The 55,917-nt window shown below is 73.5% G+C and carries 54 protein-coding genes, 1 tRNA gene and 1 pseudogene (1 of these 56 only partly in view); 36 read left to right on the top strand and 20 right to left on the bottom strand.

Annotated features, from left to right (window positions below; genetic code table 11):
* Together JQT67_RS04140 and cofC are read left to right on the top strand one after the other, a co-directional pair.
* On the top strand, positions 1-897 hold the final stretch of the coding sequence (locus JQT67_RS04140) for a transglutaminaseTgpA domain-containing protein (RefSeq protein ID WP_208063643.1). The gene continues 1,347 nt to the left of window position 1, outside the view; 897 of the gene's 2,244 nt are visible here — the last part of the coding sequence; its start codon lies off the left edge, out of view; its stop codon occupies positions 895-897.
* A 48-nt stretch (positions 898-945) separates the two neighbouring features.
* On the top strand, positions 946-1,551 hold the full coding sequence (gene cofC, locus JQT67_RS04135; RefSeq protein WP_021011084.1) for a 2-phospho-L-lactate guanylyltransferase: 606 nt from the start codon (positions 946-948) through the stop codon (positions 1,549-1,551).
* Between the two features lie 100 nt (positions 1,552-1,651).
* On the opposite strand, the gene cofD is transcribed toward cofC, so the two are convergent.
* The 4 genes from cofD to JQT67_RS04115 are packed head-to-tail and all read right to left on the bottom strand — an operon-like array spanning position 1,652 to position 5,515.
* Positions 1,652-2,650, bottom strand: coding sequence for a 2-phospho-L-lactate transferase (gene cofD, locus JQT67_RS04130; protein ID WP_208063642.1), 999 nt, complete (start codon positions 2,648-2,650; stop codon positions 1,652-1,654).
* Positions 2,647-3,438 carry an ABC transporter ATP-binding protein gene (locus JQT67_RS04125; protein WP_208063641.1) on the bottom strand — a complete coding sequence of 264 codons (792 nt, stop codon included), beginning with the start codon at positions 3,436-3,438 and terminating at the stop codon, positions 2,647-2,649. The genes cofD and JQT67_RS04125 overlap by 4 nt, the downstream gene beginning before the upstream one ends.
* On the bottom strand, positions 3,435-4,568 hold the full coding sequence (locus JQT67_RS04120; protein WP_208063640.1) for an iron chelate uptake ABC transporter family permease subunit: 1,134 nt from the start codon (positions 4,566-4,568) through the stop codon (positions 3,435-3,437). Before JQT67_RS04120 ends, JQT67_RS04125 begins: the two co-directional genes overlap by 4 nt.
* A complete protein-coding gene (locus tag JQT67_RS04115; RefSeq protein WP_307864204.1) occupies positions 4,565-5,515 on the bottom strand; it encodes an ABC transporter substrate-binding protein in 951 nt (316 codons plus the stop codon). Before JQT67_RS04115 ends, JQT67_RS04120 begins: the two co-directional genes overlap by 4 nt.
* A gap of 218 nt (positions 5,516-5,733) precedes the next feature.
* Between JQT67_RS04115 and JQT67_RS04110 the strand changes: the two genes are divergently transcribed.
* From JQT67_RS04110 to JQT67_RS04060, 11 genes are all read left to right on the top strand, one after another.
* Positions 5,734-6,582 (top strand): nitrilase-related carbon-nitrogen hydrolase, encoded by an 849-nt coding sequence (locus JQT67_RS04110; RefSeq protein WP_208063638.1) that lies wholly within the window; start codon positions 5,734-5,736, stop codon positions 6,580-6,582.
* Positions 6,583-6,592: 10 nt separating this feature from the next.
* Positions 6,593-8,029, top strand: coding sequence for a dihydropyrimidinase (hydA, locus tag JQT67_RS04105; protein WP_208063637.1), 1,437 nt, complete (start codon positions 6,593-6,595; stop codon positions 8,027-8,029).
* Between the two features lie 5 nt (positions 8,030-8,034).
* Positions 8,035-9,051 (top strand): TIGR03842 family LLM class F420-dependent oxidoreductase, encoded by a 1,017-nt coding sequence (locus tag JQT67_RS04100; protein WP_208063949.1) that lies wholly within the window; start codon positions 8,035-8,037, stop codon positions 9,049-9,051.
* Positions 9,052-9,142: 91 nt separating this feature from the next.
* Positions 9,143-10,453 carry an aspartate aminotransferase family protein gene (locus tag JQT67_RS04095; protein ID WP_208063636.1) on the top strand — a complete coding sequence of 437 codons (1,311 nt, stop codon included), beginning with the start codon at positions 9,143-9,145 and terminating at the stop codon, positions 10,451-10,453.
* A 91-nt stretch (positions 10,454-10,544) separates the two neighbouring features.
* Positions 10,545-11,261, top strand: coding sequence for a Type 1 glutamine amidotransferase-like domain-containing protein (locus tag JQT67_RS04090; RefSeq protein WP_021011093.1), 717 nt, complete (start codon positions 10,545-10,547; stop codon positions 11,259-11,261).
* A complete protein-coding gene (locus tag JQT67_RS04085; protein WP_208063635.1) occupies positions 11,258-11,959 on the top strand; it encodes a uracil-DNA glycosylase in 702 nt (233 codons plus the stop codon). The genes JQT67_RS04090 and JQT67_RS04085 overlap by 4 nt, the downstream gene beginning before the upstream one ends.
* 98 nt (positions 11,960-12,057) lie before the next feature.
* On the top strand, positions 12,058-12,453 hold the full coding sequence (locus JQT67_RS04080) for a hypothetical protein (protein ID WP_021011095.1): 396 nt from the start codon (positions 12,058-12,060) through the stop codon (positions 12,451-12,453).
* Between the two features lie 68 nt (positions 12,454-12,521).
* Positions 12,522-13,481: a hypothetical protein gene (locus JQT67_RS04075; RefSeq protein ID WP_208063634.1), complete on the top strand. Its 960-nt coding sequence runs from the start codon at positions 12,522-12,524 to the stop codon at positions 13,479-13,481.
* Between the two features lie 47 nt (positions 13,482-13,528).
* A complete protein-coding gene (locus JQT67_RS04070; protein WP_021011097.1) occupies positions 13,529-13,930 on the top strand; it encodes a hypothetical protein in 402 nt (133 codons plus the stop codon).
* Positions 13,927-14,382: a hypothetical protein gene (locus tag JQT67_RS04065; protein WP_208063633.1), complete on the top strand. Its 456-nt coding sequence runs from the start codon at positions 13,927-13,929 to the stop codon at positions 14,380-14,382. Before JQT67_RS04070 ends, JQT67_RS04065 begins: the two co-directional genes overlap by 4 nt.
* Positions 14,379-15,812, top strand: a complete 1,434-nt coding sequence (locus JQT67_RS04060) for an amidase (RefSeq protein ID WP_208063632.1) — start codon at positions 14,379-14,381, stop codon at positions 15,810-15,812. The genes JQT67_RS04065 and JQT67_RS04060 overlap by 4 nt, the downstream gene beginning before the upstream one ends.
* Before the next feature lie 145 nt (positions 15,813-15,957).
* Here the strand turns inward: JQT67_RS04060 and JQT67_RS04055 are convergent, their stop codons facing one another.
* Entirely contained in the window at positions 15,958-16,410 is a 453-nt protein-coding gene (locus JQT67_RS04055; RefSeq protein ID WP_243755655.1) for a hypothetical protein, read from the bottom strand.
* A gap of 111 nt (positions 16,411-16,521) precedes the next feature.
* On the opposite strand from JQT67_RS04055, the gene JQT67_RS04050 reads away from it, so the two are divergent.
* A complete protein-coding gene (locus tag JQT67_RS04050; protein WP_208063631.1) occupies positions 16,522-17,730 on the top strand; it encodes a glycosyltransferase in 1,209 nt (402 codons plus the stop codon).
* A gap of 106 nt (positions 17,731-17,836) precedes the next feature.
* Here JQT67_RS04050 and JQT67_RS04045 read toward each other — a convergent pair whose 3' ends face one another.
* The 6 genes from JQT67_RS04045 to JQT67_RS04020 all read right to left on the bottom strand — a co-directional run bounded on the left by JQT67_RS04045 (position 17,837) and on the right by JQT67_RS04020 (position 24,919).
* Positions 17,837-18,631, bottom strand: coding sequence for a PspA/IM30 family protein (locus JQT67_RS04045; RefSeq protein WP_021011102.1), 795 nt, complete (start codon positions 18,629-18,631; stop codon positions 17,837-17,839).
* Between the two features lie 120 nt (positions 18,632-18,751).
* Entirely contained in the window at positions 18,752-20,827 is a 2,076-nt protein-coding gene (locus tag JQT67_RS13620) for a TPM domain-containing protein (RefSeq protein WP_208063630.1), read from the bottom strand.
* A 104-nt stretch (positions 20,828-20,931) separates the two neighbouring features.
* Positions 20,932-21,633, bottom strand: coding sequence for a hypothetical protein (locus tag JQT67_RS04035; protein ID WP_208063629.1), 702 nt, complete (start codon positions 21,631-21,633; stop codon positions 20,932-20,934).
* Complete coding sequence (locus tag JQT67_RS04030) at positions 21,630-22,142, bottom strand: sigma-70 family RNA polymerase sigma factor (RefSeq protein WP_307864202.1); 513 nt, start codon at positions 22,140-22,142, stop codon at positions 21,630-21,632. Before JQT67_RS04030 ends, JQT67_RS04035 begins: the two co-directional genes overlap by 4 nt.
* A 75-nt stretch (positions 22,143-22,217) precedes the next feature.
* Positions 22,218-22,841: an FMN-binding negative transcriptional regulator gene (locus tag JQT67_RS04025; RefSeq protein WP_208063627.1), complete on the bottom strand. Its 624-nt coding sequence runs from the start codon at positions 22,839-22,841 to the stop codon at positions 22,218-22,220.
* A 206-nt stretch (positions 22,842-23,047) separates the two neighbouring features.
* Positions 23,048-24,919 (bottom strand): phosphoenolpyruvate carboxykinase (GTP), encoded by a 1,872-nt coding sequence (locus tag JQT67_RS04020; RefSeq protein ID WP_208063626.1) that lies wholly within the window; start codon positions 24,917-24,919, stop codon positions 23,048-23,050.
* A gap of 245 nt (positions 24,920-25,164) precedes the next feature.
* Here JQT67_RS04020 and JQT67_RS04015 point away from each other — a divergent pair, with 245 nt between their 5' ends.
* The 4 genes from JQT67_RS04015 to JQT67_RS04000 all read left to right on the top strand — a co-directional run bounded on the left by JQT67_RS04015 (position 25,165) and on the right by JQT67_RS04000 (position 28,202).
* Positions 25,165-26,598 (top strand): XRE family transcriptional regulator, encoded by a 1,434-nt coding sequence (locus JQT67_RS04015; RefSeq protein WP_208063625.1) that lies wholly within the window; start codon positions 25,165-25,167, stop codon positions 26,596-26,598.
* Positions 26,599-26,683: 85 nt separating this feature from the next.
* Positions 26,684-27,331 carry a three-helix bundle dimerization domain-containing protein gene (locus JQT67_RS04010; RefSeq protein WP_208063624.1) on the top strand — a complete coding sequence of 216 codons (648 nt, stop codon included), beginning with the start codon at positions 26,684-26,686 and terminating at the stop codon, positions 27,329-27,331.
* A gap of 8 nt (positions 27,332-27,339) precedes the next feature.
* The gene (locus JQT67_RS04005; RefSeq protein ID WP_208063623.1) at positions 27,340-27,795 is read left to right on the top strand and encodes a helix-turn-helix transcriptional regulator; all 456 of its coding nucleotides are present in this window, start codon (positions 27,340-27,342) and stop codon (positions 27,793-27,795) included.
* Positions 27,792-28,202, top strand: a complete 411-nt coding sequence (locus JQT67_RS04000; protein ID WP_208063622.1) for a VOC family protein — start codon at positions 27,792-27,794, stop codon at positions 28,200-28,202. The genes JQT67_RS04005 and JQT67_RS04000 overlap by 4 nt, the downstream gene beginning before the upstream one ends.
* A gap of 13 nt (positions 28,203-28,215) precedes the next feature.
* On the opposite strand, the gene JQT67_RS03995 is transcribed toward JQT67_RS04000, so the two are convergent.
* The 7 genes from JQT67_RS03995 to JQT67_RS03965 form a co-directional block, all read right to left on the bottom strand.
* Complete coding sequence (locus JQT67_RS03995) at positions 28,216-29,097, bottom strand: alpha/beta fold hydrolase (RefSeq protein ID WP_208063621.1); 882 nt, start codon at positions 29,095-29,097, stop codon at positions 28,216-28,218.
* A gap of 106 nt (positions 29,098-29,203) precedes the next feature.
* Positions 29,204-31,396, bottom strand: a complete 2,193-nt coding sequence (locus JQT67_RS03990) for a cation-translocating P-type ATPase (protein ID WP_208063620.1) — start codon at positions 31,394-31,396, stop codon at positions 29,204-29,206.
* Between the two features lie 133 nt (positions 31,397-31,529).
* Positions 31,530-31,853 carry a heavy-metal-associated domain-containing protein gene (locus tag JQT67_RS03985; protein WP_243755654.1) on the bottom strand — a complete coding sequence of 108 codons (324 nt, stop codon included), beginning with the start codon at positions 31,851-31,853 and terminating at the stop codon, positions 31,530-31,532.
* A gap of 31 nt (positions 31,854-31,884) precedes the next feature.
* Entirely contained in the window at positions 31,885-32,181 is a 297-nt protein-coding gene (locus JQT67_RS03980; protein ID WP_021011116.1) for a metal-sensitive transcriptional regulator, read from the bottom strand.
* Positions 32,182-32,222: 41 nt separating this feature from the next.
* Positions 32,223-32,813: a TetR/AcrR family transcriptional regulator gene (locus JQT67_RS03975; RefSeq protein WP_081646146.1), complete on the bottom strand. Its 591-nt coding sequence runs from the start codon at positions 32,811-32,813 to the stop codon at positions 32,223-32,225.
* Positions 32,814-32,909: 96 nt separating this feature from the next.
* Positions 32,910-32,982 (bottom strand) — tRNA-Arg (locus JQT67_RS03970).
* 63 nt (positions 32,983-33,045) lie between these two features.
* Positions 33,046-33,645: a TetR family transcriptional regulator gene (locus JQT67_RS03965; RefSeq protein ID WP_021011118.1), complete on the bottom strand. Its 600-nt coding sequence runs from the start codon at positions 33,643-33,645 to the stop codon at positions 33,046-33,048.
* Between the two features lie 454 nt (positions 33,646-34,099).
* Between JQT67_RS03965 and JQT67_RS03960 the strand changes: the two genes are divergently transcribed.
* From JQT67_RS03960 to JQT67_RS03905, 12 genes are all read left to right on the top strand, one after another.
* A complete protein-coding gene (locus JQT67_RS03960) occupies positions 34,100-35,770 on the top strand; it encodes a GspE/PulE family protein (RefSeq protein WP_208063619.1) in 1,671 nt (556 codons plus the stop codon).
* On the top strand, positions 35,767-37,005 hold the full coding sequence (locus JQT67_RS03955; RefSeq protein ID WP_208063618.1) for a type IV pilus twitching motility protein PilT: 1,239 nt from the start codon (positions 35,767-35,769) through the stop codon (positions 37,003-37,005). The genes JQT67_RS03960 and JQT67_RS03955 overlap by 4 nt, the downstream gene beginning before the upstream one ends.
* Positions 37,002-38,228, top strand: a complete 1,227-nt coding sequence (locus tag JQT67_RS03950) for a type II secretion system F family protein (RefSeq protein ID WP_208063617.1) — start codon at positions 37,002-37,004, stop codon at positions 38,226-38,228. The genes JQT67_RS03955 and JQT67_RS03950 overlap by 4 nt, the downstream gene beginning before the upstream one ends.
* 63 nt (positions 38,229-38,291) lie before the next feature.
* The gene (locus JQT67_RS13615; protein WP_279537651.1) at positions 38,292-38,756 is read left to right on the top strand and encodes a type IV pilin protein; all 465 of its coding nucleotides are present in this window, start codon (positions 38,292-38,294) and stop codon (positions 38,754-38,756) included.
* 54 nt (positions 38,757-38,810) lie between these two features.
* Positions 38,811-40,241 (top strand): carboxypeptidase regulatory-like domain-containing protein, encoded by a 1,431-nt coding sequence (locus JQT67_RS03940; RefSeq protein ID WP_208063945.1) that lies wholly within the window; start codon positions 38,811-38,813, stop codon positions 40,239-40,241.
* The gene (locus JQT67_RS03935; protein ID WP_208063616.1) at positions 40,238-40,900 is read left to right on the top strand and encodes a type II secretion system protein J; all 663 of its coding nucleotides are present in this window, start codon (positions 40,238-40,240) and stop codon (positions 40,898-40,900) included. The genes JQT67_RS03940 and JQT67_RS03935 overlap by 4 nt, the downstream gene beginning before the upstream one ends.
* Entirely contained in the window at positions 40,897-42,576 is a 1,680-nt protein-coding gene (locus tag JQT67_RS03930; RefSeq protein ID WP_208063615.1) for a hypothetical protein, read from the top strand. Before JQT67_RS03935 ends, JQT67_RS03930 begins: the two co-directional genes overlap by 4 nt.
* Positions 42,573-43,400, top strand: coding sequence for an A24 family peptidase (locus JQT67_RS03925; protein ID WP_208063614.1), 828 nt, complete (start codon positions 42,573-42,575; stop codon positions 43,398-43,400). The genes JQT67_RS03930 and JQT67_RS03925 overlap by 4 nt, the downstream gene beginning before the upstream one ends.
* 9 nt (positions 43,401-43,409) lie before the next feature.
* Positions 43,410-44,444, top strand: a complete 1,035-nt coding sequence (gene pilM / locus JQT67_RS03920) for a type IV pilus assembly protein PilM (protein WP_208063613.1) — start codon at positions 43,410-43,412, stop codon at positions 44,442-44,444.
* Positions 44,441-45,187 (top strand): hypothetical protein, encoded by a 747-nt coding sequence (locus tag JQT67_RS03915; RefSeq protein ID WP_208063612.1) that lies wholly within the window; start codon positions 44,441-44,443, stop codon positions 45,185-45,187. The genes pilM and JQT67_RS03915 overlap by 4 nt, the downstream gene beginning before the upstream one ends.
* Entirely contained in the window at positions 45,184-45,891 is a 708-nt protein-coding gene (locus tag JQT67_RS03910; RefSeq protein ID WP_208063611.1) for a hypothetical protein, read from the top strand. The genes JQT67_RS03915 and JQT67_RS03910 overlap by 4 nt, the downstream gene beginning before the upstream one ends.
* Before the next feature lie 38 nt (positions 45,892-45,929).
* The gene (locus JQT67_RS03905) at positions 45,930-46,721 is read left to right on the top strand and encodes a transglutaminase family protein (RefSeq protein WP_208063610.1); all 792 of its coding nucleotides are present in this window, start codon (positions 45,930-45,932) and stop codon (positions 46,719-46,721) included.
* A gap of 69 nt (positions 46,722-46,790) precedes the next feature.
* Here JQT67_RS03905 and JQT67_RS03900 read toward each other — a convergent pair whose 3' ends face one another.
* Positions 46,791-47,378: a hypothetical protein gene (locus JQT67_RS03900; protein ID WP_208063609.1), complete on the bottom strand. Its 588-nt coding sequence runs from the start codon at positions 47,376-47,378 to the stop codon at positions 46,791-46,793.
* 62 nt (positions 47,379-47,440) lie between these two features.
* Here JQT67_RS03900 and argS point away from each other — a divergent pair, with 62 nt between their 5' ends.
* Positions 47,441-49,099 (top strand): arginine--tRNA ligase, encoded by a 1,659-nt coding sequence (gene argS / locus JQT67_RS03895; RefSeq protein WP_208063608.1) that lies wholly within the window; start codon positions 47,441-47,443, stop codon positions 49,097-49,099.
* Between the two features lie 152 nt (positions 49,100-49,251).
* On the opposite strand, the gene JQT67_RS03890 is transcribed toward argS, so the two are convergent.
* Positions 49,252-49,917: a DNA-3-methyladenine glycosylase gene (locus tag JQT67_RS03890; RefSeq protein WP_208063607.1), complete on the bottom strand. Its 666-nt coding sequence runs from the start codon at positions 49,915-49,917 to the stop codon at positions 49,252-49,254.
* A 359-nt stretch (positions 49,918-50,276) separates the two neighbouring features.
* Here JQT67_RS03890 and lysA point away from each other — a divergent pair, with 359 nt between their 5' ends.
* The 5 genes and pseudogenes from lysA to JQT67_RS03865 all read left to right on the top strand — a co-directional run.
* Positions 50,277-51,722 (top strand): diaminopimelate decarboxylase, encoded by a 1,446-nt coding sequence (lysA, locus tag JQT67_RS03885; RefSeq protein ID WP_208063606.1) that lies wholly within the window; start codon positions 50,277-50,279, stop codon positions 51,720-51,722.
* Entirely contained in the window at positions 51,719-53,026 is a 1,308-nt protein-coding gene (locus tag JQT67_RS03880) for a homoserine dehydrogenase (RefSeq protein WP_021011136.1), read from the top strand. The genes lysA and JQT67_RS03880 overlap by 4 nt, the downstream gene beginning before the upstream one ends.
* A 12-nt stretch (positions 53,027-53,038) precedes the next feature.
* Positions 53,039-54,109, top strand: a complete 1,071-nt coding sequence (gene thrC, locus JQT67_RS03875) for a threonine synthase (protein ID WP_208063605.1) — start codon at positions 53,039-53,041, stop codon at positions 54,107-54,109.
* 17 nt (positions 54,110-54,126) lie between these two features.
* Positions 54,127-55,116, top strand: coding sequence for a homoserine kinase (gene thrB, locus JQT67_RS03870; protein ID WP_208063944.1), 990 nt, complete (start codon positions 54,127-54,129; stop codon positions 55,114-55,116).
* 138 nt (positions 55,117-55,254) lie between these two features.
* A pseudogene (locus tag JQT67_RS03865) lies at positions 55,255-55,917 on the top strand (hypothetical protein); the annotation flags it as partial.

Here is a 55,917-nt window from a genome sequence, read left to right as displayed (position 1 = left end):
TCCGAGCAGCTCGACCTGCCCGGCTTCGCTGGCGCCTCGGGCGACGGCTGGGAGGCGCTCGAGGGCTTCCTCGAGACCCGCAGCGGCTACTGCGTGCACTACGCGAGCGCGACGGGCGCGCTGCTGCGCGGCGCGGGCTTGCCCGCTCGCGTCGTCGTCGGCTTCCTGCCGGGCGACGAGATCGCCGGCGGGCGATCGGTCACGACCAACCACATGCACGCGTGGGCGGAGGCGTGGGTCGACGGCGCCGGTTGGGTGCGCGTCGAGACGACGCCGGGCGCGGGCACGGGCCAGGCGAGTCCAGAGGGCGACGAGCAGACGCAGGAGCCGACGCCCACGCCGACCGAGTCGGCGGCGCCGACGCCGACGCCGAGCGCGACGCAGAGCGCCGCGCCGACGACCGCGCCGACCGCCTCGCCGACGCCCTCGTCGCCCGGCGTCGCCGAGCCCGGGGCGACCGCGATCGACTGGGCTGCGCTGCGGCCCTGGCTCATCGGCGCGGGACTCGTGCTGCTGCTCGCGCTCCCGTGGCTCGTGCGGCGCGGGCAGCGCGCCGTGCGGCTGCGGCGGGGGGCCCCGGGCGGCTGGCACGAGCTGCGCGCCGCGCTCGCCGACGCGGGCACGCGGCTGCCGGCATCCGCGACGCCCGGCGAGGTGCAGGCGGCGATCGGCGCGCGGCTCGCCGACGACCGCCAGGCGCGCAGCGCCGCCGACCGCGTGCGGCTCGCGGCCGAGCGGGCGGTCTTCGACGCCGGTCCGCGCGAGCGGGGCGCCGTCGACGCCGACGTGCGGCTCGTGGCGCGTGCCCTCGGGCGCTCGCAGCCGCTGTGGCGGCGGGTGCTGTCGACGGCGCTGCCGCCGAGCCTCGTGCGCGTCGTCCCGCCGATCGACGAGTGAGGCCCGCTGCGAGCGGCGGCGCATCGCGCTCGACGTAGGCTTGGCCTCGTGCAGTGGTCGATCGTCATCCCCGTGAAGGGCTCGATCGGCAAGTCGCGCCTCGCGGCGGGCGACGCGCGCGCGGCGCTCGCGGTCGCGTTCGCCCGCGACGCCATCACGGCCGCGTGCCGGAGCGCATCCGCCGATCAGGTGATCGTCGTGACGTGCGACCCCGCGGTCACCGAGGGCCTCGAGGCCGTGCGCGTCGTCGACGACCCGAGCGGCGGGCTGCTCGCCGCGATCGACGCCGGCCTCGCGACGATCGACCCCGCGGCGCCCGCGGCGGTGCTGCTCGGCGATCTGCCGGCGCTCACGCCCGCCGAGCTGGACGCCGCGCTCGCACTCGCCGAGCGGGAGCACCGCGCCTTCGTGCCCGACGCGATCGCGGTCGGCACGACCATGCTCACGGCCACGCGGGCGGATGCGCTGCGGCCGCGATTCGGGCCGGGCTCGGCCGAGCGGCACCGGCAGGCGGGCCACGTCGAGCTGCCGATCGCGCCCGGCACGGGCCTGCGCCTCGACGTCGACGAGCTCGCCGACCTGCACACCGCCATGGACGCGGGCGTCGGCCCGCACACGCGCGCGGTGCTCGCGCAGGCCTCGCTGTCGGCTTGACCGGCAGCTGCCGGCGAGCTCGATCGGGCAGAGCCCTGCGCCGAGCCTGCATCCGGCTCGAGCGTGGCCTCAGCGCGATCGAGCTCGCCGCTGCACCGGGTCAGGCAGCGGGCGGAGGCGCGGGTCGAGCGGCGCGCACCCGCTCGGCGAGCGCGAGCGCATCCTCCGCCACCTGCTGCGCCGGCCCGCCCGGCGTCAGCAGCAGGGGTCGCGCCTCGGCGACGATCCCGAGCTCCGCGAGGCCGCCGATCGAGCCGGCGTCCTCCTCGGCGAGCAGCCAGCCGTCGAGCAGCCCGCCCGCCCGCCGCGCGCCGTAGTGCGCGGCGACCGCAGCCGCATCCGCCTCGACCCCGATGACCTGCAGGCACGTCGCAGCCATGCCGCGCAGCGCCCTGCCCGCGATGAGCGGCGCGACGCCGACGACGGGCGCCGCCGCCGTCTCGAGCGCGTCGCGCACGCCCGGGATGCCGAGGATCGTGCCGATCGAGACGACGGGGTTCGAGGGTGCGATGAGCAGCACGTCGGCGGTCGCGATCGCCTCGCGCGCGGCGTGCGAGATGCGCGAGCGCTCGAGCCCGTGCTGCACGAAGCGGTGCGCGGGCAGCTCGGCGCGCGTGCGCACCCACCACTCCTCGAAGTGGAGGACGCCCTCGCCCGTCACGACGTGCGTCGGCACCTCGTCGTTCGTGACCGGCAGCAGCCGCGCGCCGAGCTCCCAGCGCGCCGAGAGCCGCGCGGTCGCCTCGGTGAGGCTCGCGCCGTCGCGCAGCATCGACGAGCGCGCGAGGTGGGTGCCGAGGTCGAGGTCGCCGAGCGTGAACCACGGCCAACCGACGCCGTAGGCGGCGAGCTCGGCGGCGACGCGCTCGCTCTCGCCCGCGCGGCCCCAGCCGCGCTCGGTGTCGCCGACGCCCGCGAGCGCGTACATGAGCGAGTCGAGGTCGGGGCACACCTTGACGCCCGCGAGCCACATGTCGTCGCCGACGTTGGCGACGATCCGGATGTCGGCCGCGTCGCCGTGCAGCGCGCGCGCCGCCTCCCGCAGCCCGAGCGCGAAGCGGGCGCCGCCGACGCCGCCCGCGAGCACGGTGATCCTCACGAGGCCATCCTCCGGTAGCGGATGGCCACCCCGCCAGGCCGCTCGTCGATCTCGGCGTCGACGCCGTAGACGGCGCGGATGCGCTCGGGCGTGAGGACGTCGGACGGCGCGCCGCTCGCGACGACTCGGCCGCGATCGACGAGCACGACGCGGTCGGCGTGGGTCGCGGCGAGCGCGAGGTCGTGCACCGTCATCACGACCGGCCGGTCGCGCGCGAGGCGCCGCACGAGCTCGAGCAGCTCGAGCTGCCACGCGACGTCGAGGTGGTTCGTCGGCTCGTCGAGCAGCAGCAGGCCCGGCTCGCCGCCCGACTGCTGCGCGAGGGCGCGCGCGAGGTGCACGCGCTGCAGCTCGCCGCCCGAGAGCTCGGCGAGCGGCCGCTCGGCGAGTCCGGCCGCACCGGCGGCGTCGAGCGCGGCGTCGACGTGCCGGTCGTCGCCGAGCGAGAAGCCGAGCATGCGGTGGTGCGGCGTGCGGCCGAGTCGCACCGCCTCGCGCGCGGTGAGCTGCGGCGCGCCCTCGGGGAGCTGCTCGACGAGCGCGACGCGCCGCGCCCGCTCCCGCGCCGGCATCGCGTCGAGCCGCTCGCCGCCGAGCAGCACGCGGCCGCTCCGCTCGGCCCGCTCGGGCACGACGCCCGCGATCGCGCGCAGCATCGTCGACTTGCCGGCGCCGTTGGGGCCGACGAGCGCGGTAAGCCGCCCCGCGGGCGCGCTCCACGACGCGTCGTCGACGAGCGCGCGCCCGCGCACGCGCACCGAGAGCGCCTCCACCTCGAGGGCGCTCACGTGCGCACCCGCCCCGAGAGCATGAGCGCCGCGAACACCGGCGCGCCGATGAGCGCCGTCACGATCCCGACCGGCAGCTCGCGCGGGTCGAACGCCGCGCGCGCCACGGTGTCGCTCACGAGCAGCACGAGCGCGCCCGCGAGCGCCGAGAGCGGCAGCAGCCGCGCGTGCCCCGCGCCGACCGCGAGCCGCACGGCGTGCGGCACGACGAGCCCGATGAAGCCGATCGCGCCCGAGACCGAGACGAGCACGCCCGTCACGAGCGCGCTCGCGATGAGCAGCGCCCACCGCGTGCGCCGCGCATCGACGCCGAGGGCGCCCGCCGCCGAGTCGCCGAGCGCGAGCGCGTCGAGCAGCCGGCCGGTCGGCAGCAGCGCGAGCGCGAGTCCCGCGCCGGCGAGCGCGACGAGCGCCGTCGGCCACGTGATCGCCGCGAGCGAGCCGAGCAGCCACGCGAGGATCTCGCGGTAGGCGTCGCCGTCGGCGCCCCAGAAGATGACGAGGCTCACGAGCGCGCTCGCGGCGGATGCGACCACGACGCCCGCGAGCACCGTGCGGGTCGGGGTGGCGCCCCCGGCGGCCGCGGCGAGCCCGAGCGTCGCGAGCAGCGCCGCGAGCGCGCCGACGAACGCCGCGACCGGGAGCAGCACGCCGAGGCCCGCGATGAGCACGAGCACCGCGCCGACCGACGCGCCGGAGGAGACGCCGAGCAGGTAGGGGTCGGCGAGCGGGTTGCGCACGAGCGCCTGCATGATCGCGCCGACGATCGCGAGGCCGGCGCCGACGGCGCACGCGGCGAGCGCCCGGGGGAGCCGCAGGTCGACGACGATCGCGTCGTCGACGGCGCCGAGCGGCGACTCGCCGACGCCGAGCCGTGCGAGGATCGCGCCGAGCGCCTCGAGCGGCCCGATGCCCGCCGGGCCGGCGCTCGCGGCGACCGCGACCGCGACGACGAGCAGTGCGCCGAGCGCGAGCGCGAGGAGGAGTGCCGGGCTCCGGCGGCGCCGCGGCCCGCGGGTCGGCAGCTGTGCGGGGATGTGCGCTGCAGCGCGCGTCGTGGCAGTCGATGCACGCTCATCTGCGGTGGCCGGGCGCTCGCGGCCCGCGGCCGGCTGCTCGGTGCGCGTCATCCGAGGCCCAGCTCCCGCACCTCGCGCGCGACGAGGGCCACCGCATCCACCGTCCCGACGCCGGCCTCCGCCATCGGGAACGGCACGACGACGAAGCGCTCCTCCTGCACGGCCTCGAGCGCGGCGGTCGCGGGGTTCGCGCGCAGCCGCTCGACCTTCGACGCGGCCGTGTGCCACGGCGCGTCGACGAGCACGATGACGTCGGGGCCGCTCGCCGCGACCGCTTCCCACGAGAGCGTCGCCCAGCCGTCGTCGAGGTCGCCCGCGACGTTCGTCAGGCCAGCGGTCTCGAGCACGAGCTGCGGCGCGCCCGTGCCGCCGCCGACGTAGGGCGCGTCCTCGCCCGAGGAGTACCAGAGGGCGGTCGGTGAGCCCTCGACCGGCTCGATCGCCGCGAGCGCCGCGCGCTGCTCGTCGACGAGCGCGGCGCCCGCCTCCGGCACGCCGAGCGTCGCGCCCGCGTCGCCGAGCTCGGCGAAGAGCCCCTCCCACTCGAGCGGCGGCACCTCGGTCGACCAGCAGGCGGCGGGGGAGACCCACGTCGTCACGCCGAGCTCGTGCAGCTGCGCTCGGTCGCCGATCGCCTCGGGCGCGAACGCCGACTCCCAGCCGGCGACGATCGCGTCGGGCTCGAGCGCGAGCACCGCCTCCCGCGATGGCATGCCGTCGATCGTCGGCGCGTCGGCGCCCTCGAGCGGGCCGTCGAGGAACGCGGTCGCGACGAGCGCGTCGCCGAGCCCGAGCGCGACGACGAGCTCGGCCGCGGTCGACTTCACGGCGACGATGCGCTCGGCGGGCGCAGCCATCGGCAGGACGCCGACGCCGCAGTCGTCGATCGCGCCGGCCTGCTCGGCCGAGAGCGACGCGGTCGGTATCGGCGACCCCGCGCATCCCACGAGCACGAGCGCGGCGACGATCGTCGAGACGAGAGCGGGGCGGCGGGACACGTGAGGCTCCTCGGGCAGGCTGGCGCGAACGGTGTGCATGGGTCCGCGCGCGGAGGTGATGCCCGGCGCTTGACCACTGTAGCCCCGGCCAGCAGACTCAGGGCACCGTCGCTCGGCGCCGGCCCGACCCCATGGGTCGCGAGGCTCCGAGCGGGCGTCAGCGTCGATGCCCGGCTGCGGATGCGCTGCCGTCGGCCCTGAGGAGAGTCGAGGGAACCATGACCACGGTCCGTGCAGCGATCACCCAGACCACCTGGACCGGTGACAAGGCATCCATGCTCGATCGCCACGAGGCGTTCATGCGCGAGGCCGCCGAGCAGGGCGCGCAGGTCATCTGCTTCCAGGAGCTCTTCTACGGCCCCTACTTCGGCATCACGCAGGACAAGCAGTACTACGCCTACGCCGAACCGGCCGACGGCCCGATCGTGCAGCGCTTCGCGAGGCTTGCGAAGGAGCTCGGCATGGTGGCGATCCTGCCGATCTACGAGGAGGAGCAGACCGGCGTCTACTACAACTCCGCGGTCGTCGTCGATGCCGACGGCTCGATCCTCGGCATCTACCGCAAGCACCACCTTCCGCACCTCGACCGCTTCTGGGAGAAGTTCTACTTCCGCCCCGGCAACCTCGGGTACCCGGTGTTCGACACCGCTGTCGGCAAGGTCGGCGTCTACATCTGCTACGACCGCCACTTCCCCGAGGGCTGGCGCGAGCTCGGCCTCGCGGGCGCCCACATGGTCTTCAACCCCAACGCGACGAAGCCGGGCCTCTCGAACCGGCTGTGGGAGGTCGAGGGGCCGGCCGCCGCGGTGGCGAACGGCTACTTCGTGCTGCAGCCCAACCGCGTCGGCCGCGAGGACAACGAGTACGGCGAGCTCGCGGTCGACTTCTACGGCACGAGCCAGGTGATCGACCCGCGCGGCAACTTCGTCGGCGAGCGCGGCTCCGACAGCGGCGAGGAGCTGCTCATCCGCGACCTCGACATGGATGCGGTCAAGGAGATGCGCGACGACTGGCAGTTCTACCGCGACCGCCGACCCGACTCGTACACCCGGATCGCGAAGCCGTAGGGGGCACGCTATGGCAACCACGCTCATCCGCGGCGGCACCGTCGTCACCGCGACCGGCCGCTCCCTCGCCGACGTGCTCATCGACGGCGAGACGATCCGCGCGGTGCTCGCGCCCGGCAGCGAGCTGCTCGGCGTCGACCTCGCCGCCTCCGTCGACCGCGTCATCGACGCGACGGGCAAGTACGTCATCCCAGGCGGCATCGACGCGCACACGCACATGGAGCTCCCCTTCGGCGGCACCGCGGCGAGCGACACGTTCGAGACCGGCACGCGCGCCGCCGCGTGGGGCGGCACGACGACGATCGTCGACTTCGCCGTGCAGACCTACGGCCAGCGCGTCGAGGACGGGCTCGCGGCGTGGCACGAGAAGGCCGCCGGCAGTTGCGCGATCGACTACGGCTTCCACCAGATCGTCGGCGACGTCAACGAGGCCTCGCTCGCGGCGCTGCGCGGCCTCGCCGACGAGGGCATCTCGAGCTACAAGCTCTTCATGGCCTACCCGGGCGTCTTCTACTCCGACGACGCGCAGATCCTGCAGGCGATGCAGGTCGCCGCCGACACCGGGCTCATGACGATGATGCACGCCGAGAACGGCCCCGCGATCGACGTGCTCGTGCGGCAGCTGCTCGAGCAGGGCAAGCGCGATCCCTACTTCCACGGCGTCGCGCGCGCGTGGCAAATGGAGGAGGAGGCGACGCACCGCGCGATCATGCTCGCGCACCTCACGAACGCGCCGCTCTACGTCGTGCACGTGAGCGCGAAGCAAGCCGTCGCGCAGCTCGCGGCGGCGCGCGACGCGGGGCAGAACGTCTTCGGCGAGACGTGCCCGCAGTACCTCTACCTCTCGCTCGAGGAGCAGCTCGGCGCCTCGAGCGACGAGTGGGGCGCCTTCGAGGGCGCGAAGTGGGTGTGCTCGACGCCGCTGCGCTCGAAGCACGAGCACCACGCCGACGAGCTCTGGAGCGCGCTGCGCACCAACGACCTGCAGATGGTCTCGACCGACCACTGCCCGTTCTGCATGAAGGACCAGAAGGAGCTCGGCCGCGGCGACTTCTCGAAGATCCCGAACGGCATCGGCGGCGTCGAGCACCGCATGGACCTGCTCTACCAAGGGGTGGTGGATGGGCAGATCTCGCTCGAGCGCTGGGTCGAGATCACCGCGACGACGCCCGCGCGCATGTTCGGGCTCTCCGGCAGGAAGGGCGTCATCCAACCGGAGGCCGACGCCGACATCGTCGTCTACGACCCGAACGGCCACACGTCGATCGGCGTCGGGAAGACGCACCACATGAACATGGACCACTCGGCGTGGGAGGGCTTCGAGATCGATGGGCACGTCGACACCGTGCTGAGCCGCGGCCGCGTCATCGTCGACGACGCGCAGTACCTCGGGCGCCCCGGCGACGGCTCGTTCGTCAAGCGCGGGCTGAGCCAGTACCTCGCGTGACGACCATGGAGTTCGGCGCCGTCTTCCAGACCAACCCGCCCGCGAGCCGCGTCGTGCAGCTCGCGCAGCTCGCCGAGGTGCACGGCTTCAGCCACGTGTGGACCTTCGACAGCCACATCCTCTGGCAGGAGCCGTACGTCATCCTCTCCGCCGTGCTGGGCGCGACCCGGCGCGTGACCGTCGGCCCGTTCGTGACGAACCCCGCGACGCGCGACTGGAGCGTGACCGCGTCGACGCTCGCGACCCTCAACGAGATGCACGGCAACCGCACGATCTGCGGCATCGGCCGCGGCGACTCGGCGGTGCGCGTCTCGGGCGGCAAGCCGACGACGCTCGCCGAGCTCCGCGAAGCGGTGCACGTCATCCGCGAGCTCGGCTCGAGCCGCGCGGTCGACGTCGGCGGGGCGACGCTGCGGCTGCCGTGGTCGCACGGCTCCGAGCTGCCGGTGTGGGTCGCGGCCTACGGGCCGCTCGCCCTGCAGCTCGCGGGCGAGGTCGCCGACGGCTTCATCCTGCAGCTCGCCGACCCGGAGATCACGAAGTGGATGATCCAGCGCGTGCGCGACGCCGCCGACGACGCGGGCCGCGACCCGATGTCGATCAGGATCTGCGTCGCGGGGCCCGCCTACGTCGGCGACGACCGCGCGCACCAGCGCGACCAGTCGCGGTGGTTCGGCGGCATGGTCGGCAACCACGTCGCCGACATCGTGAGCCGCTACGGGCGCGGGAGCGCGATCCCCGACGACCTCGCGAGCTACATCGAGGCGCGCACCGGCTACGACTACAACACGCACGGCAAGGCCGAGAACGACCACGTCGACTTCGTGCCGGATGCGATCGTCGACCGGTTCTGCGTGCTCGGCACCGCCGACGAGCACATCGAGAAGCTCACGCGCCTGCGCGAGCTCGGCGTCGACCAGTTCGCGGCCTACGTCATGCACGACGACAAGGAAGAGACGCTCCGCCAGTACGGCGAGCGCATCATCCCCGCGCTCCGCCGGTTGCCGCCGGCCCGCGCCTGACCGTCCCGTCGGTCGAGCAGCGGCCGCAGGCCGCGCATCGAGACCGCCCCGCTACGGTGAGAGAGCATCCCGAGCACGCAGAGGAGCCCCCATGCCAGCATCCGATCTCGATCCCGCCGACGGCGCCCGCGCTCGCGAGCTCGACCCGCTCATCCTGCACTCGTGGTCGAAGCATGGCTCCACCAACCCCTTCACCGTCGCGCGCGGCGACGGGGTGCGGCTGTGGGACTACGACGGCCGCGAGTACCTCGACTTCTCGAGCCAGCTCGTCAACACCAACATCGGCCACTCGCACCCGAAGGTCGTCGAGGCCATCCAGCGGCAGGCGGCGCAGCTCGCGACCGTCGCGCCCGCCACGACGAACCTCGCGCGCGGCGAGGCGGCCGAGCGCATCCTCTCGAAGATCGACGACATGGCTGCCGTCTTCTTCACGAACGGCGGGGCGGATGCGGTCGAGAACGCGATCCGGATGGCTCGCGTGCACACGGGGCGGGCCAAGGTCGTCTCCCACTACCGCTCGTACCACGGCAACACCGGCGCCGCGGTGAACGCGACGGGCGATGCGCGCCGCATCGGCAACGAGTTCGCGACCGGCCACGTGCACGTCTTCGGGCCGTTCCTCTACCGCTCGGAGTTCTGGGCCGAGACCGAGGAGCAGGAGTCGGAGCGCGCGCTCCAGCACATGCGGCGCGTCATCGAGGCCGAGGGGCCGTCGACGATCGCGGCGATCATGGTCGAGGGGCTCCCGGGCACCGCCGGCATCCTCGTGCCGCCGCCCGGCTACCTGCAGGGCCTGCGCGCGCTCGCCGATGAGCACGGCATCGTGCTCATCCTCGACGAGGTGATGGCGGGGTTCGGCCGCACAGGCCACTGGTTCGCGCACCAGCACGACGGCGTCAAGCCCGACCTCGTGACCTTCGCGAAGGGCGTCAACTCGGGCTACGTGCCGGTCGGCGGCGTCATCATCAGCGAGCGCGTGCTCGAGACGTTCAAGCAGCGCGCGATCCCGGGCGGGCTCACCTACGCCGGCCACCCGCTCGCCGCCGCGTCGATCGTCGCGACGATCGACGCGATGACGGAGGAGGGCATCGTCGAGCACGCGGCGCACCTCGGCGCCGACATCCTCGGCCCGGGCCTCCGTGAGCTCGCCTCGCGGCACGAGATCATCGGCGAGGCGCGCGGCCGCGGCTGCTTCTGGGCCCTCGACCTCGTGACCGATCGCGGCTCGCGCGAGCCGGTCGACGCATCCGTCGTCGCGAGCCTCAAGTCGTCGCTGCTCGAGCGCGGCTACGTGCCGTTCACGACCGACAACCGCATCCACGTCGTGCCGCCGCTCGTGATGAGCGACGACGACGCGCGCCGCGGCCTCGAGATCCTCGACGACGCCTTCTCGGCGCTCTGAGGCATCTTCAACCGGATAGCCGGGAGGGCGCGACGCATATGTCCTCGCCCCACCGGCTGTCCGGTTGAAGACGATGCGGGAGGATGGGGGCATGAGCATCCACCTGCTGGGCGGCGGCTGGGCCGACGACGAGTCGGCCTGGACCGGCCGCTTCGTCGCCGAGGCCCGCGAGCGCGCCGAGGTCCCGCCCGTCATCGCGTGCGTGCTATGGGCGGAGGACGCCGAGGAGGGCGAGCGCTGGCACGCCGACTACCGCGACGACCTCGCGAAGCTCGGCGCGGGCGAGGTGCGCATCGTGCAGCTCGGGCCCGACCGCGAGCTGCGCCCGACCGACCTCGGCAGCGCCGACGGCATCTTCGTCGGCGGCGGGCTCACGCCCGGCTACCACCGCGCGATCATGCCTGCGGCCGACACGATCCGCGGCCTCGTCGCCTCGGGCGTGCCCTACGCCGGCTACTCGGCGGGCGCGATGATCGCCGGCGACGTCGCGCTGCTCGGCGGCTGGCGCATCGGCGGCGTGCCCGTCTGCCCCGAGGCGAGCAGCGAGAAGCTCGACGAGGTGACGCTCGACGCGGGCCTCGGCCTCGTCGACCTCGTCGTCGACGTGCACGCGGCGCAGTACGGCAACCTCTCGCGCGCCGTCGCGATCGTGCACGCGGGCCTCGCCGACCGGGTCGTCGCGATCGACGAGTGCACGTCGCTCGTCGTGGGCGCCGGGGGCCTCGTCGTCGCCGGTGAGGGCAGCGTCTGGACGGCCGAGCGCGAGGCCGACACCGATCGCGTCTCGGTGGCCGTGCTCGGGGCATGACGAAGCCGCTCGCCGAGCTCGTCGATCCGGGCTGGGCGGATGCGCTGCGCCCGGTCGAGCACGTCGTGCGCGACCTGGGCGATCGGCTGCGCGCCGAGGTCGCCGCGGGGCGGCCCTACCTGCCGCCCGGCGACGCCGTGCTGCGCGCCTTCCGGCGGCCCCTCGACGACGTGCGGGTGCTCGTCGTGGGACAGGACCCGTATCCGACGCCCGGCCACTCGATCGGCCTCGCCTTCGCCGTCGAGCGGCACGTGCGGCCGCTGCCGCGCTCGCTCGTCAACATCTACCGCGAGCTGCACGACGACTTGCGGATCGAGCCGGCCCCGCACGGCGACCTCTCGGCGTGGGCCGACCAGGGCGTGCTGCTGCTCAACCGCGTGCTCACGGTGCAGGCGGGGGTCACCGACTCGCACCGCGGCTGGGGGTGGGAGCGCGTGACCGAGGCCGCGATCCGAGCGCTCGTGGCTCGGCGGCTTCCCGACGGCTCGCGCGCGCCGCTCGTCGCGATCCTGTGGGGCAACAAGGCGCAGTCGCTCGCGCCGCTCCTCGAGGGCGTGCCGGTCATCGCCTCCGCGCACCCCTCGCCGCTCAGCGCGCGCCGCGGCTTCTTCGGCTCGCGGCCGTTCTCGCGCGCGAACGAGGCCCTCGTCGCGCAGGGGGCGCGGCCGGTGGACTGGCGCATCCCGACCGAGGCCTGAGCAGCGCAAGCCGAGGAATTCCGCAACATCGTTGCGGAACCTCGTCCTCCTCGACGATGCTGTCGCCAGCGGCCGCTCGGCCGCGGAGGAGGGCCAGCATGACGGCGACGCGCTACCGGGCTCGCACGAGCTTCGCGCTCGGCACGCTCACGGTCGCGCTCATCGCGCTCGGCCTGAGCGTCGTGGTGGGCATCGGCCTCGTCGCGGGCATCGCCCCCGAGCTGCAGGGCTCGCCCGTCGGGTTCGTCTACGGCGTGCTCCTCGGCGTGCCCGCGATCGGCGCCGTGCTCGTCGCGCGCGCGGGCGTGCGGCGCCACTACAACCCCTGGATCGCGGGCGCGCTCGTCGTCGCCGGCGCGACGCTCTTCGCGCTCGCGCTGTTCTCGCTCGTGCAGCTGCGCCCGGGCGGCGTGCCGCTCGTCGCGCTCACCGGGGCGCTCATCGCGCTCATCGCGGTGGCGCTCGCGGTGCGGCGGCGCGAGCCGCGCGCCTGACGCGCGCCCGCGCATCCGCTCGCCGCGACCGCGCACCCGGCCCTGTCGTGCGCGAGGATGGGACGACCATGTCGCCCCGCCTCCGCATCTGGCTCGCCGCCCTCGTGCTCGCCGTGCCGCCGCTCGCCATCGCCCTGACGTGGGCGGCGCTCGCGCCGCAGCTGCCCGACGTCATCGCCACCCACTGGTCGGGCGCCGACGTCGCCGACGGCTTCTCCGAGACCGGCCCGATGCTCCGCTGGCTGCTCATCGCGACGTGCGCGATGCTCGGCGTCGGGCTCGTGCTCGCGGCCGTGACGATCGACGGCCGGCTGCGCGCGATGCTGCTCTCGTGCCTCGCCGCGGTGAGCGGCATGCTCGCCGGGGCGTTCATCGCCTCGGTCGGCGCGACGCTGCAGGCGGGCAGCGCCGAGCAGGCGGTGCTCGGTGCGTGGCTGCTCGTGCTGCTCGCGCCGCTCGCGCTGCTGCTCGTGCCGTGGTTCGTCCATCCGCGCGAGGGGGAGACCGCGGCCGGGCCGGCCGAGCGCATGCCGCTGCCCGAGAGCGACGCGACGGAGTGGCGCGGCGAGCTCGGCTCGGCCGGCTTCGCCTGGATCGGCGTCGGGCTGCTCGTGCTCGGCGCGGTCATCGCGCTCGTCGCCCCGGAGACGGGCGCGGTGCCGCTGCGCGTGCTCGTCGGCGTCACGACGGCGGCCGCGGCGCTCGTCGTGCTCGCGCTCGCGCGCATCCGCGTCACGATCGACTCGGAGGCGCTCCGCGTGCGCGGGGCGCTGCTGCCCGTGCCGCTGCGCACGATCGCGACCGACCGCATCCGCGCCGTCGACGCCGCCGTCATCGAGCCGATGCACTGGGGCGGATGGGGCTACCGCGGGCTGCCGGGGCAGGTCGCGATCGTGCTGCGCAAGGGGCCGGGCATCGTCGTCACGACGCGCGATGGCAGCCGCTTCGCGGTCACGGTCGAGGGCGCGGAGCACGGCGCCGCGGTGCTCGCGGGCATCGTCGAGCGATCGCGGCAGCGCAGCGAGTGAGCGGCGCGCCGGAGCCCGTGTCGGCGCCGAGTGCCACGATGGGGGCCGTGAACGACTTCGAAGCCTGGCGCGACGCGAGGCAGCGCGCCGATGCGGCGGCGGCCGCGGCGGCCGCCGCGAGCGACGCGCACGCGACCGTGACCGATCTCGGCCCCGGCTTCTGGATGGTGACGGTCGCGGGAGCGACGCGCGGCTTCATCACCCAGATCGAGGTGAAGGGCGAGCTGCGCTTCGAGGCGCGGCTGCGGCACCTGAACCCCGGCCAGGGCACGCGCATCGGCGAGTACTGGGAGCTCGAGCGCGCGATCGCGGCGATCCTCGAGGAGCCGCCGCGCACCGTCGGTCGCGATCCGTTCCGCGAGCTCACGAACTACGCCACGCGCGACCAGATGCGGGAGCGCACCGAGCGCAAGCGCCTGCAGCGGCGAGCGAACCGGTACTTCGGGTGAGCGCCGCCACGGGCCACGCGCGGCCGGCCGGACCGGTGTTCCGGCTCAGCGCAGCCCGCGTGGTGCTCGCCACGACGGGCGTGGGCGCGGGCGTCGGCGCGGTCACGCTGCTCGTGCTCACGATCCTCGCCGGCGGCGTCGGCGCGTCGCTCGAGGAGCTGGTCTTCTGGGTCGCGATCGCCGGGTGGATGCTGACGCTCGGCGCCGCGACGGGGTGCGCCGTCGGCGTCGTCGCGCTCGTGCTGCGCGAGCTCGCGCGCGGCGACGTGCCGCTCGCCGCGCTGCGGTGGGTGCTGGGCGTCGTCGCCGCCGCGACGACCGTGCTCGTGCTGCGCTGGGCGCTGAGCGCCGAGTCGGTCCCGCTCCTCGCGCTCCTGGTGGTGGTCGGGGGAGCGCTCGGCTGGCTCGTGCCGCGGCTCACCCTCGCGACGGGGACAGGGACGCAGCGGTGAGCGCGATCCACGAGCTCGGGGCGCTCGAGCTCTGGCGACTGCTGCACGCGCGGCAGCTGAGCGCCGTCGAGGTCGCGACGCACTTCCTCGACCGCATCGAGCGGCTCGACGAGGCGAACGCGTTCGTCCACGTCGATGCCGACCTCGCGCTCCGCCGCGCGCGTCAGCTCGACGACGCCGACGACCGCACCGGGCTCATCCACGGGCTGCCGTTCGCCGACAAGGCGCTCTCGCTCCGCGAGGGGCAACCGGCCGACATGGGCAGCCGCTGGCTCGAGGGCACGATCGCGGAGGCGACCGACCCGCTGCCGCGCGTGCTCGACGCGGGCGGCGGCGTCGTGCTCGGCCGCACCGCCTCGCCCGAGTTCGGCTTCGCGGGCTACACGCGCTCGGCGCTCCACGGCTTCACGACGCTGCCGGGCCGCCCCGACCTGCACGCGGGCGGCTCCTCCGGCGGCGCCGCGGCCGCGGTCGCGCAGGGCCTGCTGCCCTTCGCGCCCGGCTCCGACGGCGGCGGCTCGATCCGAATCCCCGCCGCGACGTGCGGCCTCGTCGGGCTCAAGCCCACGCGCGGCCGCATTCCCGCGCAAGGCGGCGTCGGCCAGGTCGGCGGGCTCGCGACCGCCGGCGCGATCGCCCGCTCGGTCATCGACGTCGCGCTCCTCACCGACGCGCTCATCGGCCGCGTCAACGGCGTCGCCCCGCACGGGCTCGTGCTCCGCTCGCCCGAGCGCGACGACGGCTCGCTCCTCGCGGCCGCGATCCGCGGCGAGGGCCGCTACCGCATCGCGGTCATGACGGGCGGCACCCCGTGGGACTCGAGCGACGACATCCGCATCGCCCCCGAGGCGACCGCGGCGGTCGACGAGACCGTCGCGCTCCTCGAGCGCTTCGGGCACGAGGTCGGCGAGGTGGCGCTGCCGGATGCGTCGGGGTACCCCGAGGCGTTCACCGACCTGTGGCGAGGCGGTGCCGCGACGATCCCGATCCCGGTCGAGGAGCGCGACCGGCTCGAGCCGCTCGCGCGCTGGATCATCGAGTCGAGCGACCGCCTCACCGCGGGCGGGCTCGCGAAGGCGCAGCTGTGGGCGACGGAGTTCGAGCGGCGCGTGCTCGCGGTCTTCGCGCCGTGGGATGCGGTGCTCACGCCCGTGACGGCGCTCACGCCCCGGCCGCTCGACTGGTACCCCATCGACGACGGTGAGGCCGACTTCCGGCACCAGGTGCTGCACACGCCGCACACCTCCTTCGTCAACGTCACGGGGCTGCCGGCGATCGCGCTGCCGGTGCACCGGACGGCGGAAGGCCTGCCGATGGGCGTGCAGCTCATCGGCCGGCCGGGGGAGGAGGCGACGCTGCTCGCGATCGGCCGCCAGCTCGAGCGCCGCGTGCCGTGGGAGCAGCGCGTCGTCGACCGCATGCGCCCCTGACGCCCCGCGCTCGCTCGTCGAGCAGGCGCCGCACCACCGCCCCTCCCGTTCGTCGAGCAGGCGCCGACGGCGCCGCCCCTCCCGATCGTCGAGTAGGCGCCGACGGCGCCGTATCGAGACGATCTCGATGCGCGCGCTGCGCGCGCTACTCGATCGACGGAGGCCGCTTCGGCAGGTAGCCGCCCAGCTCGAGCCCCGCCTCGATCTCCCACTTGTTCGTGAGCCCGTCGAGCCCCGCCGCGAAGTACATCGGGATGAACCACAGCCCGTAGCGCTCCCACTGGCGGCGGTGCACGTCCTCGTGCGCGAGGATGCCGGGGCTCGTCGCGCTCCGCGTTAGGAACGTCGCGCCGACCGTCGTGCCGCCGCGGCCGAACGCCCAGGTCGGGAGCCCCGAGATGACGGTGAGCTCGCCGACCTGCCGCTCCTCGCCGCTGAGCAACCGCCCCCACAGCCGCGCAGCCTGCGTCGCGACGCGGTGGCCCGCCGCTGCGACGGGCCTGGCGGTCACCGCGCGGAAGGCGGGACCGGCGAGCGAGCGGCCGAGCGCGCCGACGCGCGCGCCGACCGAGGTGAGCGGGGAGCGGTGGACGGCCATGCGGCCGACGATAGCGCGCCGATACGCTGAGGCCATGACCCGCGTCGCGCCCCGCTCGGCAGCTCCGAGCCCTCGCGGCGAGGGACCCGGCGGCACGCGCAGGTCGACGCCGTGAAGATCGCGATGGTGTCGATGCACACCTCGCCCGCCGACCGGCCGGGCAAGGGCGACGCGGGCGGCATGAACGTCGTCGTGCTCGAGAGCGCCCTCGCGCTCGCGGCGCACGGCAACGACGTCGACCTCTTCACGCGCTCCGCGGGCGCCGATCACGCCGAGACGATCGCGCCGCGCGTCACCCTCCGAGCGCTCGACACGGGCGGCGGCATCGTCCGCAAGCACGACCTCCCGAACCTCGCCGACGCGTTCGGCGAGCAGCTCGAGCGCGCCGCGCTCACCGCGAGCGTGCCCTACGACGTCATCCACGCGCACTACTGGCTCTCGGGCCTCGCCGCGCTCCCGGTCTCGCTCTCGCTCGGCATGCCGATCGTGCAGACCTTCCACACGCTCGCGGCCGAGAAGAACCGCCGCGTCGCCGACGGCGACCGGCCCGAGCCCGAGCGGCGGCTCCTCACCGAGCGCTACCTCGCCGGCCAGGTCGACGCGATCGCGGCCGTCTCGCGCGCCGAGGTCGACGTGCTGTGCGACGCGGTCGGGGCGAGCGCCGAGCGCGTCTGGCTCGTGCCGCCGGCGGTCGACGCGCAGCGCTTCCAGCCTGGCCCCATCGCCGCGCGGCTCGAGCTGCGCAACCGGCTCGGCGTGCTGCCCGAGCAGGGCCTCATCGCGGTCGTCGGCCGCGTGCAGCCGCTCAAGGGGCAGGACCTCGCCGTGCGCATGCTCGAGCACCTGCACGACGCGGTGCTCGTCATCGCGGGCGACGCGGTGCCCGGCGACGAGCGCTACCTCGAGTCGCTCCACGACATCGCGCGCGAGGTGGGCGTCGAGGGCCGCGTGCGCCACATCGGCAGCCTCGAGCGCGACGCCCTCGCGCAGCTGCTCGACGCCGCCGACGTCGTCGTCGTGCCGAGCCGCTCGGAGTCGTTCGGGCTCGTGCCGCTCGAGGCGGCCGCGTGCGGCACGCCCGTCGTCGCGGCGCGCGTCGGCGGGCTGTGCGAATCGGTCGTCGACGGCGAGACCGGCGTGCTCATCGACGGCCGCGACCCTGAGGAGTGGGCGGATGCGGTCGACGCGATCCTGGACGACACCGAGCTCGCGCTCGAGCTCGGCCTCGCGGGCCGTCGCGCCGCGACCCGCCGCGACTGGGAGGACGTCGCCCTCGAGCTCGAGACGGTCTACCGCGCCGCGGTCCGCGCGCGCGCCTGACGCGACCCGACGCATCCGCCCGCCCCGACCCCGAAGCCCCGGGCGCACGCGAAGAGGGGGCGGGCCGCAGCCCACCCCCTCCGATCGAGCGCCCGGAGGCCCGGGATCAGCGGTCGACGACCTCGGCCTCGACGTGGTCGCCCTCGCTCTGCGTCGAGCTCGAGCCCGCCCCGAGCTGGCCCTGGTTCGCCGAGCCGCCGTGCTTGAGCGCGGCGAGGCGCGCCTCGATCTCGGTCTGGCGGCCGACGTCCTCGAGCGCCTCGAACTGCGCGTCGAGGGTCGAGGCGGCGAGCTCCTGCTGGCCCATGACCTTCGCCTCCTCGCGGCGGATCTTGTCCTCGAAGCGGCCGATCTCGCTCGTGGGGTCGAGGATGTCGATCGACTTGACGGCGTCGTGCACCTGCGACTGCGCCTCGGCGACCTTCGCGCGCGCGATGAGCTCGGAGCGCTTCGACTTCAGCTGGTCGAGCTTCTGCTTCATCGTGTCGAGGCCGGTCTTGAGCTTGTCGACGACCTCATTCTGCGAGCGGATCGACGGCTCAGCGGCACGCGCCTCCTGCTCCGACTGCATCTGCTTGCCGAGCGCGACCTTCGCGAGGTTGTCGAACTTGTCGGCATCGGGCTTGCCCTCGGCGCGCAGCTGGTCGGCGCGCTGCGAGGCGGCGAGCGCCTTGCGGCCCCAGTCCTCGGCGGCGCGCACGTCCTCCTGGTAGTCCTGCTCCTGCAGGCGCAGGTTGCCGATCGTCTGCGCGATGGCGGCCTCGGCCTCGGCGATCGAGTTGGTGTAGTCGCGCACCATCTGGTCGAGCATCTTCTGCGGGTCCTCGGCCTGGTCGAGGAGCGCGTTGATGTTGGCCTTCGCGAGCTGCGCGATGCGGCCGAGGATGGACTGCTTGGACATGGGGTTCCTTCCTGCACTGCCGCCGAGGCGGCCTCTGATCGATTGTCGTCTGGTCATGCTCTGCAAGTGATGAGTGGATGGGTCGGGTCGCGCGGGCGGTGAGCGCGCCCGGGTGCCTGGTCAGTCCCCGAAGCCGCCCCCGCCGCCGCCGAAGCCGCCGCCTCCGCCGGAGAAGCCGCCGAAGCCGCCGCCGAAGAAGCCGCCGCCTCCGCCGCCGAAGCCGCCCCCGCCGCCGGAGAAGAGGTCGCCGAGGCCTCCGCCCCCGCCGCCATCGCCGCCGCCCCAGCCGCCGCCGTGGTGGCCGGAGCCGTTCAGCATGTCGCCGAGGATGTAGCCGAGCAGGCCGCCCGTGAGCATGTCCTGCCCGCGACCGCCGCCGCCCCGGTAGTACGGGTTCTGCGCCCGGCCGCCCCAGCCGCCGATGTCGTGCGACGCATCCTGCATCGCCTGCTCGGCGTGCTGCGACGCGGCCTGCGCGTACTGCATCGCCGTCGCCGGATCCTGCTGCGCGAGTCGCAGCGCTTGCGCGAGCTCCTGCTGTGCGGTCGCGAGCAGCTGCCGGGCGTGCATGCCGACGCCGATGCGGCGCGTGTGGATGTAGTCCTCCGCGCGGTCGATGTTCGCGCGCGCCGAGCCGATCCAGCGGTCGAGGCTCGCGCGCTGCCGCTCGAGCTGCACGCCGCCCTGCCGCAGCTGCGCGGTCGCCTCGTCGAGGCGCTGGTTCGCGCGCTGCAGGTTGGCGAGCACCGCGAGCGTGTCGGTCGGGCGGCGCTGGGCGAGCTCGACCTGCTGCTCGACGTGCTCGATGAGGGGGCGGAGGTCGACGCGGTCGGTGCTGCGGAGCGTCTTCGCCGCGGCGATGTCGCCGATCGAGTCCTCGACGAGGCCGCGCAGCTGCTGCGCGGAGTTGCCGAGGTCCTGCTCGGCGCGCTCGACGGCCGCGAGCAGCCCCGACGATTGCGCGAGCGCGGCCTCGGCCGCGTGCACGGCGAGCGCCGCAGCCGCGCCGTCGCCGCGGGCGACGGCCTCGCGGCCTGCCGCGATCGACTGGTCGATGTTGGGCAGCTGGCGCTCGGCGCCCGCGATGTTCTCGCGCACGGGCTCGATCGACGAGCCGGAGTGCACGTCGTCGAGCCGGTCGAGGATCGCGCGCGCGTTGGCGATGCGGCCGTCGAGCGCCTGGCGCGATTGCGCGACCGCCTCGAGCACCTGCGGGGCGTTGCGCTCGAGATCGCGCAGCTGCTCGAAGGAACCGGCGTGGCTCGCGAGCTCGGTGCCGGCGCCCTCGGCGATCTGCAGGATGCGGCTCGACCACTCGTGCCGCTCCTGGTCGGTGTCGGGGAAGGCGTCGTCGAGCTGCTGCTGCAGCGCGAACGCCTCCCGCAGCCCGCCCTTCGCCTTCTCGAGCGCCTCGCGGTAGGGACGCACCGCATCCTCGCCGAACTGCGCGCCCGCGAAGGCGAGCTCCTGCTCGCTCTGCTGCACGGTGTCGTCGAGCTGCACGAGCGCGATGTCGGCGCGCTGCTTGAGCTCGTCGAGGCTCAGCTGCTGCTGCTGCTTCGCGGCGATCTCGCCCTGCTTCTTCTTGCGCGAGCGCATGCCGCGCGAGACGAGCCACGCGCCGCCGCCGATGACCGCGGCGCCGCCCACGAGCGCGACGACGGGCAGCACGGCGGAGCCGTCGACGTTGACCTGCGTGCCGCCGTCACCGCCCGACGAGGGGTCGAACTGCGCGACCGCGGTGCCGAAGCCCATCGCGGCGCCGGCGACGTCGCCGTTGTTGAGGGCGGGCAGCAGGTCGGACTGCGCGAGCTGGTTGACCTCGGCCTCCGAGAGCGGGTAGCCGTCGGGGTAGGCGTAGCCCCACTGCTGGTCGTCCATCGCGATCGCGATGAGGAGGTCGTCCTGCCCGAGGCCCGAGGCCTCGGCCGACTGCACCGACCAGTCGCCGCGCTCGATGCCGTCGAACGAGTCGACCACCACGACGTACACGTCGGCGGGCGAGGATGCGTTCTCCTCCTCGAGGTGCGCCGTCACCTCCGCGTCGTCGCCCGCGTAGTCGCCGGTCTCGTCGACGAAGGGGTCGCCGCCGACGTCGACCGGGTCCTCGGTCGCGAGCGCTCCGGCGGAGAGCCCCAACGACGTCGCCGCCCCGAGGGCGACCACGGCGAACGGGCGAACGAACCGGACCTGCATCTGCGCTCCCTGCCTTCGGCACTCCTGCGATGCCGACGTCTTCGCGAGTCTAACCAGCGCAGGTGTCGGTCAGCCCGGGGGCTGGCCCCCATGCGCGCCCGCTCTCAGCGAACGGGGTACGCGTCTCCGACGACCGCGAGGCGTCGACCCTCGAGCTCGATGAGCAGGAGCGGGGCCGGAGCGGTCGCCGCGTCGATGCCGCAGCCGAGGAGGGGCCCATCCGGGAGCACCACGTCGGCAAGGGTGACGCTACCGGCTTCGGAACCGGGCGTCGTCGAGCCAGCGTTCGCCGCCGCTTCGAGCACCGAGAGGTCCTGCGCCGCCACGATCGTGAGCGGGTCGTCGGCGGCGACCTGCGCGATCCCGACGCCGAGCACCTCGAGCGTGCCGGCCTCATCGGGCAGCAGCAGTTCCACACCGGCGATGCCGTCGGCAGGGTCGTCGGTGAACGTCGCCTCGATGCCGGTCTCGGCGCGGATCGCCGGGTATGCGCACGCGAGCGCGACCGACCCGTCCGCTTCGGTCGCACCCGACGCGTCTCCGCCGCTCGAGTCCTGCTCCGGCGCCGCCTCCTGCGCCGCCCCCTGATCCGACATCACCGTGCTCGACGGCGACATCGGCGAAAGCCCTGGCACGACGAACGGCGCGACGATGAGCACCCCCGCGCCGGTCGCCGCCGCGGTGACGGCCGCGACCTTCGGGCGCCGCCGTCTCCGCGCCCGCTCGACCACCGCATCCACGTCGAGCCTGCTCGCAGGGCCGGGCAGCTCCTGCAGCCTGCGCCGCAGCTCCTCCTCGCCGCTCATGACGTCCCTCCCGGCGACCGCTCCTCGCGCTGCAGGCGACCCTGCTCGCGCTCGAGGATCCCGCGCAGCTTCGCCAGCGCATCCGACAGGTACCGCTTGACCGCGCCCGCCGAGATGCCGAGCTCGGTCGCGATCTGCTCGACGGTGCGGTCCTCGTCGTAGCGCAGCACGATGCACGCGCGCTCGCGCGGCGAGAGCCGCTGCAACCGCGCGGCCATGTCGAGCCGCTCGCCCGTGAGTGTCGAGCCGGAGTCGAGCCGCTCGCGCTCGCCGACGAGCGGCGCGATGCGGCGCCACCGCTGCCCGCGGCGCGCGCGGTCGAGGAAGCGGTTGGCGATCGCCCGCCGCACGTAGGCCTCGGCCTGCTCGACCTCGAAGCCGTTGCGCAGCCGACCGAACGTCGCCGCGAGCGCGTCCTGCACCATGTCGCGCGCCTCCTCCTTATCGCCGCTCAAGAGGGTCGCGTACCGCACGAGCGCATCGCCGCGCTCGGCGACCAGCTCGGCCACCACCAGCTCCCACCTGGCTGCCACGCGATCCTCCCTCTACCCCTGTCGACGAACGAGCGCAGTCGATCGTTGGGGTCAGGCTCCGGCCGCGCGCATGCGCGCCGCGAGCGGGGGGTTGGATGCGTCGAGGTGCGCGAGCACGCTCGCTCGCGTCTCGGGGCTCTTGTTCTGGCTCATCTTCGACTTCGCGTCGAGCTCGCGGACCGTGAGCCGCAGCCCGATCGTGCCCATCGCCATGCCGCGGTTGTCCTCGTCGTCGATGTCGAGCCGCACGCCGCGCTCGGGCGCGTAGGCCTGCTCGAAGTGCTCGACGAGCTGCTGGAGCGTGCGCATGTTCGCGTCGGCGTCGAGCACCTCGACGTCGCAGCGCATCGATGCCATCTCGAAGTTCCACGTCGGCACCTGGCCGGCGTCGGCGCCGACGTACCAGCTGGGCGACACGTAGCCGTGCGCGCCCTGGGCGACGACGAGCATCTCGTGCGGGCCGGGCTCGAGCAGCCCGTGGAGCCGCGCGTCGGCGCGCCCGAGGTGCGTGAGCAGCGCGAGCTCGCCGTCGGGCGCCGCTTCGTCGAGCAGCACGGGGGAGGGGGATGCGACGGGCCCGCTCGCGGGATGCGACACGAGCAGCATCCACGGCGCGCGGCGGAGGAGGTCGCGCACCTCGGCGTCGCCGATGCGGTAGAGCGGGTTGGGCTGCACGCCCCCATCGTGGCGCATGGAGCGCGCTGCGCGCGCCCCGCCGCTTCCGGCTGCGCCGCGAACCGGCACGGACCCCAGATCGGCAGGCGGACCCGAGATCTGGGGTCCGCTCGCCGAAGTGGGGTCCGCGACGCGGCTCACCGAAGACGCGAGCGGCGCGACCCCGGCATGGGGCCGCGCCGCTGCGCGAGCGATCGAGTGACGTGTCAGACGCCGACGGGCTGCGCCTGCTGCACGTGCTCGAGGCGCCACCGCACGTGGTTGAGCTGGCGCACGAGGCCGGTCGGCAGCGCGCGGCCGAACTGGCCGAAGAACGCCTCGACGTCGACGAGCTCGCCGAGCCACGCCTTCGCGTCGATCTCGAACAGCTCGTCGACGACCGCGTCGTCGATGTCGAGCCCCTCGAGGTTGAGCGCGCCCTCCGCGGGCATGACGCCGATCGCCGTGTCGACGCCCGCCGCGGTGCCGGCGACGCGGCCCGCGATCCACTCGAGCACGCGCGCGTTCTCGCCGAAGCCCGGCCACAGGAAGCCGCCCTCGTCGTCGCGGCGGAACCAGTTGACCGAGAAGATCTTCGGCGCGTGGCGGCCGAGGCGGTGGCCCATGTCGATCCAGTGGGTGAAGTAGTCGCCCATGTTGTAGCCGCAGAAGGGCAGCATCGCGAACGGGTCGCGGCGGATCTCGCCGACCGGGCCCTCCGCCGCGGCGGTCTGCTGGCTCGAGACGGTCGCGCCGACGTAGACGCCGTGCTCCCAGTCGCGCGCCTGCATGACGAGCGGCACCTGCGTGGGGCGGCGGCCGCCGAAGATGATCGCGTCGATCGGCACGCCCTGCGGCGCGTCCCAGTCGGGGGCGATCGACGGCGCCTGCTCGGCGCGCACGGTGAAGCGCGCGTTCGGGTGCGCGGCGGGGCCGTTGGCGGGGTCGTAGGGGCGGCCCTGCCAGTCGATGAGGCCCTCGGGCGCCTCCTTCGTCATGCCTTCCCACCACACGTCGCCGTCGGCGGTGAGCGCGACGTTCGTGAAGATCGTGTCGTGCGTCATCATCGCCATCGCGGTCGCGTTGGTCTTCTCGGAGGTGCCGGGAGCGACACCGAAGAAGCCGTTCTCGGGGTTGATGGCCCACAGCCGGCCGTCGTCGCCCGGACGCATCCAGACGATGTCGTCGCCGAGCGTCTCGACCGTCCAGCCGGGGATCGTCGGCTGCAGCATCGCGAGGTTCGTCTTGCCGCACGCCGAGGGGAAGGCGCCCGCGAGGTGCAGCTGGCGGCCGTCCTCATGCTTCATGCGCAGCAGCAGCATGTGCTCGGCGAGCCAGCCCTCGTCGCGCGCCTGCACGCTCGCGATGCGCAGCGCGAAGCACTTCTTCGCGAGCAGCGCGTTGCCGCCGTAGGCGGAGCCGAACGACCAGATCTCGCGCGTCTCGGGGAAGTGCGAGATGTAGCGCGTCGGGTTGCACGGCCACGGCACGTCGGCCTCGCCCTCGGCGAGCGGCGCGCCGACCGAGTGCACCGCGGGCACCCAGTCGTCGGTGCCGTGCATCGCCTGCAGCGCCTCGGTGCCGACGCGCGTCATGTAGTGCATGGATGCGACGACGTACGGCGAGTCGGTGATCTCGATCCCGAGCTTCGAGATCGGGCCGCCGACGGGGCCCATCGAGAAGGGGATGACGTACATCGTGCGGCCGCGCATCGCGCCGTCGAAGAGGCCGCCGAGCACCTGGCGCATCGACTCGGGGTCGCGCCAGTTGTTCGTGGGGCCCGCGTCCTCGCGGTCCTCCGAGCAGATGAAGGTGCGGTCCTCCATGCGCGCGACGTCATCGGGGTTCGAGCGCGCGAGGTAGCTGCCCGGGCGCTTCGGCACGGGCACGATCGTGCCCGCGTCGAGCATCGTGTCGATGAGGCGCTGGAGCTCCTCCTGCGAGCCGTCGGCCCAGACGACGTCCTTCGGCTCGAGCAGCTCGGCGATCGATGCGACCCACGCGACGACGCCCGGGTCGGCGCCGTCGGGCGCGCTCACCGATGCGGGCTTCACGGTCTTGAAGGTGGAGCGGGACGGCGCGGGAGGGAGGATCGTCATGCTCCGAGTCAACCCGCTCCGCCCGCGGCGCGCACGCACCGGAGCGCAAAGGATCGCGGATTCCTTCACAGGCGGCAAGCGTTCAGTGCCGCAGGCGGGCTCGCGGCGCCTACGACTGAGGGGCATGGGGCTGGGCGCCGGTGCGCACATCCCACGGTAGACGACGGATGCGTTGGAAGCACGCGGGCAGACGTGTGTCGCGACCCGCGGTGCAAGGTTCCGCGTTTCTTTCGTATGCTGGGTGCATGGTCGACGCAGCAGTCCTGGGGCACCGCATCCGTCACTTCCGCACCGCGACGGGGCTCACGCTCGACGCGCTCGGCGAGCGCATCGGCCTCGCCGGCAGCCAGCTCTCGCTCATCGAGAACGGCCACCGCGAGCCGAAGCTCAGCCACCTGCAGGCGATCGCCGAGACGCTCGGCGTCTCGACCGGCCAGCTGCTCGACCCCGAGCCGCCGAGCGAGCGCAGCCGCATGGAGCTCGACCTGCAGCGGCTGCAGGAGGGCGCGAGCTACAAGCGGCTCGGGCTGCCGGTCGTGCGGCCGACGCGCTCGATGGGCGACGACGTGCTCGGCGCGCTCGTTGGCCTGCACCGCGAGCTCGACCGTCGCGCGCGGGAGGCGATCGCGACGCCCGAGCAGGCTCGGCGCGACGCGACGGCGCTGCGCCACACGATGCGCGAGCGCAACAACTCGATCCCCGAGATCGAGGAGCTCGCCGAGGAACAGCTGCGCGCCGTCGGGTACGAGGGCGGGAGCCTCACGCACCGCACGGTGAGCGAGATCGCCGCGCGGCTCGGCTTCGAACTCGTCTACGTCACCGACCTGCCCCACTCGACGCGCTCGGTCACCGACCTCGAGAACGGCCGCATCTACCTGCCGCCCGCGTCGATCCCCGGCGGCCACGGCCTGCGCTCGATGGCGCTGCAGGCGCTCGCCCACCGGCTGCTCGGCCACCACGAGCCGCAGGACTACCAGCGGTTCCTGCAGCAGCGGCTCGAGATCAACTACTTCGCCGCCGCGACGCTCATGCCCCGCTCGCGCGCGGTCGACTACCTGCGGAAGGCGAAGAAGGAGCGGAACCTCGCGGTCGAGGACTTCCGCGACGCGTTCGGCGTCACGCACGAGACGGCCGCGATGCGCTTCACGAACCTCGCGACGACCGACCTCGACATGCGCGTGCACTTCCTGCGCGTGCAGGAGGACGGCTCGCTCTCGCGCGTCTACGAGAACGACGGCCTGCCCGTGCCCGTCGACGCATCCGGCCACGCCGAGGGGCAGCTCGTCTGCCGCAAGTTCGCGGCCCGCACGGCGTTCGAGCGCACGAGCCGGACGACCGAGTTCTACCAGTACACCGACACGCCGAACGGCACCTTCTGGTGCTCGACGCAGACCGGCTCGGGCACCGACGGCGAGTTCTCCATCTCCTTCGGCGTGCGCTTCGACGACGCGAAGTACTTCCGCGGCGCGCAGACCGCATTCCGCGAGGTGTCGACGTGCCCCGACGAGCGCTGCTGCATCCGCCCGAGCGACGGTCTGCAGGAGCGGTGGCGCCACCGCTCGTGGGCGTCGGCGCGCATGCACCAGCACACGCTCGCGCCGCTCCCGTCGGGCACCTACCCGGGCGTCGACGACGCCGAGCTCTACGAGTTCCTCGAGCGGCACGCGCCCGCGCTCTGACCGCCCGAGCGGCAGCGCGCGGGCCTTGAGCGGCGGCGCGCGGCAGGCCTAGCCTGAGGGAGCCACGTCGACCGGAGGAGCCGACATGACCGAGCGACCCGGCGGGCTCGACTCGCCCGACGAGACCCTGCGCCGCGGCGCCCGGTACCTCGCCGACGCGCATCCGCGGCTCGACGCCCGCCTCATCGAGCGCATCGTCTTCGAGTCGCACGCGACGCTCGCGCGCGGGGCGCGCACCCGCACCCACCTCCCGGCGCTCGCGCTCAAGTTCGCCGCCGACCGGCTGCGTGCGCTCGAGGTCGCCGACGGCGCGGGGGAGGGCGGCACCGCGGAGGGCCGGCCCGTGCGCGTGCTCGTCGAGTCGATCCGCAACGACGGCATCTCGCAGATGGCAGCCGCCTTCCTCAACGCGCTCGGCGACGGGCGGGTCGAGGCGCTCTCGGCGGCCATCAACCCCGCCGACGAGGTGCTCCGCACGGTCGTCGACGTGATGGAGGAGGACGGCGTGCCGGTCGCCGAGAGCTACCCGAAGCCCGTCACCGACGACATCGCCCGCGCCGCCGACGTCATCATCACGATGCTCATCGAGCACCCCTTCGACCTGCGCTCGGGCCAGCGCATCGAGGCGTGGGACTTCGACGACCCCGCGGGCCTCGGCACCGACGAGGTGCGACGCATCCGCGACCGCGTGCGCCGGCGAGTGGTCGAGTTCCTCGGCGCGCTCCCGTCGTGAGCGAGCGCATGACCGATCTCGACGAGCTGGGGCGCCTGCGCCGCGCGCGCGACCGCATGGACCGCGAGTTCGCGAAGCCGCTCGACGTCGCTGCGATCGCGCGCACCGCGCTCATGTCGCAAGCGCACTTCAGCCGCCGCTTCCGCGAGGCCTACGGCGAGTCGCCCTACGCCTACCTCATGACGCGCCGCATCGAGCGGGCGGCGGCGCTCCTGCGCACGGGCGACGTGTCGGTGACGGATGCGTGCATGCAGGTCGGGTGCTCGAGCCTCGGCTCGTTCTCGGCGAGCTTCACGAAGCTCATGGGCGAGACGCCGAGCGCCTACCGCGCGCGCGAGCACGAGGCGCTCGAGGGCATGCCGGGCTGCCTCGCGATGGTGCTGACCCGGCCGCGGAAGGGCGACCCGTCGAGCAGGTTCCGAGAAGCGCGGCGCGCGATGCCGGCCCTAGCCTCGAGCGCATGAGCATCTCCATCAGCGCAGTGCACGTGATCGTCGACGACCCGGATGCGGCGGTCGGGTTCTACCGCGACGTGCTCGGGATGACGGTCACGAGCGAGGTCGAGAACGAGGGCTACCGCTGGGTGACCCTCTCGCCCGAGTCGCAGCCCGACATCCAGCTCGTCCTGAGCCACCCGCGCGCGGGCCGCTCCGAGCAGGACGGCGAAGCGGTCGCCGCCCTGCTCGCGAAGGGCGAGCTCGGCAGCGTCAACCTGCGGACGAGCGACCTCGAGGGCGTCTTCGACCGGGCCGCCGCGCACGACGGCGTCGAGATCGTGCAGGAGCCGACCGATCAGTTCTGGGGCGTGCGCGACATCGCGCTGCGCGACCCCGCCGGCAACCTCGTGCGGATCGAGCAGTCGGCCGGTTGAGCCGAGCCCGAGCTCACGCCGTCGGCGCGAGCTCGGCGAACTCGAGGATGCGGCGGGCGACGTCGGCCGGCGCCTCGTCGACCACCCAGTGGCCGGCGCCCGGCACCTCGTCGACGCGCATGCTCGGCGCGAGGCGGTCGAGGCCCTCGAGCGCGGATCGCGGCACCACCGGGTCGTCGGCACCGAAGAGCACGAGCGTCGGCATCGTCGGCAGCCGGTCGCGGTAGCCGCCGCGCACGATGCGCAGGAACTCGGGCACGACGAGCTGGCGGTAGGTGCGGGAGGCTGCGCGCGCCCGGTCAGGCTCGCGCAGCCGCGCGACGTACGCCTCACGGTCGCGCTCGGTCGGTCCGCCGTGGACGGCGAACGTCGAGAAGAGCCAGTGCGGCAGCCGCTGCTCGCCGCCGCCGAGGAGGCGCTCGCCGAGGCCCGGCACCGCGAGCGCGTACTGGAACCAGAGGTGGCGCACCGAGCGCAGCAGCGCGGGCGAGAGCTTCACGTACATCGGCGGGACCGAGAGCACGACGAGGTGCGAGACGCGCTCGGGGTGCTCCATCGCGAGCGCGAGCGCGCCGAGCGCCCCGATGTCGTGCCCGACCACGACTGCCTGCTCGATCCCGAGGGCGTCGAGCAGCTCGACGAGGTCGCCGCACATCGTGTCGAGCCGGTAGGGGCTGTCGGGCGCCTCGCTCCGGCCGGCGCCGCGCAGGTCGGGCGCGATCGCCCGCGCGTGCGGCTCGATGAGCGGCATGACGCGCGCCCACTCGCGCGAGCTCTGCGGGAACCCGTGCACGAGCACGACCGGGGTGCCGGAGCCCGCCTCGACCACGTGCATCCGCAAGCCCGGCAGGTCGAGGAACCGGCCTCCGTCGACCGATCGCGATTCTCGCGCCATGGTCACCCCCGCAGGAGCCGCGACGCCTCCGCGGCGTCGAGTGCCGCCGATCGTAGCGATGGGGGACACGGCGCGCCAGGGCAGGATCGCGCGCCGCGCACGTCGCTCACGCGGTCGGTCGGAACCAGCGGAGCGTGAGCGAGTGCAGCACGACGAAGACGCTCGAGAAGGCCATCGCGGCGCCCGCGATGAGCGGGCTCAGCATGCCCGCCATCGCGAGCGGGATCGCGAGCACGTTGTAGGCGAAGGCCCAGAAGAGGTTGCCGCGGATGGTGCGGAGCGTGCGGCGGGAGAGCGCGATCGCGTCGGCGGCGCCGGCGAGGTCGCCGTGCACGAGCGTGATGTCGGCGGCCTGCTGCGCCGCGTCGGTGCCGGTGCCCATCGCGAGCCCGAGATCGGCGGCGGCGAGCGCGGCGGCGTCGTTCACGCCGTCGCCAGCCATCGCGACCTTCGCGCCCCGGGACTGCTCGGCGCGCACGGCGTCGACCTTCTCGGCGGGGCTCACGCCGGCGATGACGCGCTCGATCCCCACCTCGTCGGCGACGGTGCGGGCGGCGCGCTCGTGGTCGCCCGTGAGCATGACGACCTCGACGCCGAGGCCCGCGAGCCGCTCGACCGCGGCGCGGCTCGTCGCCTTCACGGTGTCGCGCACGCCGATCACGGCGCGCATGCGGCCGTCCCACGCGACCGCGAGCGCGGTCGCGCCCTGCGCCTCGAAGCGCTCGAACGCATCCGCGAGCTCGCGCGGCATCGCCACGCCCCAGTCGTCGGCGAGCCACGCGGGCTTGCCGACCTGCACGGCCCGGCCCTCGGCGACGCCGACGACGCCAGCGCCCTGGGCGGCGCGCACGTCGCTCGCGACCGGCGCGTCCGGCGCCGCGGCCGCGATCGCCCGCGCGATCGGGTGCTCGCTCGCACGCTCGACGGCGGCCGCGATGCGGAGCGCCTCGTCGGCGTCCTCACCGGCAGCCGCGACGACGCCCTCGACGCGCATCCGCCCCTCGGTGACGGTGCCGGTCTTGTCGACGAGCATCGCCGAGATGCCGCGGCTCGACTCGAGCACGCGAGCGTCGCGGATGAGCACGCCCAGCTCGGCGCCGCGGGTCGTGCCGACGAGCAGCGCCGTGGGCGTCGCGAGGCCGAGCGCGCACGGGCACGCGATGATGAGCGTCGCGACGGCGGCGGTGAAGGCGGCGGCGACGTCGCCCGTCAGCACGATCCAGCCGACGAGCGCGGCGAGCGCGAGCACGAGCACCGCGGGCACGAACCACTGCGAGACGCGGTCGGCGAGCCGCTGCACGTCGGCCTTGCCGTCCTGCGCGCGGCGCAGGAGCGAGGCGATCCGCTCGAGCTCGGTGTCGGCGCCGACGCGACGGGCCTCGACGACGAGCATGCCGTGGCCGTTGATCGTCGCGCCGACGACCTCGCTGCCAGCCGTCACCTCGACGGGCAGCGACTCGCCGGTGAGCAGCGACGCGTCGATCGCCGAGGCGCCCTCGACGACGACCCCGTCGGTCGCGATCTTCTCGCCCGGCACGACGCGGAAGCGGTCGCCCACCGCGAGCTGCCCGACCGGGATGCGCTCGTCGCCCGCCTCGCCGATGCGCGTGACCTCCTTCGCGCCCAGGCGCGCGAGCGCGCGCATCGCCTGCTGGTTGGAGCGCTTCGCGCGCGACTCGATGAGCCGGCCCGCGAGCAGGAAGACCGTCACGAGCGCGGCGACCTCGAGGTAGAGCTCGTCACCGTGCCCGCCGAACCACGACATCTCCATGCGCATGCCGATGCGGCCGGCGTCGCCGAGCACGAGCGCCCACAGCGACCAGCCGAGCGCGGCGATCACGCCGAGCGAGATGAGCGAGTCCATCGTCGCGGCGCCGTGGCGCAGGTTGATCGCGGCCGCGCGGTGGAACGGCCACGCGCCCCACACGGCGACGGGCAGCGTGAGCACGAGCGCGACCCACTGCCACCCCGGGAACTGCAGGGCGGGGATCATCGAGAGCAGGCCGACGGGCACGGCGAGCACGGCGGATGCGATGAGTCGCGTCGCGAGGCGCGTCCCGTGCTCGTCGCGCTCGGCCTCGGGCGCGGGGAGCGCGGCGGTGTAGCCGGTCTGCTCGACCGTGCGGATCGCGTCGTCGACGCTCATCCCGCTCGGCAGCGTCACGCGCGCGACCTCGGTCGCGTAGTTGACGCTCGCCTCGACGCCGGGCAGCTTGCCGAGCTTGCGCTCGATCCTGCCGGCGCACGACGCGCACGTCATGCCGCCGATCTCGAGCTCGACCGTCTGCGCTTCAGCCATGCGCCAACTATACCCCCCAGGGGTATTTTTGTCTCGTCGATCGAGTAGGCCCGCAGGGCCGTATCGAGATCGGGCGCATCGACGCGAGAGCGCCGGCCCCTCGCAGGAAGACCGGCGCTCTCGAAGACCTCGGTCAGACGAGCGTGTAGCCAGCCTCGCTCACGGCCGCGCGCACGTCGTCGAGCCGCAGCGCCGCATCCGACGCCACCGTGACCGTCGAGCGGCCGCCGGGGACGAGCTCGACCTCGACGCCCTCGACGCCCGCGAGGCCCGAGAGCTCCTCGGTGACCGACGAGACGCAGTGGCCGCACGTCATGCCCTCGACCTCGAAGGACTGCGAGACGGCGCCGTCGGCAACGGGTGCGGGCGCGTGGCATGCGCCGCCGCAGCAGCCGCCGGCCTGCGCCTGCGCGTCGGCGTCGGCGGGGGTCGACATGATCTCGATGTTCTGCAGCATGGGTTGCCTTCCTAGGGGAGGGGGATCGGGGTCACGACCGCACGAGGCGCGCGATCGCGGCGCTCGCCTCGCTCAGCTTCTCCTGCGCGACGGGGCCGCCGCGCTCGGCTGCCTCGGCGACGCAGTGCGCGAGGTGGTCCTCGAGCAGCTGGAGGGCGACCGTCTCGAGCGCCTTCGTCGCCGCCGACACCTGCGTGAGGATGTCGATGCAGTAGGCGTCCTCGTCGACCATGCGCGCGACGCCGCGCACCTGGCCCTCGGCGCGACGCAGGCGCTTGAGGAGCGCATCCTTGTCGGCCGTGTAGCCGGGTGCCGAGTGGTCGATCATGATGCGACGATCATACCCCCGAGGGGTATGTGCGGCAAGGGTCAGGCGACCGCGCTCTCCACCTCGGGCGAGGTCCAGCTGCGCCAGATGGCCGCGAGCAGCGCCTCGAAGAGCGCGTCAGCCTGCTCGGCTGGGTAGAGGCCGAGCAGCTCGAGGGTGATGAAGCCGTGCACGCCGGCGAAGATCGTGCGCGTCGTGGTCACCGGGTCGCCGTGCAGCGTCCCGGCGTCGATCGCGGCGGTGACGGCGTGCAGCAGCGGGTCGGTCGTGCTCTCGCGCGCCTCGTCGACGGCGGGGGAGTCCTCGCTGCGGCCGAACACGACCTGGAACATCGCGGCGTGCTCGCGCGCCCACGCGCGCATCGCGTGCGCGAGGGCGGGGATGAGCTCCGCGGGCGCCTCGGCCTCGACCGCGTGCTGCGCGTCGACGAAGGAGCGGGCTGCGCGGACGGTGATCGCCTCGACGAGCTCGCCGCGCGAGCCGAAGAGCGAGTAGACCGCCGAGGTCGAGGTGCCGACCGACGCGACGAGCGGGCGCAGCGAGAAATCGGGGCCCTCGACCGCCATCAGATCCGTGGCCGCCTCCAGCAACCGCTGGCGCAAGTGCTCATCGTGGAGGCGAGGTCGTCCCATGCGGCAAACCCTACGTGCTTTCGTCCTGGCGACCCGATGCGCCGGCCGTGTGTTGCGGGGGCGCGGGGTGTGTGTTGCTTCGACAGCGGCTGTCGGTGCCCCCAGCAGGATTCGAACCTGCGGCCTTCTGCTCCGGAGGCAGACGCTCTATCCCCTGAGCTATGGGGGCCGGGCTGCGCGAGGCAGCGTCGATCAATCTACCACCGAGGCGACGCTGCCCCCGACCGCCGGCTCAGTCGGCTGAGGTCAGACCCGCCTCGAGGTCGTGGAACGCCTGGTCGACGAGCTCGGCGATCTCGGTCGCCCCGCCGTCCCCGAGCATCCACATCCGCATCGCGGTCTTGACCGCCGTGCTCGCCGCGCCGGCGACGAGCCTCGGGTAGCGGTCGGCCTCCGCGTCGAGGCCCGCGCGCTCCGCGACGAGCGCTCGCACCGCATCCTCGAACGCGTCGTACTGCGCCGCGCGCTGCAGCTGCAGCGATGGGTGTCGGTCGATGAGCTCCTCGCGCCGCCGGAGCACCTTCGCCTCGGCCCTGCTCATGCCGCGCATGTGGGCGACGAGCGTCTCGCGCAGCGACTGCAGGGGCGGCTCGTCGGCCGGCCGAGCCTCGATGCCGTGCAGCAGGTCGAGCGGGGCGTGGCCGTCGACCGCGAGCACCGCGGCCTCCTTGGACGGGAAGTAGTTCGACACGGTGCGCGGCGAGACGAAGGCGCGCTCGGCGATCTGGTCGATCGTCACGCCGTCGAGGCCGCGCTCGAGCGTGAGCTCGAAGGCTGCTTCGGCGATCGTGCGTCGGGTCAGGCGCTTCTTGCGCTCGCGAAGGCCGAGCATCGGCTCATCGTCGGCGCCTGTCGGGGCTGTCGGGGACATGGGGACCTCACTGGGGCGAGGATCGGCAGCTCGTGCGCGTCGACCCGCCCACTGGGGCACGGCCGGATCGGACGCGCAGTCGTGCTCCGTCGGTACGGTGCCGCCGCGGGCGCGACGGCGTCGCAAGTCTGCGCGCGGCGCGCAAGCCGGTCAAGCCGAACGTGCCTGATGCGCACGAATGCTGAGGGAGCACCACTTCCCTGAGGTTTCCTTGAGCATCCCGAATGTTGCGTGCCGAGCAATCCGTGTGCCACGCTCACCGCAGTCGATCTCCCCAGGATCGATCGAAGCACCCCAGCACCGGAGCCCCCAGCTCCAAGGCCCTGTCACGAAGGTCCCTGAAGATGTACGCACAGTCGTGTGCGGTCGATGCGCTCTGCGCCGGCCGCTCGGCGCGCAAGAAGGCGCGGACGCCATGGCGTCGCTGACGTACTTGCTGGCTCGTCGCGGCGAGCTCTCGATAGCTCGCCGCGACCAGCTGCTCGCCGCCGGCCTCGACGACGAGGGGGCCATCCGCGCCCTCGTCGAGGACGGCACCATCACCGGCGCCCAGGCAGCGCGAGTGCGCGCCGAGCAGGCCGGCCTGCCGTTCGTCGTCGTGAGCGAGTTGAACGTCGACCGCGTCGCGGTCTCCCGGGTGCCGAGCGCGATCGCGCGCCGGCACATCCTCCTCCCCGTCGCCCACGAGGAGGGCCGGCTCGTCGTCGCGATGACCGACCCCGCCGACGTGCTCGCGATCGACGACGTGCGTCAGGCCTCCGGCCTCGCCGTCGAGCCCGTCGTCGCCGAGCGCGGCGACCTGCTCGCGGCGATCGACCGCTTCCACCGCGCCGACTCCGAGCTCAGCGACATCACCTCCACGATCCAGGAGGAGCAGGAGCAGGCCGCCGCCGCCGACCCCTTCGGCTTCGGCATGGCCGACGCGGCCGACGAGGACGCCCCGATCGTGCGCTTCGTCAACCTGCTCGTCAACCAGGCCGTGCAGGACCGCGCGAGCGACATCCACATCGAGCCCGGCGAGTCGTCGGTGCGCGTGCGCTTCCGCGTCGACGGCGTGCTGCACGAGATGCAGTCGGCTCCGAAGACGATGCAGCAGGGCATCATCTCCCGGCTCAAGATCATGAGCGACATCGACATCGCCGAGCGCCGCCGCCCGCAGGACGGCCGCATGTCGGTCATGCACGGCGGCCGCAAGGTCGACCTCCGCGTCGCGACGCTGCCGACGGTGTGGGGCGAGAAGGTCGTCATGCGCATCCTCGACACCGGCGGCACGCAGCTGCAGCTCTCCGACCTCGGCCTGCTGCCGCACAACTTCGAGCGCTACCAGGCGTCGTACAAGAAGCCCTACGGCATGATCCTCGTCACCGGGCCCACGGGATCCGGCAAGTCGACGACGCTCTACACGACCCTCAACGCCGTCGCGCGCACCGAGGTCAACGTCATCACCGTCGAGGACCCGGTCGAGTACCGGATGCCCGGGGTCAACCAGGTGCAGGTGCACGCGAAGGCGGGCCTCACCTTCGCCGCCGCGCTGCGCTCGATCCTGCGCTCCGACCCCGACGTCGTGCTCATCGGCGAGATCCGCGACCACGAGACGGCGCAGATCGCGATCGAGGCGTCGCTCACGGGCCACCTCGTGCTCTCGACCCTGCACACGAACGACGCCCCGAGCGCCGTCACGCGACTGACCGAGATGGGCATCGAGCCCTTCCTCGTCGGCTCGGCCCTCGACTGCGTCGTCGCCCAGCGCCTCGCGCGCCGGCTCTGCGACCGCTGCAAGGAGCCCGACCTGCGCGGCGCCGAGCAGTTCGCCGCGATGGGCTTCGAGGTCACCGGCCAGCTCGGCGTGCACCGCGCCGTCGGGTGCACCCACTGCTCGGGCACCGGCTACCGCGGCCGCATCGCGATCCACGAGGTCATGACCGTCTCGGAGGAGATCGAGCGGCTCACGGTCGAGCGCGCCTCGACCTCCGACGTCGCGCGCGTCGCCTCGCAGCAGGGCATGCGCTCGCTGCGGCAGGACGCGTGGGAGAAGGCGACCCTCGGCCTCACGACGGTCGAGGAAGTGCAGCGGGTGATCGTATGAGCATCGACGTCCAGGGCGTGCCGACGCGCGCGGCGCTGCGCCAGCAGTGGGCGCAGTCGGCGGCACCGGCCGCGGCAGCGCCCGAGTTCCCGACCCCGACCGGCACCGACGGCGACCTGCTGCTCGCCCTCGAGACCGTCGTGCGCGCCGGCGCCTCCGACCTGCACGTGACGGCGGATGCGCATCCGACGATGCGCCTGGACGGCAAGCTCCTGCCGCTCGAGGAGTACGGCGTATGGTCGGCCGCCCGGGTGCAGGCCGCGCTCACCGCGATCATGACGCCGGAGCAGCGCGAGATCTTCGAGCAGGAGCTCGAACTCGACTTCGCCTACGACCTGAGCGCCGAGGCGCGGTTCCGCGTCAACATCTACCAGCAGCGCTCCGCGCGGGGCGCGGCCTTCCGCCTCATCCCCACGCGCATCCGCACGGTCGAGGAGCTCGACCTGCCCCAGGGCATCACGCGCTTCGCGACCCTGCCGCGCGGGCTCGTGCTCGTCACCGGCCCGACCGGCTCGGGCAAGTCGACGACGCTCGCGGCGCTCATCGACCTCATCAACCGCACGCGCGCGGAGCACATCGTGACGGTCGAGGACCCGATCGAGTTCATGCACCAGCACAAGAAGGCGGTCGTCAACCAGCGCGAGGTCGGGCACGACACCCACTCGTTCGCGGCGGCGCTCAAGCACGTGCTGCGCCAGGACCCCGACGTCATCCTCGTCGGCGAGATGCGCGACCTCGAGACGATCTCGGTCGCCCTCACCGCCGCCGAGACCGGTCACCTCGTCTTCGCGACGCTGCACACGCAGTCGGCGGCGCAGACGATCGACCGCATCATCGACGTCTACCCGCCGCACCAGCAGGGCCAGGTGCGGGCGCAGCTCGCCGCGACCCTGCAGGGCATCGTCTGCCAGACGCTCGTGCCGCGCGCGAGCGGCAAGGGCCGCGTCGCCGCGAGCGAGATCCTCATCGCGACCTCGGCCGTCTCGAACCTCATCCGCGAGGGCCAGATCCACCAGATCGGCAGCGCCCTGCAGTCGGGCGGCTCGCTCGGCATGCGCACGCTCGACCAGCACCTCGCCGACCTCGTGAACCGCGGGGTCATCAAAGAGGATGCGGCGCGCGAGAAGGCGCACAACGTCGACGAGCTGCGCGGCATGCTCGCGACCGGCGGCATGGCGCCCGCGCTCGACACGGGCGTCGACTTCGGCGACTCCTTCTCGAGGGGGCAGCGATGACCTCGACGAAGACGTGGGCCTACAAGGGCCGGGAGCGCGACGGCAAGCTCGTGAAGGGCAAGCTCGACGCGCCGACGCAAGCGGCGGCGCTCACGCGCATGCGCGACATGGGCCTCTCGCCCGTGAGCGTCGACGAGTCGGCGGTGGGCACGGGCCTCAACCGCGAGATCAACCTGAGCTTCGGCCAAGCCGTCAAGCTCAAGGACCTCTCGGTCATGGCGCGGCAGATGTCGACCATGATCGGCGCCGGACTGTCGCTGCTGCGCACCCTGCACATCCTCTCGGAGCAGACGGAGAACAAGACGCTCGCGAAGGTGCTCACCGAGGTGCGCGGCGACATCGAGACCGGTGGCACGCTCTCGCAGGCGTTCGGCAAGCACCGGAACGTCTTCCCGCCGCTCATGATCCACCTCATCGCCGCGGGCGAGACGGGCGGCTTCCTCGACGACGCGCTCGAAGCGGTCGCGACGGCCTTCGAGAAGGAGGTCAAGCTCAAGAGCACCGTGCAGTCGGCGATGGCCTACCCGATCGTCGTCGTCGGCATGGCGATCGTCGCGGTCATCGCGATGATCTGGTTCATCGTGCCGATCTTCGAGGGCATGTTCTCCGACCTCGGGGGAGCGCTGCCGCTCCCGACGCAGATCCTCGTCACCATCTCGGCGAACATGGTGTGGCTCGGCCCGCTGCTCTTCATCGCGGCGATCGCCTTCAGCGTCTGGTGGGGCAAGAACAAGCACGCGCCCGAAGTGCGGGCGGTGCTCGACCCGGCGCTGCTGAAGCTCCCCGTCTTCGGCGAGCTGCTGCGGAAGATCGCGCTCGCGCGCTTCACCCGCAACTTCGCGGCGCTGCTCAAGGCCGGCGTGCCGATCGTGCTCGCGCTGCAGGTCGTCGGCGAGATCTCGGGCAACAGCGTCATCCTGCAGGCGTCGAACCGCATCGCCGACGCCGTCCGCGAGGGCCGACCGGTCGCCGAGCAGCTCGCGCTCGAGCCCGTCTTCCCGCCGATGGTCGTGCAGATGGTCGCGGTCGGCGAGGACGCCGGCTCGATGGAGCTCATGCTCTCGAAGATCGCCGACTCCTACGACAGCGACATCGAGTCCACGACGGCGCAGATGACCTCGATCATCGAGCCGATCCTCATCGCGGGCGTCGGCGCACTCATCGGCGGCATGATCATCGCCCTCTACATGCCCGTCTTCTCCATCTTCGAGCAGATCAACTGATCCGCTCGTCCCTCACGTATCCCTTCCCCTGTCCCAACCCCAACAAGTAAGGAACCCCCCATCATGCAGAAGATGCTTCAGCTGCTCGGCGACCGCCGCGCAATGCTGCAGGAGGAGGGCAAGTCGCAGCGCGGCTTCACCCTCGTCGAGCTCCTCGTCGTCGTCATCATCATCGGCATCCTCGCCGGCATCGCGATCCCCGTCTTCCTGAACCAGCGCGAGGCCGCGTGGCGTGCCGAGGTCGAGTCGGACCTGAAGAACCTCGCGCTCGCGATCGAGACCGAGAGCGTGGCGAACAACGGCTCGTACTCCGGCATGCTCACCGGTACCGATCTCGCCGGCACGGCAGTTACGGCTCGATACCCCGGCTTCCGCCCGTCCTCCGCAACCACGACCTACACGCTCGCTGCGACTGGTTCGCCGGTGGGTCGCAACTTCACGATCAGCGCTGACCACAACGATCTGACCGTGGACCTCACGTACGACAGCAACGCCGGCGGCCTGCAGGCCTGGCCGACCACGCCATAAACCCCCTCGTGGGGTGTTTCGGCCCCGCGGGAAAACGGTAGAGAGGAGAGCACCATGGGCAGCCTCCGAGAGCGGGTCCGCATCGCCGCCAGCGGCGACCGCGGCATGACGCTCATCGAGGTAATGGTCGCGATGTTCGTCTTCGCGATCCTCTCGACCATGGTGCTCTCCTCCCTCCTGCAGGTCCTCTCCACCTCGCGCCACTCGCAGGCGCAGCACGTCGCGGCGAACCTCGCGGCGGCCGAGATCGACCTCGCGCACGACACGCCCGACATCTTCCAGCTGCTCGATACCGCTCGGGACGTGACGCTCAACGGCACCGTCTTCCGCGTCGTGCGCGAGACCGCGTGGGTCGCCGACACCGCCTCCGACGCCGCGTGCGGCGCCGGCGGCGGGAGCCTGCGCTTCAAGCGCGTCCACGTCACGGTCACGTGGGGCAACATGCGACCGGGTGCCGAGCCCGTGCGAGCCGACACCATCGTCAACCCCGCCGAGCGCATCAACGATCCCTCGAAGGGCACCGTGCTCGTCTCGGTCATCGACTCGCTCGGCGCCGGCGTGCCGAGCGCTCGCGTGACGCTCACGCCCACGAGCGGCGGCGTCTCGGGCCTCTACGCCGACACCGACGCGCAGGGCTGCGCCTACGTGCTGCAGGTGCCGCGCGGCACCTACGAGGTCTCCGTCTCGAAGAGTGGCTACACCGGCATCCTCGAGGAGACCCCGCGGCAGCGCGACGTGAGCGTGCAGGCCGGCTCCTCAACGAGCATCGTCCTCCAGTACGACCTCGCCGGCACCTTCGCCCTCACCCTCGCGCCCGGCACGACCGTGCGCCTCCCCAACGCCATGCCGCTCACCCTGCTGAGCACCTACGGCTTCAAGACCGTCACGCTGCCGAGCACCTCAGTCGCTCAGAGCGTCCGCGTGCACCCGCGTGTGACGTACCGAGTCTTCGCCGGCGAGTTCCGCCAATCGGGCGGCGCGCAGTGCGACGCCGTCGATCCGAGCGCGTGGCTCGAGGGCACTGCGGGCGGCGTCGACCTCGCGGCCGGCAGCGGCGTCGGCACCGCCGCCGAGCCCGGCACGACGGCGGCGCTCGGAGTGCCGACGGGGCTCGTGCGGCTGTCGAGCAGCACGAGCAATCTGCGCGCCTCCGTCGCCGCGGGACGAGCCGGCGATCCCGGTTGTGATGCCCATGCGCAACTCAGCTTCGGCAGCACCACCCTGCCGGCGGGCACGATCCTCGCGGTGCCCTACGGCACCTGGCGCTTCCACACCTCCGGTGGCTCGAACGTCGCGGTGACGCCCGTGACCCGCGGGGAGCAGCGCAGCAGCTCGACGGTCACGCTCGATCCGCGAGAGCCGGCCGTCGCGCCGACGCCCACGCCCACGCCCAGCTCCACCCCGAGCCCGACGCCGACGCCGGCTCCCACCCCAACGCCCACGCCGGCGCCTTCGCCGAGCCCCACACCCGGGCCGAGACCATGAGTCGGCACACGCGCGCCTCCGACCGCGGCATGACGCTCATCGAGATGGTCGTCGCGATGTCGCTGCTCGCGATCGTGACGACGCTCGTGACCGTGCTCGTCGTCACGCTCTCGCAGACGTTCGCGCGGCAGGAGTCCGAGCAGGACAGCTCGAACCGTGCCGCGCTCGCGATGCAGCACGTCTCGCGAGTCATCCGGTCAGGCACAGAGATCACGCAGGCGAGCTCGTGGCAGCAGGCCCCGGTGTTTTCGGTCGCGGAGCCCCGCACCGTGACGCTGCAGTCCTACGTCGGCGTCGAGTCGACCGACGAGGGGCCCGCGCGGGTCGTGCTCACGATCGACACGGCCCGCGGTGAGCTCGTCGAGACGCGCTTCGCTCCTCGCAAGTCGGGCGGGCTCTGGGTCTACGACACGACTCCCACGAGCCGGCGCGTGCTCGCGCACGACGTCACCGCGGCCTCGGCCTTCGCCTTCGTGCGCGCGAACGGGACGCTGCTGCCGAGCCGGGCGCTCACGGAGGCGGAGCGGCGCGAGGTTGCGGCGGTGCGGGTCGACCTCGTCGTGCAGACGCACGGGAGTTCCGCCGCGCAGCCCGCCGCACTGCGCACCGAGATCTCGCTGCGGAACCTGGATCTGACGAGGACGGGGACGACCCCATGACCCGACGCACCGTGCGCACAAGAATCGACGACCGAGAGCGCGGAGCGGCCCTCATCGTCGTCATCGGCATCGGCGCGCTCGTCGCGGGCCTGCTCGCGACCGCCGTCGTCTTCGTCGTCGGCGGTGCTCGCTACGCCCGCGACGACGTCGACTGGAACGGCGCGCTCGCTGCCGCGTACGCGGGTGTCGAGGAGTACCAGAGCCGGCTCGCGGAGAATCCCGACTACGTGCGCTACGGCGACCCCTCGGCTGAGTTCAGCCAGGCGAGCGTGCTGCTCGAGGACCGATCGAACCCGGCGTTCGGCTTCGACGGCTCGTGGGGTGCCGTCCCTGGTGCCGACTCGACTGCGAGCTTCCGCTACGAGGTCGACGCCTCCGAGTACTACAGCCAGGGCATCCTGCGGCTCCGCAGCACCGGGAGGGTCGGGGACGAGACGCGCACGGTCGTCGCCGATCTGCGCCAATCGGGCTTCGTGCACTACCTGTACTTCACGGACATGGAGATCCAGGACCCGGCCGTGACGCGCTCGGGCAGCGACTGCTACCGCTACGCCTGGTCGACGCCCGCGCGCCCCTCGAGCTGCGGCAACATCCACTTCGCCTCGGGCGACGTCGTCAACGGCCAGGTGCACTCGAACGACATCATCTACGCCTGCGGCGCGACCTTCAAGGGTGCCGTGACGACGGCCTGGAACCCCTCGAGCGGCGCGCGCTACCGGTGCGAGACGACGGGCGGGGCGCCGACCTTCGAGGTCCGCGACCCGCAGCGCGGCAACTCGCCGTCCTACCTCCCCGTGCTCGCGATGCCGGAGACGAACTCCGAGATCCGCACTGCTGCGCTCGAGACGGGATGCGTCTACACGGGCCCGACGAGCATCCAGCTCAACGCCGACGGCACCATGACCGTGCGCTCGCCGCTGACGAGGGCGACGCGCCCCGGGCAGTCGCCGGCCGCACCGACGTCGTGCGGCACGCTGAGCCAGTTGGCCTCGTCGAGCGGTGCCCGCGTCGCCGTGCCCGATGGCGGCGCGGTCTACGTGCAGAACGTGCCGTCGACGAGCTCGGACCCGAACTACCGTGCGCGACCGTCGAACTGCGCGAGCGGCAACGGTGTCGGCTACCCGACCGCGAACGAGCGGCCGCCGGCGGCGATCGACGGCGTCGCGCCCTACGACTGCCATAGCGGCGACATCTTCGTGCAGGGCACGCTCGACGGGCAGGTGACGCTCGCCGCCGAGAACTTCGTCTACGTCACGGGCAACACCCGCTACGCAGACCGCGACGACGACATGCTCGGGCTCATCGGCAACAACATGGTCTACGTGCGGAACCCCGTCACGCAGACCTGCAACTGGTGGGGGAGCTGCACGACGAGCGGTCCGACGTCACCCAACATCACCATCGAGGCGGCGATCCTCTCGCTGCGCAGCTTCGCCGTCCAGAACACCGGTGTGTCGGGCAGCAGGAGCGGCCAACTCACCGTACGCGGGTCCATCGCGCAGGCCTTCCGAGGTGTCGTCGCGCAGAACAGCGGCTACGACAAGAACTACGTCTACGACCCGCGACTGCGATTCCGCTCGCCGCCCCACTTCCTCTCGCCCGTGACCTCGGCGTACGGCGTCTCCACGTGGATCGAGACGGAGCCGGCGATCGACGCGGAGGGGAACTACCGATGATCGCTGCAACCGCGACGCTCACCGGCGGATTCGGGCTGCTCATCGGCTCGTTCCTCAACGTCGTCATCTTCCGCGTGCCCGCCGGCCGCTCGGTCGTGAGCCCGCCGAGCTCGTGCGGCGGGTGCGGCGTGCAGATCCGGCCGTTCGACAACGTCCCCGTGCTCAGCTGGCTGCTGCTGCGCGGCCGCTGTCGCGACTGCAGCGCGCGCATCTCGCCGCGCTACCCGCTCATCGAGCTGCTGACGGGCGTCGTCTTCACCGCCGTCGCGCTGCGGTTCGCACCGTGGGTCGCCCTCGACCTCCCGCTGCCGTCGGCACTCGGGCCGATCGCCGAGACGCTGGCCTTCGCGGTCCTCGCGGGAGTCGGCGTCGCGCTCGCGTGGATCGACATCGACACCCAGCGGCTGCCCGACGCGATCGTGCTGCCGTCATACCCGGTGGTGGCAGTGCTGCTGCTCGTCGCGGCCGCGTCGACAGCGGACTGGGGCTCGCTGCTCCGCGCGGTCGCCGGCGCCGCGATCCTGTTCTCCGCGTACTTCGCGATGGCGTTCGCGTATCCGCAGGGCATGGGGCTCGGCGACGTCAAGCTCGCGGGACTCCTCGGACTCGCACTCGGCTGGCTCGGGTGGGGTGAACTCGCCGTAGGCGGATTCGGCGCGTTCCTGCTCGGCGGTGCATACGCCGTCGTGCTCGTGCTGCTGCGCCGCGCGGGCCGCGGCAGCGGCATCCCGTTCGGGCCGTGGATGCTCGCGGGGGCCGCGCTCGCCGTCTTCGCAGGCAAGCCGATCTGGCTCGGGTACCTGCACATCGTTGGACTCGGATAGGAGGACCCGATGGGCACCAGCATCGTCGGCATCGACATCGGCGCGACCGCGATCCGCGCGGCGGAAGTCGTGCGCTCAAGCAAGGGCGCGACGCTCTCGCGCTACCACTCGATCGCGCTCCCGCCGGGAGCGGTCACTCGCGGGGAGATCGTCGAGCCGCACGTCGTCACCGGCGCGCTCAAGGAGCTCTGGAAGCGCGGGAGGTTCACGACCCGGCGCGTCGTCGTCGGCGTCGGCAACGACCGCGTGCTCGCGCGTGAGCTCACCGTGCCTGCTGCGCCGCTGACGCTCATCCGCGAGTCGCTGCCGTTCCAGGTGCAGGACCTGCTGCCGGTGGCGACGAGCGAGGCGATCCTCGACTTCTACCCGATCGCCGACGCCGGCAACGGTCAGGTGCACGGGTTGTTGATCGCGGCGGTGAAGGATGTCGTGCTGACGACGATCGAGGCGCTGCGGAAGGCCAAGCTCGAGACGGAGTCCGTCGACTTCGTGCCGTTCGCGCTCACGCGCGCGCTGCCGCAGCGGGTCGGTGATGGCGACGCCATCGCCATCGTCGATGTCGGGGCCCACACCACCACCGTCGTGATCGCTCGCTCGGGCGTGCCCCAATTCGTGCGGATCATCCCTTCGGGAGGCGACGAGGTCACGCAGACGCTCAACGCCCGACTCGGGCTGGAACGCCCCGTCGCCGAAGATGCGAAGCGGGCGCTGGGGCTGGCTCTGGGCGGCTTCGCACCGCACGACCAGCCCCTCGTCGAGGCGATCCGCGAGGTCACCGGCGAGCTCGTCACCGGCGTCCGCAACACCGTGACCTACTTCGCCACCGCCCGTCCCGACCTCCCGGTGCGCCGCGTTGTGCTGACCGGCGACGGCACGAGCCTCGGAGGCTTCGCGGGCGCGCTCGGCGAGGTGATGCGCTTGCCGATCGAGTGGGGCGATCCCATCGCGCCGCTGCAGACGCGGGATCGCGATCGCGATCGACTCACCACCGAGGGCAACCGAGCCGCGGTCGCGCTCGGGCTCGCGATGAGGAGCGCAGCATGAAGGTCTTCGGCATGACGATCGGCGGTGGCGGCGACGCCCCACAGCTGCTCCTCGGCGGCCCTCCCGCAGCCGAGCTCCTGCCGCCTGAGGTCGGCGCCGCGCGCCGGAGCCGAGGCATCCGTCGCGGGATCGTCGCGGTCGCGGTACTGCTCATGGTCGCGAGCGGCGGCGCGAGTGCCGCCGCGAAGTACCAGGCGCTCAGCGCGGAGGTCGAGCTCGCCCTCGAGCAGGAGCGCACCGCGTCGCTCATCGCACGGCAGGCCGAGTTCGCCGACATCGTGGCGGCGCAGACCGAGATCGAGGAGCGCGAGGCGGCTCGCAGGGTCGCGACCGGCACCGAGATCGACTGGCAGGTGTTCGTCTCTGGCATCGAGGCGGCGATGCCTGCCGACATGGTGCTGCACAGCCTCGAGGTGACGGGCAGCTCACCCATGGCGGGTCTCGCGCAACCGGCCGACCCGCTGCAGGGCGCACGCGTCGCGACGGTCACGTGCATCGTCCGCAGCCCGGCGATGCTGACCGTCCCTGATGTGGTCGACCTCATGGGCGGTCTGACGGGCTTCGTCGACGCGCAGGTGCCGCTGTCGGAGCTCAAGCCCGAGGGCTACTTCGAGACGACGTTCGTGGTCCACCTCGATGAGGGCGCGTACGCGAGCCGGTTCCCGGCCGCCGAGGCCTCCGAGCACGGCGTGGCTGACGGGCGGGTTGAGGCCGGCGCGAGCGGCGAGGGGGTGCAGCCGTGAACGGGATCGATCGGCTCTGGAGCATCGGGGCGGCGCTCGTCGCCGCGGGTGTCATCGCGGGCGTATGGTTCGGCGTCATCTCGCCCGACCTCACGGCAGCGAGCCGCGCGCGCGACGATCTCGCCTCCGTCGAGCAGCAGAACGGCCTGCATGAGATCCGCATCGTCGCGCTCGAGCAGGAGGCGACGCGCATGCCCGAGATCACCGCCGCGCGCGAGCAGCTCGCCGACGGCATCCCGAGCGACCTCGACTACACCGCGTTCATGCGGCAGGTGCAGGGCTACGCCGCTGAGGCGGGAGTGGTCCTGACCGGCATGAGCACCGTCGATGCAGTCCCCTACGTGCCGCCGGCCGCGGATCCGTCGGCCCAGCAGGCCGCGCCCCCCGCAGAGGGCGAGGCAGCCGAGGGGGAGGCCGACGCCCAGGCGGCCGCGCCGACGGGTGATCCTGCGGCCGACGCGCCGATGCCTTACACCGATCCGTTGATCGGCGAGCACAACCTCGCGGTCGCGCAGTTCGCGGTGAAGGCGGAGGGCGAGCGCGCTCGACTCGCCGACTTCCTGCACCGCCTGCAAATGGGCTCGCGGATCGTGTCGATCTCGGCCGCTGCGTTCGAGCCCAACCAGGAGGACGAGGCGCTCCAGACGGTCGAGATCACGGGCAGCCTCTACGCGCTGCAGGCGGGGGCAGTCCCGGCTCCCTGACCGTCGGCCTCGAGAGGCGGTGTGGGAGAATCGGTGCAATGCGCACCACCCACGCCACCTTCTCGATGTCGCTCGTGGGTGAGACCGACGTCACGCTCCTCGTCCTGCCCGCCGCGGCCTACGCATCCGACGACCGCATCGACGTCACCGTCGACGGGGCGCCCGTCGAGTGGCGCATCCAGCCCGCTCAGCACGACACCCGCGAGCTCGTCTTCACCGCGCCCGCGGGGCAGCTCGAGGTCGAGATCCGGTCGACCGTCTCGGGGCTCGAACGGCCCATCGACGAGGGCGACCCGGCGCGCTACCTCGACGACTCGCGCTACGTCGAGGCGAGCGCGCTGCGCGGCTTCGTCGACGAGCGCTTCGGTCGCGCGAGCGGCCACGAGCAGATCGCGGCAATGCGGAATTGGATCGCGCGCGGCTTCACCTACTCGCCGTCGCTGTCGGAGATCGACGACACCGCGGTCGACGCGATCCGCAAGAGCGGCGGCATGTGCCGCGACTACGCCCACGTGATGATCGGCCTCGCCCGCGCTGCGGGCGTCCCCGCGCGCTACGTCGGCGTCTACGCGCCGGGCCTGCAGCCGCCCGACTTCCACGCCGTCGCCGAGGTGATGATCGACGGGGAGTGGTTCGTCGTCGACCCGACCGGGCTCGCGCCGAGGCAGAGCCTCATCCGCATCGCGACGGGGGCGGATGCGCTCGAGACGGCGTGGGCGACGACGGCGCGGAACCCGATCACACTGCAGTCGGTGGCGGTGCGGGCGGAGGATGAGGCGCTCGAGGATGGTGCGGTGGACGACGTGAGGGCGCTCGTCAAGATCGGCTGACTCGGCGGGTTTCGACTCGCTCTGCGCGCTGGCACGCGCGGAGCGGCTCAACCAGCGGGAGTCGGTGCGTCAGCCCAGGTTCGCGAGCACCTGGTCGAGCACCTCGCGCGCGTCCTGCTCGCTCGCGAAGTACTGCGAGGCGACGCTCACGACCGTGCCGCCCGAGGGCGCCGTCGCGACGCCCAGGTCGCCGACCGTCTCGAACACGGGCGCCTGGAAGCCGTCGGCCTGCTGCAGCACGCCCACGACGAGCCGGTCGCCGCCGGTGACGTGCTGGAACGCGCACACGGTGCCGCCCGCATCCACGATGTCCGAGATCGCGCCCGGCAGCGTGCCGGCGTCGCTCGACGGGGCGAAGTTGGGGTTGAACGCGTAGAGCTGGTCGGCCGTGTAGACCTGCGAGCACGGCACGTCGCCCGCGACGGGCGGCGTCGTCGGCAGCGCCGAGCCGGTGGGCGCAGGCGTCGGCTCGGGGCTCTCGACGGGCGTCGTCGCCGAGGGCGAAGGCGTCGCGGTGGGCGAGCTCGAGGCCGACGGCGACGGCGACTCGCTCGGCGCGAGCACGCCCGGCTCGCACCCCGTCAGCGCGAGCGCGGTCGCCGAGGCGATGATCGCGGCGGGCAGGAGACGACGGATGCGCTGGGTACGGCTCGGCATGCTGTCAGACTACGGGCGCTCCAGGGCGGAGGCGGTCGAGGCGCGCGCAGTACCCTAGAGGGATGCAGCCCTCCTCGCTCTCGTCCGCCGTGCTCGCCGCCGTCCAGGGCGCCGTGGGCCGACGAACGGCCGAGGTCGAGGTGCGCGAGGCCGACATCGTGCTCGAGCGCCCCCGCAACCGCGACCACGGCGACTGGGCGACCAACGCCGCGATGCGCTTCGCGAAGCGCGTCGGCACCTCGCCGCGCGAGCTCGCCGACGAGGTCGCGGCCGAGCTCGCGACCATCGACGGCATCGCGAAGGCCGAGGTCGCCGGCCCCGGCTTCATCAACCTCACGCTCGCGGCCGGTGCCGCGGGCGAGCTCGCCCGCACGATCGTCGAGGCGGGCGACGCCTACGGCTCGGGCGACGCGCTCAAGGACGTGAAGATCAACCTCGAGTTCGTCTCCGCGAACCCGACCGGACCCATCCACATGGGCGGCACGCGCTGGGCCGCCGTCGGCGACAGCCTCGGCCGCGTGCTCGAGCGCCAGGGCGCGCTCGTCACCCGCGAGTACTACTTCAACGACCACGGCGCGCAGATCGACCGCTTCGCGAAGAGCCTCGTCGCCGCCTTCCGCGGCGAGCCGACGCCCGAGGACGGCTACGGCGGCGCCTACATCGCCGAGATCGCCAAGCGCGTCGACGACGGCTACGACGGCGACCTGCTCGACCTCGATGACGCCGCGCTGCAGGAGACCTTCCGCGAGCGCGGCGTGCAGCTCATGTTCGAGGAGATCAAGCGCGATCTGCACGACTTCGGGGTCGACTTCGACGTGTTCTTCCACGAGCACCAGGTGCAGTCCGACGGCTCGGTGCAGCGCGCGATCGAGGTGCTGCGCGAGCGCGGCCACGTCTTCGAGGAGGACGGCGCGCTCTGGCTGCGCACGACGACGTTCGGCGACGACCGCGATCGCGTCATCGTGCGCTCGAACGGCGCCCCCGCCTACTTCTCGGGCGACCTCGGCTACTACCAGAACAAGCGCGAGCGCGGCTTCGAGCAGAACATCATCATGCTCGGCGCCGACCACCACGGCTACGTCGGCCGCATGATGGCGATGTGCGCGGCGTTCGGCGACATCCCGCACAAGCACCTCGAGATCCTCATCGGCCAGATGGTCAACCTGCTGCGCGAGGGCAAGCCGGTGCGCATGTCGAAGCGCGCGGGCACCGTCGTGACCATGGAGGACCTGGTGGATGCGGTGGGCGTCGACGCCGCTCGGTACGCGCTCGTGCGCTCGAGTGCAGACACGCCGCTCGACATCGACCTCGAGCTGCTGACGCAGCGCACGAACGACAACCCCGTCTACTACGTGCAGTACGCGCACGCCCGGATGTCGGCGGTCGCCCGGAACGCGGTCGCGGCGGGCGTCGACCGCTCGGAGTTCCAGCCGGAGCTGCTCTCGCACGAGACCGAGTCGGCGCTGCTCGGCGCGCTCGCGGACTTCCCGCGCGTGCTGACGCAGGCCGCGGAGCTGCGCGAGCCGCACCGCGTCGCGCGCTTCGCCGAGGAGCTCGCCGGCCTCTATCACCGGTGGTACGACGCGACGCGCGTCGCCCCGCAGGGCGACGAGGACGTCACGGCGCTGCACCGCACCCGCCTGTGGCTCAACGACGCGGCCGGCCAGGTGCTGCGCACGGCGCTCGCGACGGTCGGGGTGTCGGCGCCCGAGCGCATGTAGCCTCCCCGGTCGTTGCCCTTCGACTCGGTGTGCGCCGGTGGCGCGCACCGGCCGGATCGCGGGCGCCTCCGCCGTCTCGAGCGCCGTCACTCGCCTCCTGGCGCCGCAGGGGGGCGACGGCCGCGCGAAGGGCGCGATTCGGCGCCCGCGGCTCAGCGCTGCCGCTGCACGGCCGGCCGGTAGGCCGAGACGCTCGGCTCTCCCGGCACCCAGAAGCGCCAGGGATAGGCGGATGCGTCGCCACCCGGCCCGCTGACTCCGACGCGAGGCCCGGTGCGGTACGGCGGCGGCACCTCGGCCGGCGCGAACGACCACGACGCCGCTTCGACGCCGTCGGCCGTCGTCACGCCGTCGCTCAGCTCCGCCTCGCCGAGGGTCGCGCCGTCGTCGACGAGCGTCGCGCCGAGCGCTTGCGCGACGTTTCCCGGGCCCCGCGCGAGCTCGCCCGTCGGCGTGGTGCGGCGCCGCGCCGAGCGCCGCTCGAGCGCGAGCCCGTGCCCCTCGACGACCTCGCCCGCGCGCACGAGCACGCCCCAGCCGTGGCCCTCCGGCCCCGCGACGATGTTCACCGCGTGGTGCATGCCGTAGGTGAAGTAGCAGTAGACGCGGCCGCCCGGCCCGAACATCGTCGCGTTCCGCGCCGTCCTCCCGCGGAAGGTGTGCGCACCCGGGTCGTCGCTGCCGCGGTAGGCCTCGGTCTCGGTGATCCGCACCGCGACCGCGCCCGACGCATCTGCCCGCCGGAGCACGCCGCCGAGCAGCAGCGGCGCGAGCTCGAGCGGGTCGCGCTCGAACCAGGTCGGGGGAGGGGTGGGCACGATCGGCACGGTAGCGGGCGCATCCGAGCGTCGGCTTGCGGATGCGGTGGGCCACGCAGGGAGTCGATGTCACGGAGGGAGGCGGGATTCGACTCCCAGCGGGGCGGATGACGGGAATCGACTCCCTGCGTGCGCCGGGCACCCGAGGCTCGTCGCGAGCAGCGGTTCGAGCGCCGGCGCCGCTGCACTCCGACCGCTGCTGGCCGCCGAGCGGCAGGATCGCCGCTGCCCGCGACGGTCACGCGCGGTGCGCAAGCGCCGAGCGGCACGCGGCGGTTGCCTAGGATGGAGGCAGAGCGCCACAAGCGCCGACGCCGCCTGCCCGTCAGGCCCACAGCACCCCACCCGGACGGAGTCCCGTGCCGCATCCGCTCGCCCCGCACCTCACCGACGCGGGCGACCCCAACGCCCTCGCCGAGGGCGTCTGGCCCGCATCGGCCGAGCGCGTCGACGGCGCCCTCCGCGTCGGCGGCGTCGACCTCGCACGCGTCGCCGAGCAGCACGGCACCCCCTTCCTGCTCGTCGACGAGACCGAGGTGCGCGGCCGCGCCCGACGCATCCGCGAAGCCTTCGAGGCCGCCTTCTCGCCCGAGGCGGGTGGCGCGGGCGTCGACGTCTACTACGCCGGCAAGGCGCTCCTGACGGGCGACGTCGCCCGCTGGATGCGCGACGAGGGGCTCCGCATCGACGTGTGCACGGGCGGCGAGCTCGCGATCGCGCTCCGCGCGGGCGTCGATCCCGCGCTCATCGGCTCGCACGGCAACAACAAGTCGCTCGCCGAGATCGAGGCGGGCGTCACGGCCGGCATCGGCACCTTCGTCATCGACTCGGCCGTCGAGGTCGAGCGCATCGCCGCGGCCGCCGAGCGCGCCGGCCGCGTGCAGCGCGTGCGGCTGCGCATCTCGGTCGGCGTGCACGCGTCGACCCACGAGTTCCTCGCCACGAGCCACGAGGACCAGAAGTTCGGCATCCCGATCGACGAGGCGCCCGCGGTCGTCGCGCGCATCCGCGAGCTGCCGAGCCTCGAGCTCGCCGGCCTCCACACGCACATCGGCTCGCAGATCTTCGACCACGCGGGCTTCGCCGAGTCGGCGCGGCGCATGCTCGCGCTGCACGCCGAGCTCGGCGCCGACGCGCCGCTCCCGGAGCTCAACCTCGGCGGCGGCTTCGGCATCGCCTACACGGCCGCCGACAGCCCGGAGCCGATCGAGGCGATCGCGTCGAGGCTCGCGGATGCCGTGCGGCAGGCCGCGGGCGACCTCGGCATCCCGGTCCCCAGGATCGCGATCGAGCCCGGCCGCTGGATCGTCGGGCCCGCCGGCGTCACCGTCTACTCGATCGGCACCGTCAAGCCCGTGCGCCTCGCGGACGGCGCCCGCACCTACGTCGCCGTCGACGGCGGCATGAGCGACAACGCCCGCCCCGCGCTCTACGACGCGCAGTACTCCGCGCGGCTCGCGAACCGCGCCTCCGACGCGCAGCCGACGCTCGTGCGCGTCGCGGGCCACCACTGCGAGTCGGGCGACATCGTCGTCGACGCCGAGTGGCTGCCCGCCGACGTCGAGCCCGGCGACCTGCTCGCGGTCGCCGCGACCGGCGCCTACTGCCACTCGCTCGCCTCGAACTACAACGCGACGCCCCGCCCGCCGGTGCTCGCCGTCGCCGACGGTGCGGTGCGCGTCCTCGTGCGCCGCGAGTCGATCGACGACGTGCTCTCGCGCGACGAGGGCCTCGCCGCCTCGCCGCCCGCCGGCACCGAAGCCCCGCGACCCGACGACGACACGACCGGAGCCGCATCCGCATGAACCCCTACCCCACGGACCACTACCGATCGCTCCGCATCGCGCTGCTCGGCGCCGGGAGCGTCGGCTCGCAGGTCGCCCGGCTGCTGCTCGAGCACCGCGACGAGCTCGCCGCGCGCGTCGGCGCGCCGCTCGAGCTCGTCGGCATCGGCGTGCGCGACGTCGCCGCGAAGCGCGACGTCGAGCTGCCGGCCGAGCTGCTGACGGACGACCTCGGCACGCTCGTCGCGAGCGCCGACATCGTCGTCGAGCTGCTCGGCGGCATCGAGCCGGCGCGCTCGCTGCTGCTCGACGCGCTCGCCGCGGGCGCCGACGTCGTCACCGCCAACAAGGCGCTCATCGCCGCGCACGGTCCCGAGCTCTTCCAGGCCGCCGAGACCGTCGGCGCGCAGGTCAACTACGAGGCCGCCGTCGGCGGCGCGATCCCGATCATCCGCCCGCTCGAGCAGTCGCTCGCGGGCGACCGCGTCATGCGCGTCATGGGCATCGTCAACGGCACGACGAACTTCATCCTCGACCGCATGCACACCGAGGGCTCGACCCTCGAGGAGGCGCTCGCGGTCGCGACCGAGCTCGGCTACGCCGAGGCCGACCCGACCGCCGACATCGAGGGCTTCGACGCCGCGAGCAAGGCGACCATCCTCGCCTCGCTCGCCTTCCACACGGTCGTGCCGGTCGAGGTCGTGCACCGGCAGGGCATCACGGGCGTGACGGATGCGATGGTCGAACAGGCGGAGCGGAACGACCGCGTGCTCAAGCTCGTCGCGATTTGCGAGCGGCTCGAGGGCGAGGGCGGCGAGGCCGTCTCGGCCCGCGTGCATCCCGTCTCGCTGCCGGCGACGCATCCGCTCGCCGCCGTGCGCGAGGCGAAGAACGCCATCTTCGTCACCGCCGAGTCGGCGGGCGACCTCATGTTCTACGGCGCGGGCGCGGGCGGCCCCGAGACGGCCTCGGCCGTGCTCGGCGACCTCGTCTCGATCGCGCGCCGGCACGTGCTCGGCGGCCCGGGCGCCGCCGCGTCGACGCACGCCGACCTGCCGATCGCGCCGTTCGGCGACGTGCTCGCGCGGCACGAGCTCGCGCTCACCGTCGCCGACCGCTCCGGCGTGCTCGCGGGTGTGGCGGGCCTCTTCGCCGAGCACGGCGTCTCGGTCGAGTCGGTGCGGCAGGACCCGGCCGACGGCGAGGCATCGCTCGTGCTCGGCACCCACACCGCGAGCGAGGCCCGCATCGCGGCCGTGCTCGACGCGCTCGAGGCGCACCCCGACGTGGAGCGGATCGACAGCGTGATCCGGCTCATCGACTAGGAGGAATGACCCATGGCGAACCAGTGGCGCGGCGTGCTGCGCGAATGGGCCGACGTGCTCGACGTGACGGATGCGTCGACGGTCGTGACGCTCGGCGAGGGCGGCACCCCGCTCATCGAGTCGCGCGCGCTCTCGGCGATGACCGACGCGCGCGTCTTCGTGAAGTTCGAGGGGCTCAACCCCACCGGCTCCTTCAAGGACCGCGGCATGACGGTCGCGATCTCGCGCGCGATCGAGCGCGGCGCGAAGGCGATCGCGTGCGCGTCGACCGGCAACACGTCGGCCTCGGCCGCCGCGTACGCCGCCGCCGCGGGCATCCAGGCGATCGTGCTCGTGCCCGAGGGCCGCATCTCGATGGGCAAGCTCGCCCAGTCGGTCGTGCACGGCGCGCGCATCGTGCAGGTGCGCGGCAACTTCGACGACTGCCTCGAGATCTCGAAGGAGCTCGCCGAGCGCTACCCCGTGCACCTCGTCAACTCGGTGAACGACGACCGCATCGAGGGGCAGAAGACCGCCGCGCTCGAGATCGTCGACGTGCTCGGCGACGCGCCCGACATCCACTGCATCCCGGTCGGCAACGCCGGCAACATCTCGAGCTACTGGCGCGGCTACTCGCTCGCCGAGACCGAGGGCTGGGCGACGAAGCGGCCGCAGATGCTCGGCTTCCAGGCCGCCGGCGCCGCCCCCATCGTGCGCGGCGAAGTCGTGCGCGAGCCCGACACGGTCGCGACCGCGATCCGCATCGGCAACCCCGCCTCGTGGCAGCAGGCGCTCGAGGCGCGCGACGCCTCGGGCGGCCACATCGGCGCGATCGACGACGCCGCGATCCTCCGCGCGCAGCGGCTGCTCGCCTCCTCGACCGGCGTCTTCGTCGAGCCCGCCTCGGCGATCTCGGTCGCCGGCCTGCTCGAGCGCCACGCCGCGGGGCAGATCCCGGCCGGCTCGACGGTCGCGCTCACCGTCACGGGCCACGGCCTCAAGGACGCGCAGTGGGGCCTCAAGCTCGACGACGGCTCCGACGCCGCGCCCGAGTCGGCCGACGCCGACACCGCGCAGGTCGCGGCGCTCCTGGGCCTGTCGTGAGCGACTCGGTCTCCGGCATGGTGGATGCGTCGGGTCGCGTCGCGCCAGCCGGCACGGTGCCGGTGGGCCGGGCGGTGCGCGTGCGCGTCCCCGCGACGAGCGCCAACCTCGGCCCCGGCTTCGACACGCTCGGCCTCGCCCTCAACGTGCACGACGAGCTCGAGGTGACGGCGACCGAGTCGGGCGTGACCGTCGCGGTCTCGGGCGTCGGCGCGGGCTCGGGGGAGGGCGCGGTGCCGACCGACGAGTCGAACCTCGTCGCGCGCGCCGCGCTCCACGTCTTCGGCCGCGTGGGCGTGCCCGCGCCGGGCCTCGCGCTCGCGGCGACCAACAGCATCCCCCACGGTCGCGGGCTCGGCTCCTCGGGCGCCGCGATCGTCTCGGGCGTGCTCGCCGCGAAGGGGCTGCTCGAGGGCGTCGTCGACGTCTCGGACGAGGACGTGCTGCGCTTCGCGACCGAGCTCGAGGGCCACCCCGACAACGTCGCGCCGGCGATCTTCGGCGGCCTGACGATCGCGTGGGTCGACGAGACGGGCCCGCGCCACAAGCAGCTCGCCGTGCACCGCGGCGTCTCGCTGCTCGTCGCCGTGCCCGAGGCGACGATGTCGACGAAGCTCGCCCGCAGCCTCCAGCCCGAGGCCGTGCCGCACGCCGACGCGGTCTTCAACCTCTCGCGCTCGGCGCTGCTCGTCGCGGCGCTCACGCAGAGCCCCGAGCTGCTGCTCGACGCGACCGAGGACCGCCTGCACCAGACCTACCGCGCGAGCGCGATGCCCGAGACGAGCGCCCTCATCGGCGAGCTGCGGGCCGCGGGCCACGCGGCCGTCGTGTCGGGTGCCGGGCCCTCGGTGCTCGTGCTCGCCTCCGACCCCGCGGCCCGGCTCGAGGCCGCGCGGATCGTCGAGGAGCGGCCCGCCGCGCCGGGCGCCGGCTGGCACGCGCGCCTGCTGGCCGTCGACATCCGCGGTGGTACAGTGGAGCCCATCCCCAGCAGCGCCGCGGCCTAGCCGCGCCGGGGGACTTCCTGACTCCACTCTCCGCAATCTGAAGCGCCCGTCGACCGCACCGGCCGTGAGCGCAGCGCGAGACATGGTCCCACGCCCGCGAGCATCGCGCGCGGGCCGACATCGAAGGAGCACTCGCACATGACGAGCGAGATCACCGACAGCATCCCCGCGGCCGAGGCCGCACCCGAGGCCCCCGCATCGCAGCAGCCCGAGGAGGCGCCCGCCGCCCCGAAGCGCCGCTCGCGTCGCGCGTCGACGGCGACCGTGACCGCAGAGCCGGCCAAGGCCGACGCCACCCCTGCCGAGGCGCCCGCCGCCGACGCGCAGCCGGCGGCCGAGCCCGCTGCCGCCGAGGCAGCGGCGCCCGCCGCGACGAAGCGCCGCGCCCCCGCCCGGCGCAAGAAGGCCACGCCCGCCGCCGAGGATGCGACGGCCGAGTCCGCGCCCGCCGAGGCGCCGGCCGCCGAGCAGCAGGCCGCTGAGGCACCGGCCGCCGAGCAGCCGGCCGCCGAGGCCGCCGCACAGCAGGGCTCGGAGCCGTCCGGCGAGCAGTCCGCCGATGAGCAGGCCGAGGCGCCCGCGCGCGGCCGCGCGCGCCTGCCGTGGCAGGCCCTCTGGATCTCGCTCGCCCTCATCTGGGGCTCGTCGTTCCTGCTCATGAAGCTCGGCCTCGACGCGCTCCACCCGATGCAGATCGCGATGCTCCGCATCGGCGTCGCCGCGGTCACGCTCGTGCTCCTCGCCCTCGCCATGCGCGTGCGGCTGCCCCGCGACGCGCGCACGTGGGGGCTTCTCGCCGTG

Source organism: Agrococcus sp. TF02-05, from assembly GCF_017565345.1.
In the GTDB taxonomy this organism is placed as follows: domain Bacteria; phylum Actinomycetota; class Actinomycetes; order Actinomycetales; family Microbacteriaceae; genus Agrococcus; species Agrococcus pavilionensis.
This window is presented reverse-complemented; position numbering and strand designations above follow the sequence as displayed.

What these genes read in the sequence shown, in the direction of transcription:
- JQT67_RS04120 (WP_208063640.1), bottom strand. Translation starts at nt 4,568, where the DNA reads ATGACGCGCACCGAGCAGCCGGCCGCGGGCCGCGAGCGCCCGGCCACC.
- JQT67_RS04110 (WP_208063638.1), top strand. Translation starts at nt 5,734, where the DNA reads ATGACCACGGTCCGTGCAGCGATCACCCAGACCACCTGGACCGGTGAC.
- hydA (WP_208063637.1), top strand. Translation starts at nt 6,593, where the DNA reads ATGGCAACCACGCTCATCCGCGGCGGCACCGTCGTCACCGCGACCGGC.
- JQT67_RS04100 (WP_208063949.1), top strand. Translation starts at nt 8,035, where the DNA reads ATGGAGTTCGGCGCCGTCTTCCAGACCAACCCGCCCGCGAGCCGCGTC.
- JQT67_RS04095 (WP_208063636.1), top strand. Translation starts at nt 9,143, where the DNA reads ATGCCAGCATCCGATCTCGATCCCGCCGACGGCGCCCGCGCTCGCGAG.
- JQT67_RS04090 (WP_021011093.1), top strand. Translation starts at nt 10,545, where the DNA reads ATGAGCATCCACCTGCTGGGCGGCGGCTGGGCCGACGACGAGTCGGCC.
- JQT67_RS04085 (WP_208063635.1), top strand. Translation starts at nt 11,258, where the DNA reads ATGACGAAGCCGCTCGCCGAGCTCGTCGATCCGGGCTGGGCGGATGCG.
- JQT67_RS04080 (WP_021011095.1), top strand. Translation starts at nt 12,058, where the DNA reads ATGACGGCGACGCGCTACCGGGCTCGCACGAGCTTCGCGCTCGGCACG.
- JQT67_RS04075 (WP_208063634.1), top strand. Translation starts at nt 12,522, where the DNA reads ATGTCGCCCCGCCTCCGCATCTGGCTCGCCGCCCTCGTGCTCGCCGTG.
- JQT67_RS04055 (WP_243755655.1), bottom strand. Translation starts at nt 16,410, where the DNA reads ATGGCCGTCCACCGCTCCCCGCTCACCTCGGTCGGCGCGCGCGTCGGC.
- JQT67_RS04045 (WP_021011102.1), bottom strand. Translation starts at nt 18,631, where the DNA reads ATGTCCAAGCAGTCCATCCTCGGCCGCATCGCGCAGCTCGCGAAGGCC.
- JQT67_RS13620 (WP_208063630.1), bottom strand. Translation starts at nt 20,827, where the DNA reads ATGCAGGTCCGGTTCGTTCGCCCGTTCGCCGTGGTCGCCCTCGGGGCG.
- JQT67_RS04035 (WP_208063629.1), bottom strand. Translation starts at nt 21,633, where the DNA reads ATGAGCGGCGAGGAGGAGCTGCGGCGCAGGCTGCAGGAGCTGCCCGGC.
- JQT67_RS04020 (WP_208063626.1), bottom strand. Translation starts at nt 24,919, where the DNA reads ATGACGATCCTCCCTCCCGCGCCGTCCCGCTCCACCTTCAAGACCGTG.
- JQT67_RS04015 (WP_208063625.1), top strand. Translation starts at nt 25,165, where the DNA reads ATGGTCGACGCAGCAGTCCTGGGGCACCGCATCCGTCACTTCCGCACC.
- JQT67_RS04010 (WP_208063624.1), top strand. Translation starts at nt 26,684, where the DNA reads ATGACCGAGCGACCCGGCGGGCTCGACTCGCCCGACGAGACCCTGCGC.
- JQT67_RS04005 (WP_208063623.1), top strand. Translation starts at nt 27,340, where the DNA reads ATGACCGATCTCGACGAGCTGGGGCGCCTGCGCCGCGCGCGCGACCGC.
- JQT67_RS04000 (WP_208063622.1), top strand. Translation starts at nt 27,792, where the DNA reads ATGAGCATCTCCATCAGCGCAGTGCACGTGATCGTCGACGACCCGGAT.
- JQT67_RS03995 (WP_208063621.1), bottom strand. Translation starts at nt 29,097, where the DNA reads ATGGCGCGAGAATCGCGATCGGTCGACGGAGGCCGGTTCCTCGACCTG.
- JQT67_RS03990 (WP_208063620.1), bottom strand. Translation starts at nt 31,396, where the DNA reads ATGGCTGAAGCGCAGACGGTCGAGCTCGAGATCGGCGGCATGACGTGC.
- JQT67_RS03985 (WP_243755654.1), bottom strand. Translation starts at nt 31,853, where the DNA reads ATGCTGCAGAACATCGAGATCATGTCGACCCCCGCCGACGCCGACGCG.
- JQT67_RS03980 (WP_021011116.1), bottom strand. Translation starts at nt 32,181, where the DNA reads ATGATCGACCACTCGGCACCCGGCTACACGGCCGACAAGGATGCGCTC.
- JQT67_RS03975 (WP_081646146.1), bottom strand. Translation starts at nt 32,813, where the DNA reads ATGGGACGACCTCGCCTCCACGATGAGCACTTGCGCCAGCGGTTGCTG.
- JQT67_RS03965 (WP_021011118.1), bottom strand. Translation starts at nt 33,645, where the DNA reads ATGCTCGGCCTTCGCGAGCGCAAGAAGCGCCTGACCCGACGCACGATC.
- JQT67_RS03960 (WP_208063619.1), top strand. Translation starts at nt 34,100, where the DNA reads ATGGCGTCGCTGACGTACTTGCTGGCTCGTCGCGGCGAGCTCTCGATA.
- JQT67_RS03955 (WP_208063618.1), top strand. Translation starts at nt 35,767, where the DNA reads ATGAGCATCGACGTCCAGGGCGTGCCGACGCGCGCGGCGCTGCGCCAG.
- JQT67_RS03950 (WP_208063617.1), top strand. Translation starts at nt 37,002, where the DNA reads ATGACCTCGACGAAGACGTGGGCCTACAAGGGCCGGGAGCGCGACGGC.
- JQT67_RS13615 (WP_279537651.1), top strand. Translation starts at nt 38,292, where the DNA reads ATGCAGAAGATGCTTCAGCTGCTCGGCGACCGCCGCGCAATGCTGCAG.
- JQT67_RS03940 (WP_208063945.1), top strand. Translation starts at nt 38,811, where the DNA reads ATGGGCAGCCTCCGAGAGCGGGTCCGCATCGCCGCCAGCGGCGACCGC.
- JQT67_RS03935 (WP_208063616.1), top strand. Translation starts at nt 40,238, where the DNA reads ATGAGTCGGCACACGCGCGCCTCCGACCGCGGCATGACGCTCATCGAG.
- JQT67_RS03930 (WP_208063615.1), top strand. Translation starts at nt 40,897, where the DNA reads ATGACCCGACGCACCGTGCGCACAAGAATCGACGACCGAGAGCGCGGA.
- JQT67_RS03925 (WP_208063614.1), top strand. Translation starts at nt 42,573, where the DNA reads ATGATCGCTGCAACCGCGACGCTCACCGGCGGATTCGGGCTGCTCATC.
- pilM (WP_208063613.1), top strand. Translation starts at nt 43,410, where the DNA reads ATGGGCACCAGCATCGTCGGCATCGACATCGGCGCGACCGCGATCCGC.
- JQT67_RS03915 (WP_208063612.1), top strand. Translation starts at nt 44,441, where the DNA reads ATGAAGGTCTTCGGCATGACGATCGGCGGTGGCGGCGACGCCCCACAG.
- JQT67_RS03905 (WP_208063610.1), top strand. Translation starts at nt 45,930, where the DNA reads ATGCGCACCACCCACGCCACCTTCTCGATGTCGCTCGTGGGTGAGACC.
- JQT67_RS03900 (WP_208063609.1), bottom strand. Translation starts at nt 47,378, where the DNA reads ATGCCGAGCCGTACCCAGCGCATCCGTCGTCTCCTGCCCGCCGCGATC.
- argS (WP_208063608.1), top strand. Translation starts at nt 47,441, where the DNA reads ATGCAGCCCTCCTCGCTCTCGTCCGCCGTGCTCGCCGCCGTCCAGGGC.
- JQT67_RS03880 (WP_021011136.1), top strand. Translation starts at nt 51,719, where the DNA reads ATGAACCCCTACCCCACGGACCACTACCGATCGCTCCGCATCGCGCTG.
- thrC (WP_208063605.1), top strand. Translation starts at nt 53,039, where the DNA reads ATGGCGAACCAGTGGCGCGGCGTGCTGCGCGAATGGGCCGACGTGCTC.
- thrB (WP_208063944.1), top strand. Translation starts at nt 54,127, where the DNA reads ATGGTGGATGCGTCGGGTCGCGTCGCGCCAGCCGGCACGGTGCCGGTG.